This is a genomic window from Nioella ostreopsis (assembly GCF_004000255.1).
In the GTDB taxonomy this organism is placed as follows: Bacteria; Pseudomonadota; Alphaproteobacteria; order Rhodobacterales; family Rhodobacteraceae; genus Nioella; species Nioella ostreopsis.
Genome location: NZ_RCIQ01000025.1, coordinates 1 through 50,566 on the forward strand (window position 1 = coordinate 1; position 50,566 = coordinate 50,566).

The following is a 50,566-nucleotide window of genomic DNA, read 5'->3' on the forward strand; positions in this document are numbered from 1 at the left end:
GTCCTCACGCCTGTGCAGCCAGAGACCACCCCCATCCGAGTACTTGCCGGGCCCGAGGCTCTTCACCTGGGACGCTGAAAGCTTGTTCAATGCACGGGTCATCGTAACCACCCCTAAATCCACCCCAACATATGGCATATATTGGAGCCGAATGAAACGGGACAGAACACTTTTCATTGGTCAACATATTGAATCAATGATCAAAAAGATTCATTGCGATACATCATGGGGCAGGGTTTCAACGCCCTTCATCGGCACCATTTTCCTCGATTACCCTTGGCTTCTTGTTCGGCCTTTCGAAACTGTCGGGAAGCAGAGGCCGTTTGCCCTGATTCCTATGTAAAATCGGTAACCGTTCACATCGCCCCCCCCCGGAGGTCCGAACGAGTTGGAACGGCACGATACCTCGCCGGATCGCGTGGTCGCCCTACGTCGGGTCGCGGACGGTGGTCGAGGAAAAAGCCAATAGCTCAGCCCCAGAACTCGACGAGCGATGGCATCATCCGCCGTTGCCTTCAGCATGTTTGATCGCAGGATCCGAGTTTTGCCGCGCGCAATCGACTGACGCACTTATGCTTTTGCAGAGCCTTGACATGTATGGGTCCAAGCTGCACTCTAGTTTGAACATTGTGTTCATTATTGAACTTTTGATACCATCAGGCGACGGGGACGATGCAAGAAACCGACACAGGATGCGTGAATGCTGCTGCGGAGTCCGGGCCGACGCCCGGGGTTTCGGCAGACATCACGTATATTGCGCGGCCCGGGCCCGGACCTGTGGTCGTGTTCCTGCACGGGATCGGGTCGAACGCCACATCCTTCGCACCGATTTTCGAGCTTCTGCCACCTAGGTTCAGCCTGATTGCATGGAATGCGCCGGGCTATTCAGGCTCTGCGCCGATGGCCATGGATTGGCCACTGGCCACGGACTACGCAGACAGGCTGGTTCAGATGCTGGACGGGCTTGATCTCGGGCCGGTGCATATTGTCGGGCACTCGCTCGGCACGCTGATTGCCACAGCCTTTGCGCTCCGTTTCCCTGACCGGTTGCTCAGCCTGACGCTCGCCGCTGCCGCCAATGGCTACGGTGTGCCGCGCGGCGGGGTGCTGCCCGAAGGGGTGGGCAACCGGCTGACGGAGCTGTCTCGCCTGGGCCCGGCGGCCTTTGCCCATGCCCGTGCGGGCAATCTGGTGCATGAGCCTGCGTCGCATCCTGACATCGTGGCGCGGGTCGAGGCCGCAATGGCGCAAGTGAACCCGGATGGCTACGCGCAGGCAGTCAGGATGCTGGCCTCTGGCGATCTGCCCGGCGATCTTGCCCAGGTTGCCACGCGCCCCGGATTCATTGTCGGCTTGCAAGACCGGGTGACGCCGATTGCGCAGACACGTGCCGCGGCACTGGCCTGGGAAGCGGCACGGGGCATCCGTCCGACCATAACCGAAATCGACCAGGCGGGCCATGCGGTCTACCTTCAGCGGCCCGGCGCGTTCTGTTCCGCGCTGTTGGATCATATGGGTCTTGCAACCGCCAGCAAGCCCGAGGGAACATGAGATGACCGAAGACCTCAGATTGCACCACCTGCGCGGCATCGTGATGCGCGCGCCCGGAATAACGGCGACGGCACCCTTCTACACGGACCAATGGGGTCTGCACGTGGCCCATGAAGAGGATGGGATCACCTATCTGCGCGGAACCGGCGAGCAGCCCTTCATCTATGGCCTCAAGGACGACACGACCTACGGCATCGAGTACATCCATTTCGGCATGCCGAACCGCGATGGCGTTGACAGGCTCTACCGGCAATTGGAGGAAAAGGGGGCGGATCTGCGTGGCGCGCCGGGTGAATTCGATGAGCCCTTCGGCGGCTACGGATTCGAGGTGGCCGACCCCGACAATCGCCGCCTGCGCATCACCTGCGATATTGCGCTGCGCGAGGCCGACGATGTTCATGCCTATCCGCGCAAGATCAGCCATGTGGTTCTGAACACGCCCGACATGGACGGGATGCAGAACTGGTACGAGGAGATGCTGGGCTTTCGCACCAGCGACTATTCAGCGGACCAGATGGTGTTCCTGCGGATCGGCAGCGACCACCACGCCATCGCGCTGGTTCGCGCGCAATATCCCTCGATCAATCACGTCGCCTTCGAGATGCCCGGCATCGACAGTTTCATGCGTGGCATCGGGCGGATGAAACAGAAGGGGCAGGTGCCAAGCTGGGGACCGGGGCGGCACGGGCCGGGCAACAACCCGTTTGCCTATTTCGTTTCTCCCTCGGGTTTCGTGATCGAGTTCACCTCCGAGGTGCAGCAGATCGACGAGGAAACGCATGAGCCAAAGGTCTGGTCGCGCACCGACCCCGAGGCAATGGACCAGTGGATGACAGCGGGCCCGCCGACACCGGCACAGCGCGCGGTCATGGCCGGGCGGCCCGACCCGGGCTTTCCGAAGGAAGGCTGAGCGATGGATCTGGGGCTCAAAGACCGCACGATCGTGGTCACTGGCGGAACATCCGGGATCGGGCTGGCATCGGTGCGCGTCTTTCTGGAGGACGGTGCGCGCGTGGCGCTTTGTGCCCGCGGGGCGGAACGTCTGGACTCCGTGGTGGCGGACCTGTCCCGTGACTTCGGGTCGGACCGGGTTCTGGGGCGCGTGGTCTCGGTGCTGGATGCAGCCGCGGTCTCGGGCTTCGCCGATGAGGTCCGGCAGACCTTCGGAGGCTGCGACGCCCTTGTCACGAATGCGGGCCAAGGGCGTGTCTCTACCTATGCCAATACCAGCGACTCGGATTGGCGCGACGAGTTGGAGCTGAAGTTTTTCAGCCAGCTTCACCCGATACGCGCCTTTGAAACGATGCTGCGCCAAAGCGATGGCGGTGCGATCGTTGCGGTGAATTCGCTTCTGGCCCTCCAGCCAGAACCGCATATGGTCTGCACCTCGGCAGCTCGCGCCGGCGTTCAGAACCTCCTGAAATCGCTGGCGACGGAACTGGCACCGCAGATCCGCGTCAATTCGATCCTGTTGGGGCTGGTGGACAGCGCCCAGTGGCAGCGCCGCTTCGAGGCGCGCGAGGACAAGGGCCAGAGCCGGGAAGACTGGTTCGCGGCACTGGCAAGCGCGAAGGGCATCCCGCTCGGCCGTCTTGGTCAACCTCAGGAACCCGCGCGCGCCATCGCTTTCCTCGCCTCACCCGCCGCCAGCTACATCACCGGCGCCAAGCTTGAAATCTCGGGCGGCGTGTCGCGCTTTGCCTGATCCCTGACGAAAGACCCAAGCCCCATGACCCAGACCGTTGGCCACCAGATTGCCCAAGCGCTTGCCGATGCGGGCGTAACGACCATGTTCGGCGTCATTTCGATCCACAACATGCCGATCCTCGACGCGGTGGCAGAACAGGGGCGTATCCGCTTCATTCCGGCGCGTGGCGAGGCGGGGGCGATGAATATGGCCGACGCCTTTTCCCGGGTCTCGGGGCAGTTGGGCGTGGCACTGACCTCGACCGGGACGGCGGCAGGCAATGCGGCGGGCGCACAGGCCGAGGCACTGACGGCAGGCAGCCGGGTGCTGCATCTGACCACACAGATCGACCGGCCCTACATGGACCGGGACCGCGCCGCGATTCACGATGTGCCCAAGCAGCCAGAGATGTTGCGCGGGGTGTCCAAGGCCGTGTTCCGCATCTGGGACGAAACCGGCGTCTTGGGCACACTGTCGGCAGCGATCCGCGCGGCGATGACGCCGCCAACCGGGCCGGTAAGCCTAGAGATTCCGGTTGATGTGCAGCGCATTCCCGCCGTCTCCGGGTTGCCGTTGACCCCTCCGCGCCCGGCCTTGCCACCGGTGGAGGAGACCTCTCTCGATCTGCTGGCTGAGCAGGTGAAGGCCGCGAAACGGCCGATGATCTGGCTTGGCGGCGGGGCGCGCGGGGCCGGAGCAGAGGCGCTGGAACTTGTCGAACGCGGCTTTGGCGCTGTCAGCTCCACCCAGGGGCGTGCGATTGTTCCCGAAAGCCACAAGGGCACGCTCGGAGCCTTCAACATGACACCCGAGGCGGAAGCGGTCTATCAAAGCTGCGACCTGATGATCGTGGTCGGCTCGCGGCTTCGGGGCAACGAGACACGCAACAACAAGATGCCGCTGCCGCGCCCGCTGTTCCAGATCGACGTGGAGCCAACGCAGGGCGGTCGCAACTACCCGGTGGACGGATTCCTGTGCGGTGATGCTGCGGCAACGCTGCGCGGCTTGCTGGACCGCTTGCCGGACACGCTCGGCACCGACCCGCAGTTGCATTACGACATCGCCGTTGCCCGCGCGAAATCGGAAGGTGCGCTGCGCGGGCGCCTTGGCCCCTATCAGGTGGTGGCCGATCACCTTCTGTCGGTGGTGCCGCAAGGGGGGCATCCCTGGGTGCGCGATGTGACGATCTCGAACTCCACCTTCGGCAACCGATATGTTCACATCGCCGCCCCGCATCTGGGTGTCCACGCCCTTGGGGGCGGCATCGGGCAGGGGATTGCCATGGCCATCGGGGCCGCGGCGGGATCGGAGTCGCGCACCATCGCACTGGTGGGCGATGGTGGCGCGCAGCTCGGGATTGCCGAGCTGATCACGGCGGTGGACGCAGATCTGCCGATTACGTTCGTGCTGATGAACGATGCGGCCTACGGCGTGATCGAAAACATCCAAGACGCGCAATATGACGGGCGGCGGCATTATTCCAAGCTCAAGACCCCCGATTTCGGCGTGCTGTGCCAGTCCATCGACATGCCGCATGTTCGCGTTGACCGGATCGAGGACTTCCCTCAGGCCCTGGACGCGACCCTTGGCCGGGACGGTCCCGTGGTCGTCGAAGTCGACATGGTCGCCATTGGACCCTTCGCGGAATCCTTCGCAGGACCGCCCGCAGGGGCTGCGGGTGGCAAGACATGAGCCTTGGGCATGTGGTGATCATCGGGTTCGGCGCGATAGCCCGCGACCTGATAGATATTCTGGGCGCGCAGACCTCCGCGCCCGAGAAGGTGACCGTCCTTGTGCGTCCCGGGCGCGAGACAGAGCTTCGCGCGATGCTGGGTGCAGATATCTCGGTGACATCGGATCTTGCGGCGCTGCTGGCGACAGGCCCCGATGTGGTCGTGGAATGTGCCGGCCATCGCGCGGTGGCGCATTACGGTGCGACGGTGCTGACCAGCGGCACGGACCTGGTCCTTGCCTCTGTCGGCGCATTGGCGGATGCCGATCTGGCCCGCGAACTTGAGGCAGCCGCCCGCGCTTCTGGCGCGCAATGTGTCGTGCCAGCCGGGGCTATTGGCGGGATAGATGCGCTCGGCGCGGCGCGGCTGTCGGGGCTGACTTCGGTTTGCTACACCGGCACGAAGCCGCCCGCCGCATGGGTCGGAACCCCTGCCGAGGAGGTAGCCGACCTTGCGGCGTTGACAGCCCCCCTGACCTTCTTCGAGGGGACTGCGCGAGAAGCAGCGCGGCGTTTTCCCAAGAACGCCAATGTCGCTGCAACCCTTGCGATGGCCGGGCTGGGAATGGACAAGACCGAGGTGCGCCTTGTCGCGGACCCCGGCACAACGGAAAACACCCATGCCTTCAGCGTGGCGTCGCAGGCCATGGAGTTTTCCATGCAACTGGTCGGAAAGCCGTCGCCCGACAATCCCAAAACCTCTCGATCCACCGTTTACAGCATCGCACGTGCCGTCATGAACCGGCGCGCCGCGATCGCCATCTGAGGGTACCATGGAGCAGACATTTCGCGACAACCGGATCTTTGTCGGCGGCATCTGGCAAACAGGGCGCGGCGCACCGATCACCTCGCATTTCGCCGCAGAAGGTTGCGTGAACACCGTGATAAACGGTGCTTCGGCGCAGGATGTGGACCTTGCCATCGCCCGCGCGCGGGACGCGCAACCATCCTGGGGGGCGTTGAAGCCGCACGACCGCGCGACAGTGCTGTACCGCATCTCGGAGCGGATCGCCGCCAATATAGAGCGTATTGCCTGGGTGCAGAGCCGGGATACCTCCAAGACGCTGACGGAAACGCGCGCGCTTGCGGCCTCTGCGGCGGCGACCTTCCGCTATTTCGCGGCCGTGGCGGAAACCTCGGACGACCTGCTGACCGTGCCACGCGGCGACTACATCACCGCCTCGGTCCACGAGCCGCTTGGGCTAGTCGCGGCGATCACGCCGTGGAATTCCCCTATTGCATCCGACGCCCAGAAAATCGCCCCTGCCCTCGCTGCGGGCAATGCGGTGCTGCTGAAACCGGCCAGTTGGTCCCCACTGGTCAGCCTTGAACTTGCACAGATCGCCGAAGAGGCGGGCCTGCCCCAGGGGCTGCTGTCCGTCCTGCCCGGATCCGGGCGCGAGGTTGGCAATCTGCTGGTCGAACACCGCGATATTGCCAAGGTCTCGTTCACCGGGGGCACCGTGACGGGGCGCAGATTGGCTCATGCGGCGGCGGAAAAGCTGATGCCCGTTTCGCTGGAACTGGGGGGTAAGTCGCCCACCATTGTGTTCGAGGATTGCGACATCGATCTTGCCATCGCGGGGATTCTGTTCGGCATCTTCTCGTCTTCCGGCCAAAGCTGCATCGCCGGATCGCGCCTGTTCGTGCAGCGCAGCATCTTCGACACTTTCACCGAGCGATTGGTCGCCGCTACGCAGGCATTGGTGGTCGGCCATCCCTTTGACCCGGCGACGCAGGTATCGTCGCTGGTTCATCACGACCATCGCGAAAGTGTGGAGCGCTATGTGGCCATGGCGCGCGATGAAGGCGGAGACATCCTGTGCGGTGGCGCGCGACCCGAGGACCCGGCGCAGCAAGACGGTGCCTATTACCTGCCAACCATCATCGGCGGGCTCGACAACACCGCACGGACCTGCCGTGAAGAGATTTTCGGTCCGGTGCTGGTGGTGATGCCCTTCGAGGACGAGGCCGATGTGATCGCGCAGGGCAACGACAATGACTACGGCTTGGCGTGCGGCATCTGGTCGACCGATCACCGCCGCTGCCAGCGAGTCGCCCGCGCCATCCGGGCGGGCACGGTCTGGATCAACACCTACAAGCAATTCTCGATCTCGACGCCCTTTGGTGGCGATGGTGACAGCGGCATGGGCCGCGAAAAAGGCCGCGCGGGTCTGCGGGCCTATCAACGGCAGAAGTCGATCTACGAGGATATGTCAGGCCAGCCGCATCCTTGGGCCAGATGGTCTTAGGGATGTCCTCCCAGGGTCTTGCCCGGCACGCGCGACGGTTCCGCCTCTCGCCCGCCACCTCGCGCCTTGCACCGGCATCGGGCCACGATATGACGGGCCTCGATCTGACTTGCGACAGCAGCTTTCAGGCAATCCGCCGGTCAGATGTCGCCCCTTGGCACGGTGTAGCCCAAGGCAGCAGAGGCCCTGCGCGCCGCAGACATGACCGCGTCGATCAGGGCGCTATCGCGTCCCGTTCCACCGGCAGAGAACCGCGCCTCGGGGCCGGAAACGTTGATGCCCCCCACCACCTGCCCGGTATGATCGAAGATCGCCGCGGCGCAGGACCCGATGCCGGCCTCGAAATTTCCCTCGCTCCAGGCGAAGCCTGCGGCCTTGTCATGGTGGGCCTGACGAATGATCGCCTCGATCGTCTGCGGTGTCTTGTCGGTTGCAGGCTCGGGCAGGTCGCCCAAAAAGATCTGCCGCAATTGCGTGTCGGAATGCTCCGCCAGAATGGCACGCCCGATGGACGATGCATGGGCCGACAGGCGCGACCCGGTGCGCACATTGCTGACGAGATGAGAATTGGGGGCCTCGCGTCCCAGATAGATGATGTCGCGCCCGTCCAGTACGCCCAAATGGGCAGACATGCCGGTGTCGCGGCACAGATCTCTCAGGATAGGCTGGCAGACCTGGACCATGTCCCGCCCCTGAATGGCCTGCGCACCGAGACTGACCAGCCCCGCCCCCAGACGATAGCCGCCACCATCGCCGAGTTCCTCGATCATGCGATGATCGGCAAGGGTATGGATCAGGCGGATCAGGGTCGTGCGGTTGATTCCGAGATCGCGCGACACCGTCGACAGATTACGCGCCCGATTGCCTGCACCGATGTAGTGCAGAAGTTTCAGGGCCCGCTCCACCGGGGGAACGGAATAGGGGGTCTGCGAAGCTGTGTCACCCATGCGGATAATCCTGTCCTTCAGGCCGAGCGGGTTGTTGGCGCAAGGACCCGCTCAACGGAAAACTATTGACCGCACGGGGCCACATAACCTATCTTTGAACATATAGTTCAATATAGAACACTTGGCAATAGCAAAGGGGCGCGGGTGACACTTTCTATCGGCATATGTGGTGGCGGAATCGGGGGCCTGTGCGCTGCCATCGCGCTTGGCCGCGCAGGGCACGATGTTCAGGTGTTTGAAAAGGCGCGGTCGATCAACCGGGTCGGCGCAGACATCAACCTGACGCCGAACGCGGTCTTCGCACTGGATCAACTGGGCGTTGGCCCCTACCTGCGCGACAGCGCTGCTCGCCCCAGTTTTCGCATCAGCCGCGATGGCATTAGCGGCGAGGAAACCTCGCGCCTGCCAATGAGCGCGGCGGCCGAGGAAAAATACGGCGCACCGCAGCTGACGATCCACCGGGCCGACCTGCTGGATGCCCTGCGAGCGCAATTGCCCGAAGACAGGTTCCAGCTTGGCCGCGAGGCCGTGTCCCTGCGCCTCGATGACGAAAAGGCGGAACTGGGATTTGCCGATGGCACCAGCGCGGCTTTCGATCTGGTGATCGGCGCGGACGGCATTCATTCGGTCGTGCGCACGGCGCTTTGGGGCGAAGATCACCCACGCTACACCGGCATGGTGTCCTATCGCGGGACATTCCCGCGTGACAAGGCCGCCGGGCTTCGCGATGCGGATGCCTTCACCAAGTGGTGGGGCGAGATGCCGGAAAAGCAGATCGTGACCTTCCCCCTCACCCAGGGTCGGGACATCTTCGTCTTTGCCACCTTGCCACAGGAAGAATGGTCCGAAGAAGGCTGGACGTTGCCCGGCGATGTGGAAGAGCTGCGTCGCGCCTATGCCAATTTCCACGAAGACGCCCGCAAACTGCTGGATGCGCTGGATGAGGTCACGCGCTCTGCGCTGCATGTGCGCGATCCTATGCCGCAATGGGCCAAGGGGCGCGCGACGCTTCTGGGGGACGCCGCGCATCCGATGGTGCCCTTCATGGCACAGGGGGCCTGCATGGCCATCGAGGATGCGGTGGTGCTGGCCCGCGCGCTGGACAGTGACCCCGAAGATATCGACGCCGCGCTCGCGCGGTATGAGACGGAACGCAAGCCCCGCACCGCGCGGGTCCAGGAAAGCTCGCTTGCCAATGACTGGCTCAAGAAAGCCGGCAATGCGGATTGGGTTTATGGCTACAATGCCTGGACCACGCCGCTCAATGATACCAATCACAACGGGAGTTCCCATGAAACACGTGTTTAGCACCGCTTTGGTTGCGGCGAGTCTAGCCGTTGCCGCTCCGGCTTTTGCCGATCCGGTCCAGATCAATGCCGTGACGTTTGCGCCCCGGCAGGCAAGCATCACCCAACCCTTCGCCCAGTTCGTTGAAGAGGTGAACGAGATGTTCGCGGGCGAGATCGAGATCACCTGGCGGGGTGGCCCCGAGGTCATGCCGCCGTTCGGGCAGCCCGAAGGCGTGCGCAACGGGGCCATGGGGATGACCTATACCAGCCCCAGCTATTATCAGGGCCTTGTGCCGACGTCTGGGACCATGAACCTGTCGTTCATGAACTACGAAGAAATCGCGGCCACCGACTACCACGAGCGGATGACCGAGCTTCACGCCGAACAGGATCTTGCCTTCGTTGGCGAAATCCCCGCCACGCAGTTGAATTTTCAGATATACATGAGCGGAGAAATCACCAGCCTCGCCGATCTTGAGGGCCAGCGCATCCGCGTCTTTCCAGCACTTCTGCCGCTGGTCGAGGCTCTGGGCGCGGAGCCGATCGTGTTGCCGATGCCCGAAATCTACACGGCAATGGAACGCGGCGCCATCGACGGCTTCATGCAGGGCCCCAACGGCGGGCAGGCAGAGCAATTCGAGGGCATTGTCAGCACCGTTGTTCAGCCCGGCGTCTACCGCGCGGGCTTTCCGGTCCTGATGAACATGGATCTGTGGAATGAGATGTCGCCAGATCTGCAAGAACGTTTCACCACCTTCCTGCGTGAGGATTTCGCGCCTCGGATGGACTTTATCTGGACGGAAGACATTACCACTGAACGCGCGGCGCAAGAAGCCGCGGGGTTCGAGTTCTTTGTGCTCGAAGGAGAGGACGCCGCAGCCTATGAGGCATTGGCCATGGATGCGGCCTGGGCCACAGTCGCGGAGACTGCAGGCGAGGAGATCGCGGCCGAGCTGCGCGGAATGCTCGACCGTCAGTAGCGAAACCCACCTAACGGCGAAGGCGGGGATACCCCGGCTTCGCCCACTCATTCCAGCGGAAGGCAGCAGATGGACCAGGCTCTAACCCGGCTAAGACGTGTGTTCAGCGCCCTGAACCTGATTTGCGCCGTGATCGGAGCATGTCTGCTGTTCATGATAGCCTCAATCATCTGCTTCGAGGTCACCATGCGCGGGCTTGGTGCCGGGTCGCAGCTCTGGGTGATCGAGGCCAGTGAATACTCGCTGCTGTTCATCACCTTTCTCGGCGCTCCCTATCTTTTGCAAAGGAACCTGCATGTGGTCATGGATCTGGTCTATGCCAGCCTGGCCGGGCGGCCGCGCGTGGCGCTGCAGCTGGTCAACGCGACCATCGGCTTCGTACTTTGCGCGGTTCTGGCCGTGGTCGGCGTCAGCGTCTTGATCGAACAGTTCGAACTGGGTGTCCGGCAGGTGACCGTGATGCGGCCGCAAAGCTGGTGGATCACCGCCGCTCTCCCGATCGGAATGGGCCTGATGGCCGTGCAGTTTTTCGATCAGATCATCCGCACCCTTCGTGGGGAGCCTGTCTGAGCGATGGAATGGTATGTCACGCTCAGCATTATCCTGATCCCGCTTTTCATCCTGATGTTGATGGGGTTGCCGGTCGCCTTTTCCTTTCTCGCCGTAAATCTGGTAGGGTCCTACATCCTGATGGGTGGATTTTCGGGGATCGAGCAACTGGTTCTCAACACCGTCGGGTCCGTGACCAGTTTCACCCTGATCCCGATTGCCCTGTTCATGATCATGGGCGAGGCGATGTTCCGGTCCGGCATTGCGATCGAACTGATGGACACGCTGGACAAATGGTTCGGCAAGGTGCGCGGCCGCCTCGCGCTGATGGCCGTTGGCGGCGGCGTCCTGTTTTCGACCCTGACGGGCAATTCCATGGGCTCCATTGCATTGTTGGGGTCTTCGCTGACGCCCGAGATGGAAAAGCGCGGCTATGCCAAGTCCATGTCGCTCGGTCCCATCCTCGGGTCCTCCGGCCTTGCGATCATGATCCCGCCCTCTTCGCTGGCGGTGGTTTTGGGCGTGATCGGCGATATCTCCATCGGTCGCATCCTCATCGGCATCATCGTGCCGGGATTCGTGATGGCGCTGCTCTATGTCCTCTACATTCTGGGCCGCTGTCACCTGCAGCCGCATCTGGCCCCCACCTTCGATGTCCCGAAAGTCAGCCTGGGCGAGAAACTGCTGGCAACGGGCATCAACATCGTGCCGCTGTCGCTGATCGTCTTTTCGGTCGTCGGCGTCATCTTCCTGGGCATCGCCACGCCCAGTGAAGCCGCCGCGACAGGTGCTTTCGCGACGCTGCTGCTTGCTGCGCTGCGCCGCCGACTGACACCGAAAGTGTTCGGAGAGACGATTTTTTCCAGCGCCAACATCTCTGTCATGGTGCTGCTGATCGTATCGGGCGCGGTCACCTTCTCGCAGTTGATGGCCTTCACCGGGGCCACCTACGGAATGGTCGATGCGGTTCTGAGCCTCGACATTTCGGATCACGCGATTGTCTTCATGATGATCATGCTGGTGGTGTTCATGGGGATGTTCATGGGACCGCTGCCAATCATGCTGATCACGCTGCCGATCTTCGTGCCCGTCGTGCAGCAGTTCCAGATGGACCTGATCTGGTTTGCCGCCCTGTTCCTTGTCGCGATCGAAACCGGGGCGACCTCGCCACCATTCGGGGCGGCGCTGTTCGTGATGAAGGCGGTGGCCCCCAAGGGGACGACCATGGGCGACATCTACCGCGCGGCGGTGCCCTTCATCCTGCTGGACCTGCTGGCGATCCTGCTGATCTTCTTCATTCCGGAGTTGGTAACCTACCCGGTCGACCTGATGTTCCGATGAGCCGCCCGAACGTCCTTGTCATCATGACCGATCAACAGCGTGCCGATCACCTCGGCTGCTACGGCAACAGGATCGTGCGGACACCCAATATCGACGCGCTGGCCGCGCGGGGGACTCGGTTTGACCGGTTCTATGTCGCCAACCCGATCTGCCAGCCAAACCGCGCCGCCCTCGCCACGGGGCAACTGACCTCTGTCAACGGCTGCCGTCAGAACGGCATTCCCCTCGGACTGGACTGCACCACCTACGCAGACGTGCTGCGCGCGGCAGGCTATCGAACGGGGCTGGTTGGCAAGGCGCATTTCCAGAACGTATCCCCGGTGCCCGCGCGCAGACCCACAGCCGCAGGAAACGGCGCAGCACCGCCCGCCCCCTTCGATCTGGCACGCAGAAGCCAACGCCGCGGGCCCGACTACGAGCACGAGATTCGCACAGGCTGGATCGACAACCCGGACCGAGAGGTGCCAACCCCCTATTACGGCTTCGACCATTTGCGACTGTGTATCGGCCATGGCGACCAGGTGGAGGGGCATTACACCGGCTGGCTGCGCGACCGGCTGAACGGCGCGCCCGATCCGCGCGGGCGCAAGGCGGCGCTTGGCACGGACGCCAATGATAAGCCGCAGGTATGGCGCACGGCGGTGCCGGAAACACTCTATCCCACGGCTTTTGTGGGCGAAGAGGCCTGCACCTTCCTGCAAGATCAAAGCGATGATCCCTTCCTTCTGGTGGCGTCCTTCCCCGACCCGCATCACCCGTTCACGCCACCGGGCCGCTATTTCGACATGTATGACCCGGCCGATATCCCCCTGCCCGAAAGCTTCGGCCATCGGACCGCCGCCCGCACCGACCTGCCAGACCATATCCAGCGGGTCTACGAGATCGGGGCCGAAAAGCCCGATGCCTATTGGCCGTTCCACAGCGACGCCGAGGCCACACGCCAAATGATCGCGCTCAACTATGGTGCGATTACCATGATCGACGACTGGGTCGGCCGGATTCTGGACACGCTGGCACGAAGCGGCAAGGCGGCAAACACCATTGTCATCTTCATGTCCGATCACGGCGATTACATGGGGGACCATGGCACGGTGCTCAAACACGGGCTGCACAGTCACGGGCTGATCCGCGTGCCGCTGATCTGGGCCGATCCACGACGCGAGGCGGGGGTGTCAACGGTGCAGGGCAGTGCCATCGACTTCGCACCCACCCTTCTGCAAAGCGCCGGACTGAACTGTCCCGTTGGCATGCAGGGGCGTGACCTTCTGGCAGCAGATGCGGAAGACCTGCCTGTGCTGATCGAGGATTCCGGCCTTGCCTTCGCCAGTGGCGACGGGCGCACCGCAAGCCGGACGCTGGTTCATGACGGCTGGCGGATGAGCGTGTTCGAAGGCTCGGAGCTAGGCGAATTGTTTGATCTGGAAGCGGATCCGCACGAGCTGTCAAACCTCTGGTTCGATCCGGGCTCTGCCGACCGGCGGGCGGCCATGATGCAGCAGCTTGCCCTGCGCATGATCGCGCTCCGCGACACGTCCCTTCTACCCACACATCAGGCCTAGACCCATGCAGAACACGCCCCTCGATATCCTGATCGTCGGCGGAGGTATCGCCGGTTGCTGCGCGGCCATTGCGTTGACGCAAGAAGGTCACCGGGTTCGAATCGTTGAAAAACAGGATGCCTGGCGGTTCCAGAGCTCGGGCATCTTCGTCTATGCCAACGGCCTTGTCAGCCTGCGCAGGCTTGGCCTTCTTGAGGATATTCTTGCGGCGGGCTTTGCTGTGCCCGAGGGGCGCAACGCCTATTTCGACCATCTCGGTCAGCCGATCATGGACACGTTCTACCCTGCTGCGGACGGGGGCCAGATCCCTGCGATCCTCGGGATCAAGCGGGCCGAGATGCACCGTGTCATGGCGGCACGGGTGGACGCCCTTGGTGTGCCAATACACTTGGGCACCACGGTGACAGCGCTGGACGAGGGGGTCGAGGGCATCACGGCCACGCTGTCGGATGGCAGCGCGGAACGCTTCGATCTCGTGATCGGTGCCGACGGGGTGCGTTCGTCGGTACGGGCGATGGTTGGTACCGACATTGCCCCGCGATATACCGGGGTCGGTGTCTGGCGGTCCGTGCATCGCAGACCGGCGGGGCTGACTGACAAGATCATGATGATGGGCCCCGCCAAGCGCTTCGGCATCATGCCGATCAGCGATGACCTGCTTTATACGTTCGGAACCGTGGCCGAACCGGAAGACAGCCACTACGCGCCTGCCGATTGGCCCCAACTGATGGCCGAACGCTTCGCCGAGTTCTGCGACCCCGCAGCGCCCTTCCTCGCGGAATTGGACGCGCAATCCGAGCTTCTCTTCACCAAGATCGAGGAAATCGTCCTGCCCTTGCCATGGCACAAGGGGCGGGTTCAACTGATAGGCGATGCGGCCCACGCCTCGACCCCGTTCATGGGGCAAGGGGGCGCGATGGCCATGCAGGATGCCGTGGTTCTGGCCGATGCACTCGCCGCCCATGACACGCTTGAAACGGCACTTACGGCGTTCGGACAGGCGCGGTTTCCGGTCTGCGTCTTCGTGCAGGATGTCTCTCGCGCCGTGGGAGAGGCGGGCGCACAAGAAACCGCAGGCGGTGCCGCGGAACGCCATGCGGAGATGCGTGCGACGGCGCAAGGGAAAGTGGACGGGTTCTATCGCAAGCTTGATGACTTGACCGAGGCGGGCCGTTTTCGACGCTGAGACCGCCTAGCCCGGCAAGCGCAACCGCCCCGAAATCTCTGCCTCCAGGTGGTTCAGGGCGCCAACCTCTGCCCCGGCGGTCCAGAACCCCCCGAGTATCTCGGTTCCTTGCATATCGACCCGCCCGCCGATCTTTGCGCCCTCAAGCGTCACATTGGCCATCATCAGCGAGTCCCGCATCGACAGGGTGCCAAGTCGGGCACCGGCAAGGGACAGCACACCCTGCACCACGGTTGCATCAAGGATCACATCGCTCGCGGTCAGCCCGTCGGCACGCAGGTCGGTGCGAAAACTCGCGCCGCTGAAATCGCATTGGCCCCGCACCGTCGCCTGCCGCAGCCATGACAGGCCGTGAAACCGCGCACCCCGCGCGCTGAGACCGCCATTCAGCACGGCACCCGACAGGTCAAAGCCCCGCAGGTCAAGACCGTCAAGCACCAAAGGCGTGTCCAGAACGATCCCGCAGGCATCGACATGTTCTCCATGCCGCCATGGTTTTCTGAGCTCGGTCAGAAGGTCCGCCCCGGTCATGTGAACACGAAGCCCCGGTTGACCGGCAGCACCTGCCCGGTCAGCGTCAAGGCCGCTTCGCTGAGCAGAAAGGCCACGATTCCCGCCACATCCTCGGGCGGCTGCGGTCCGGGCACGGCGCGGCCCGTGCCATATTGATCATGGCGTGCCTTGGGAACGTATTCGGTGCTTTCGGTGGTCAGGATGCCCGGCGCAATGGCGGTCACGCCGATCCCGTCTGCCCCCAGTTCCCGCGCCAGTGCACGCGTCATCGAGATCACCGCACCCTTTGAGGCCACGTAGCTCATCAGGTTGGGTGCGCCCCACAGCGCGGTATCAGAGGCCACGTTGACGATCCGCCCGGACCCCGAGGCGCGCAAGGCAGGGGCTGCGGCGCGGGTCATCAGCCATGTGCCGCGCACATTGACCTCCATCACCCGGTCCCAGGTGTCGATATCGACATCCTCGAAGCCGATGCCACCAATGCCGGTGGCAATTGCCCCGTTGTTGAACAACCCGTGCAGCGGCCCGTCCAGCGCGGAGCCGAGAGCTGCGACGCTGGCCGGATCCCGCAGGTCGAGGGGGTGGAAGGTGGCTGAAAGCTCATCCGCCACGGCGCGGCCTTCCTCCTCCAGAATATCGGCAAGGATCAACGTCGCGCCCGCCTCTGCCAGATGGCGCGCGATCACCGCACCGAGCCCGCGTGCCGCGCCGGTGAGCAGAATGCGTCGTCCCGTCAGGCTCATTGCGCGGCCACGCCGTCGGCGGCGGCATCCTCGGCCTCGATCTGGGCGCGGGCCAGGCGGTTCAGGGCGCGGCGCAGATGCGCAAGGCCTATGTCATGCTGATACAGCATCTCGCGGCGCCGGGCGTCGTCGGGCATGCCTTCCAGCATCACCCGGTCCTGTTCCAGCACGTTCCAATGCCGTTCCTCCAACCGCGCGCGGAACAGGAACCGCCAGCTGTCACGCTCGAACCCCTGCACCTTGCGCATCCGCCAGAAGAACACCTTGCAGCGCTGCGGCCCCATGGGCAGGACGTAGCCAACGATCCGCATGTTGCCGCCCGGTCCCGCCGAGGCCGGATAGGGAATGTCGAGGTGGCAATACATGCCGCCTTCGGGTGTTTCGAATTCGACCCAGTCGAAATTCTCGCCGGTCTGGCCCACGCGCGCCACGCGGAACCCGCCCTCGCGGTTATCCAGTTCCAGAAGATCCTGCTTGGACCCGAAGGCCAGGGTGAAGCTTTCGGCATGCAGATAGCAGCCGTGCATCGGATCAGCGAGGTTGTCGAGCGCGTAGCGATAGTTCACGTCCCAGATCGCCGTACACAGGAACCCGGCCCAGTCCGGGTCCGTCAGCTCAGGGGACAGCGGCAATTCGGGCGGTTCCGTCGCCTCGTCGGAAGACATGAACACGAAGACCGCATCGCTGTGTTCGGCCACATGGTAGGACCGCAGGGCCTTGCGCCCCTCCATCGGGCAATCGGGCATGGCGGGCACCTGCTGCACGGTGCCGGTGCCATCGACCACGACCCCATGATAGCGGCAGCCGATATGTTCCCCGTGGATCTCGCCATAGCTGAGCGGCGCGCCCCTGTGGGGGCAGAAATCCTCGATGCACTGAACCTGACCGTCGGACCGGCGCCACATCACCAGTTTTTGCCCTAGCGCCACGACGCCGAAGGGGCGGTCCGCACGGATCTCCACCGATTTGGCGACCGGATACCATTGATCGCGGACGCCTTCGTTCACGCGGGCCTCGATCCGGGCCCTCATCTCTGCTGATACTGCCATGATGTCCTCCGTTCAGGCTCCGAAGCCGTTCTCGAGATAGGCCGCGTCCAGATCGGCGTTGATTGCCTGCAACTCGGCCGCAAGTGTGTCAGCCGTCCAGTCGGATTTACCGCTGGAAGGCCGGATGACGGCGCGGGCGGACAGCGCCTCGGCCAGCGCGGCTTGCCCGGTGATGCCTTCGCCATAGATCGCCATCAGCGCCTCAGCCAGATCGTCCTCGGCCTGGCTGAGCGGACGGCCCCGGCCCTGGTTGGCCAGTTCCGGGCGGCCCGCGGCGCGCGCGGCGGCCATCATCGCCTTGAAGGCGTCGGGGCGTTCAGCGTTGCCTTGCGTGCTCATGACTCTCACCCCTTGCGGTAAACGGCGCCATCGTCGCCAGAGGTTCCGATAACGGTCCAGACCGTCGCCGGCCCGACGCCCGGATTGCGCAGGTAATGGGCCTGCCCTGCGGGTGTCTTGATCAGGTCACGGGGGCCAAGCTCGACGCTGGCTTCCGTGCCATCCTCTTCGACCCAGACAACCTCGACGCTGCCCTCTATGCACAGATAGGCATCCTCGACCGTGCGGGTGAAGGGTGCCAGTTTCGCGCCCATGGGCAGGCCCCACATTTCCTTGCGGGTGCTGTCATGTTTCACCGCGCCCGGGGCGTCACCGACATAGACCTTGCGGGTAAAGCCCGCCTCTTCCCAGATCGTCGGCAACTCGGTGTAGCGCACCACATATTCCGACATCAGTTTCTGGATCTCGTGGCTACCGTTTGGATCGTAGGCCATGGTCTTGCCCGGTTCCGCGCCGAACGTGCGGGCCAGTTCGGCAGGGTGCTCCTTGGGGTGATAGTGGTAGACGGGCGGCAAGGGTTTGCCCACATCGACCGAGATCGACATAACCACCGGCTCGACCCCGTCGACACGAAAGCCGTGGCCGATTTCGCGGGCGTTCAGGATCATGTCCTTGGGGCCAAGATTGACCTCCACCACCTCGCCATGCTTTTCCCAGCCGACAATCAGCGCGCCCGAGAGAATGAGGAAGCTTTCCTCGATCTCGTGGCTATGGCAGGCGGCGTAGCGGCCGGGTTCCTTGTAGATCAGGCTGAGCGTGAAATTGTCCGCTTTCAGGGTCGAGGGATCGCCCACCTTGGGCGAGCCACCGGCACCGATATAGCGCATCTGCGCCCGCGCCAGTTCATCGAACCCGGCATTGGAGGGAAAGGCGTTCCAGTCAAAGGCCTTGTCGACAAAGCGTCCGGTATGGTCCTTCATCCGATCTGCAAGGCTGGCCTGGGGGGTTGCGGCGATGTTCATGATGATGCTCCCTTTGGAATTTGCTTGACCACAGACTAGGCTCGGGGGTTTCGTTGGAAAGATTGTGTTTTACCGGTGAAACGTTTTGGAGAGGTGATGAGCGACGAAGACCCCTATTCCGTGCCAGCGCTCGTGCGTGGCCTGACACTGTTGCAGGCCTTTTCGCCGCAAAGCCCCGAACAGACGATGACGCAACTGGCAAAGACGCTCGGCATTACCCGGTCGGCGGTGTTCCGCACCGTGCATACGCTTGTGCAAGAGGGTTTCCTGCTGCCGGTTCGGGACGGAAGAACCTACCGGCTTGGTCCGGCGGTCCTGCGGGTCAGTTACGGGTATCTGGCCAGCCGGGAATTGCTTGAAGTCGCACAAAAACCGCTCGAAGCGTTCCGGGACTCGCAGGATTGGTCCGGGCACCTCGGCGTTCTGGACGGGCGACATGTGCTCTATCTGATTCGGCTGGCGGCCTCCGACGGGCTGTCGTCCCTCGTCCACGTGGGAAGCCGGCTGCCGGCGACACTGACCGCCATGGGACGGGTGCTGTTGACCCAGAAGACCGAACCGCAGATCCGCCGGTTGCTCGACGGTCAGCCGAAAGCGGCCGTCGAAAAGGCGATCTCCGCCTGGCAGGAAGATTGCAAGAGCCCTTCGGTCATCCACAACGGTAGTTTCGAAACCGGGCTGTGCAGCGTCGCCGCCCCGATCTACGACATGTCCGGCGACATCGTAGCGGCAATAAGCGCGACGAAGCAGACAGATGCCGTGCCCGCCTCGGTGGAGCGGGACATCCTGAAAACGGCCAGAATGATCAGCCGCGCCATGGGGTGGAAAGCGCCGGAGGCCTGGACAGGTCCACCATAGGCGCCCCGGCCCGGGACAGCCCCGATTGGCTCCGGTTGCTTTGTGGCGCGCTCTGACAGAGATTGGGACCATGGGACATCGAGCCGCCCCACCCAACACAGCCCGGACACATGCCATCCCTTTGCCGCGACTGCCTGACCCAATTCGACACCGGCGCCCGATGCCCCGCCTGCCGGCGGCCAAGGATCGTATCGCATCCGGAGCTTTTTGACCTGTCCATCGCGCATATGGATTGCGACGCGTTCTATGCCTCGGTCGAAAAGCGTGACAACCCGGAGTTGCGCGACAAACCCGTCATCATCGGAGGCGGCAAGCGCGGGGTGGTGTCCACCGCCTGCTATATCGCCCGGATCAAGGGCGTGCGGTCTGCGATGCCGATGTTCAAGGCACTGGAGCTGTGCCCCGAGGCGGTCGTGGTGCGCGGGCGGATGGAGGTCTATGCCGCCGTGTCGAAGCAGATCCGCGCCATGATGGACGAAATGACGCCCTCCATCGAACCCCTGTCGCTGGACGAGGCGTTCATGGACCTGACCGGCACCGCGCGGCTGCATGGCCGCCCCCCGGCCGTGATGCTTGCGCGACTGGTGAAGCGGATGAAGGACGAGATCGGGATCACCGGGTCGATTGGCCTGTCCCATAACAAGTTCCTCGCCAAGATCGCCTCGGATCTCGAAAAGCCACGCGGGTTTTCGGTGATCGGGCAGGCCGAGACGATGAATTTCCTGGAACAGAAACCGGTGCGGATGATCTGGGGAATAGGAGAGGCCGGGCAGGCCGCGCTCGACAAGGTGGGCATCCGTACGTTCGCCGATCTGCGCCGGTGGGACCGCGAGGATCTGGTGGCGCGGTTCGGGTCGATGGGGGACCGGCTGTGGCACCTGGCGCGCGGGCAGGACAAGCGACGGGTCAGTCGCGATGCGCCGATGAAAAGCATCTCGTCCGAGACGACATTCTTCGAAGACATATCGGACCCCGACCTGCTGGACGGGCATCTCTGGCGGCTGGCCGAGAAGGTGTCGGACCGGCTGAAGGCCAAGCGGCTGGCGGGGCGCGTGGTGGTGCTGAAGCTGAAGCGGTCGGACTTTCAGCTGATCACACGGCGGCGCAGCCTGACCGATCCCACCCAGATCGCCGACCGCATCTACCGTGCCGCGCGCGAGCTGTTCGACCACGCGCCGCACACCAAGCCCTACCGGCTGATCGGAGTGGGTCTGGCGGATCTGCTGCCCGAGGATATGGCCGATCGCTCCGGCAACCTTCTGGACCCGCAGGAGGCTGCCAGAATCAAGGCCGAGCGCGCGGCAGACGAGATTCGGAAAAGGTTCGGCGGTGACGCGATCCTGAAAGGGCGGTCCCTGCGCTGACGATGCGTCCGGGGGCCAGAACGCGGTTTCGAAACCGCGTTTCCCGCGCCCGTGGCAAGGTTCGCATCCCTGCCATCCGTAAGCACCGCGTTGTAGGCGCACGCGGTCCAGACAGGCCCGGCGCAACCACGCGGTTTCGAAACCGCGTCCGCCCTACTCCGCCGCCATCGGCAGGGCATCCTCGCCGCGGATCATCTGCCGCAACACTCCGGTCACCAGTTTCTTGACGCTCTGGAAATTGCCATTCGGGCGGATCAATTGTTCGTTCATGTAGAGCGACCGGTCGATCTCGATCTGCACCGCGTGGCGCCCACGGGACGGGCGGCCGTAATTCTGCGCGATATAGGCCCCGGCGAAGGGGCTGTTGCGGCTGACCACCAACCCGGCAGCGGCAAAGCCTGCCTCCAGCCGATCCACGATCGCCACCGCCGCCGATGCGCCAAACCGGTCGCCCAGAACCACGTCAGGCCGCACCTGCCCGGGGCCGCGCGACATCGCGTCCAGCGCTTCATGCGGCATCGAATGAAAATCCAGCAGCACCGACTCGCCGCACTCCTCCAGCGACTCCCGAACCAATCCTTCAAGGCAGCTGTGATAGGGCTGCCAGACCTTCTCGATCCGCTCCTCTGCCTCCGCACGGCTCAGCTTGCCGCGATAGATCACCCGCCCCCCGGCCACGACCCGGGGAATCACCCCAAGGCCAGAGCTGATCCGCGGATTGACCGCGCTGCGCCGCACGCCCTCGATCACCGCCGGATCGAGCTCGTCATTCGAACGGTTCAGATCCACGAAGGCGCGGGGGTACTCTGCGGCCAGCAGCGGCGCGCCAAGCGCGGGGGCCTCGGCCACCAGCATATCGACAAAGGCATCCTCGGACGACCGGATCGCGCGCTCGTCCAGCACAGTCCGCCGGATGAAGCTCCACGGGTAATGGCGCCCCGAATGCGGCGAGGCGACGATCACGGATCCGACCCGGGTTTCGGGTCTTTCCAGCCGGTAGGCGGCGCGGTATTCGCTGGACTCGGTCATGAGAATTATCATTACCTGAATTTTGTGGCCTCAAAAGCCCTTGAACACCATCCCGACTCCTTTTATAGACCGCCTACCCAACGTGGCAGGGGCTGCGGCTGGCATGTATGTGTCGGCTTGGTCTTTGCAAATCAGGGGGCGATTAGCTCAGCGGTAGAGCACTTCGTTGACATCGAAGGGGTCACTGGTTCGATCCCAGTATCGCCCACCATCTTCCCTTGGTAACAAGGGGTTAACCCAAAGGCGCATCGCCGCGCCGCGACGAAGGAGAGGCCAGATGAAGGTCAAGAACTCGCTCCGCTCGCTCAAGCAGCGTCACCGCGATTGCCGCGTCGTGCGCCGCAAGGGCCGCGTTTACGTCATCAACAAGACGCAGCGCCGGTTCAAAGCCCGCCAGGGCTGAGCCACAGCAGATTTCGCATGTAAAAGCGCCGCAGGTCCTGCCTGCGGCGCTTTTGCTTGTACTGGTCCGATTTTCCCGGGGCTACGCATCGCGCCCCCCGGGGAATCGCAGGTCAGTTGTTTGACATACCTTCGACCAGCAGCGCCGCGGCCGTCACCGCATCCACCACGCCCGTCACCGGCAAGCCGCGGGCCTGCTGATAGGCACGCAAGGCGGCATAGGTTTGCGCGGTAAAGGTGCCATCGGCCGGACCGGGATCGAAGCCCAGATTTGACAGGGCCCGTTCCGTCGCAACCCGCTGACCGAGGTTCAGCGGAATACCCCCCTGGGGCGGCTGCGGTGGCGCCAGCGCGTCGATCCGCTGCTGCGCCTCAGCCGCGTGGCGGCCATTGGGGAAGCGGTTGAGATAGCTGCGATAGGCCTGCACCGTGTTCGCCGCCTGCGCCTGCTGCCACGCCTGCTCGTCCGCCTGGATCTGGGAAATCCGGTCCAGCGCCTCCTGACGATGGCGCGGAGTTGGGAAGGCATTGAGGTAGTTGCGATAACCCTGAATCGTGTCCGTCGATTCCGCAAGGTTCCATGCCCGGTCATCATCGCGGATCGCGCGCATCAGCGCGCGCGCCTCGGCGGCATGCGCACCGTTCGGGTAGGAATCCAGATAGGCCTGATAGCTGTTCAGCGTGTCGCGCGCCTGCGCCTGCTGCCACGCCGCGGGCTCGCCTGCGGCCTGTTGCAATTGCGCCAGACGCTGGCGGGCCTGCTGCGCGTGGGGGCCATTGGGGTAATCGTTCAGATAGGCCCGATAGCCCTGGATCGTGTCACGAGACTGCGCCAGTTGCCACGCCTGCGATTCCTGCTGTGCGAGGATGGTGTTCAGGCGTTGGCGCGCCAGCTGCGAAAACTCGCCATTGGGATAGCGGCCCAGATAGGCCCGCAGACCCGCCTCATCCTGACCGCGCCCGGTCTGGTTCCAATAGGCGATGTCGGCCTGCCGTTCCTGTTCCGCCTCAATGGCATCCAGCCGCTGGCGGGCGAGCTGCGCGAACTGGCCGTTCGGATAGCGGTTCAGATAGGCCCGCAGACCTGCCTCGTCGCTGCCCTGCCCGGTCTGGTTCCAATAAGCCAGATCCTGCGCGCGGATCTCCTCGCGCCGCACATCGCCCTGATCGCTCAACCGGGTGACCTGCGCCGCATCCAGATAGCCGGTGACCTGCAATCCGTTGGCCTGCTGCCACTGGCGAATGCCGCCGCGCGTGCCGGGGCCGAAGAGCCCGTCGATGCCGCTGTTGTAATAGCCCAGAACCGCCAGATCGCGCTGGATGTTGCGCTTGTCCTCGCGCGACAGGCCAAGGGCGTTTTCGGCCTCTTCCGGGGTCAGTTGCGGCGCGGGCGGCTCCAGTGCCGCAATCCGCGCCTGCGCCTGTGCGGCGTAGTAGCCGCCGGGATAGCGGTTCAGATAGGCCCGATAGGCAAAGACATTGTCGAGCGTCGACATCGCGTCCCAATAGGCCTGTTCATCGGCGGGCACGACGGGTGTGACCACCGGCGCCGGAACGAAGGGCACGAAGGGATCTGCCAGCGCCACCACCGTCAGATCGGGGGACGCCGCCAGCACATCGCGCAAGGGGCGGCCCGGCTCCAGCAGGCCACTGCGCAGGAAGCGCGCGACCGAGGCCGGGTGTCCGGTGGCCAGCGTCACGCCTTCTGGAACTTCCAGCGGGCCAAGCCCGTTGTCCAGCCCGGCACCAAGGGCAATCCCCTGATCTTCCGGGGCCAGCAGGATAACCGCGCGCGCGGGCGACGCCCCTGCGATATCCATCAGAAGCTGCACGGGGATGCCCGCAGCCGACACGCTGCCCAGATCCTGCTGACCGGCATCGCGGCCCAGGAACCAGCTCAAACCTCCATGAGTGACGAAGCGGCCCGAGAGGGCGATGACCAGCGCCTCCTGCTCATCCGCCGTGACCAGCCGGGTCACCAGCTGGCGCAGGGTGGCCGCATCCGCGTCAAGGGCGGAAATCAGCTCAAACCCCGCCTGATCCAGCGGGGTCAGCGCCGTACCAAGATAGCGCGGCGCGCCGTAACTCGTGGTGGACGCGGCATCGACGGTGCCTACGACAAGGGCCGTATCGGCCCCTGCCGGCATGGCAACACCCATCAACAACAGGGCTTTTACAAATGACTTCATGGCTCAAACCTCCTTCAAATAAGGCGGCCCGAGATCATTCGTAGCTGCGCCGGTCCTCGATGACCTTACCGTCATTGGGCAGGCTGCCAGCGGGAACGAGCTCGATTCGCCCCCTCAACTTTAGCGTATCCAGAACCGTTTGTTCATAAACGCTTCCGTCAGTGCCTGAAGTTTCCAGTTGCACCAGCATCACGTCCATCTCGCCTTCCCGCTCAGCGATGACACGGGCGCGGCCCACATCGCTGTGACGGGCGACCAGATCGGCCACCTGTTCAGGGCGCACGAACATGCCCTTGATCTTGGTGGTCTGATCGGCCCGGCCCATCCAGCCCTTGATCCGCATATTGGTGCGGCCGCAGGGGCTTTCGCCGTCCAATACGGCGCTTAGATCGCCGGTGGCGAAACGGATCAGCGGATAATCGGCGTTCAGCGTCGTCACCACAACTTCGCCCACCTCGCCCGGTGCGACCGGGTCGCCGGTGCCGGGGCGCACGATCTCCACGATCACGCCTTCATCGACGATCATGCCCTCCTGCGCCGCACTCTCATGGGCGATATTGCCCAGATCGGCGGTGGCGTAGTTCTGCAGGCACAAAATGCCCCGATCGGCATATTCCTGGCGCAGAGACGGGAACAGAGCGCCCCCACCAACAGCGGCCTTGGTGATCTTCAGGGACAGCCCCATCTGGTCGGCCTTGTCGAGGATCACCTTCAGGAAATCGGGCGTCCCAGCATAGGCGGTCGTGCCGATGTCATGGGCGGCGCGGACCTGCAATTCGGTCTGGCCGGTGCCTGCGGGCACCACGGTGGCCCCCACGGCCCGCGCACCGCTTTCAAAGATCATACCGGCGGGCGTCAGGTGATAGCCAAAGCAGTTCTGAACGATATCATCCGACCCGATACCGACCGCATTCAGAAACCGCCCGATGCGCCACCAGTCATGACTGATCCCGCCCGGTTCATAGATCGGGCCGGGACTTTGGAAGATATGCGCCACGTTCTGCACAGCGATATTGCCGAAGGGCGGGTTCTGCTGCTGCCAGCCCGACAGGGTCGACTTGCGCAGGACCGGCAGTTTGCGCAGCTCCGACAGATCGGCCAGCGGCGTCGCATCCAACTCGGACGCCCCCGAGGCCGCCACGCGGGCAATCTGCGCGTTCACGGCGGCCAGTTGGTCACTGGCACGCTGGTCGGCGCTGCGGGTTTCCTGATCGTCGAAATAGGTACTCACGGCATTGTCCCTCATCACGCCAGCCACCGCTTGCGGCGACGGTAGGACCGCACGTCGCGGAAGCTCTTGCGCCCTTCATCGGACATGCCGAGGTAGAATTCCTTCACATCCGGGTTCTCACGCAGTTCCTTCGCGGGGCCATCCATCACCACGCGACCCGATTCCAGGATGTAGCCGTAATGGGCAAAGCGCAGCGCAACGTTGGTGTTCTGCTCGGCCAGCAGGAAGGTATAGCCCTCCTCCTCGTTCAGCGATTTCACGATGCCGAAGATCTGCTCCACCAGCTGCGGGGCCAGACCCATCGAGGGTTCGTCCAGCAGGATCGTCTCCGGTCGGCTCATCAGCGCGCGGCCAATGGCGCACATCTGCTGTTCCCCGCCCGAGGTGTAGCCAGCCTGCGATTTGCGGCGCTCTTTCAGCCGGGGGAAATATTCATAGACCATCTCGAGATCGGCGGCGATCGCGCCGCGCCCGTCTTTCCGGGTGTAGGACCCGGTCATCAGGTTTTCCTCGATGGTCAGGTGTTCGAAACAGTGGCGGCCTTCCATCACCTGGATCACACCGCGATCCACCAGATCGGAGGGCGACAGGTCCTGCACGCGCTCACCGCGATAGCTGATACTGCCCTTGGTCACCTCGCCGCGTTCGGAATGCAGCAGGTTGGAAATGGCTTTCAGCGTCGTGGTCTTGCCCGCGCCATTGCCGCCAAGCAGCGCCGTGATGCCGCCCTTGGGCACCTTGAGGCTCACGCCTTTCAGCACGAGGATCACGTGGTTGTAGATCACCTCGATATTGTTGACCTCCAGCAGCGTTTCCGCGCCCTGGTCTTCGGGGGCAAACCCGTCTCCGTGCGTTTCGTGAACCTGGTCCAGCATGTTCTTCAACCTTTGTTCTCGGGGTCCGGCGGCAGCGAAGGGCCGCCGCCAGAGATGTCATGAGATCAGCTCAGGATCACTCGGTGCAGCCGCGCGGCTCGATGCCGTTCTCGGCAGCGAAGGCCGCCGAGTCTTCCTCGATCAGCGGCTGCGTGACGGAATCGTCAGGCGCGATGAAGTCGGTCAGGGTGACCCACTCCTGTGCGGACGCATCCCACTGCTGGATACGGCCCATGCCGGGGCCACCGTGGTTGCCACAGGTCACGTCGAAGGCCGGGCCGACACCGGGCATGCCCAGTTCCGCCATGCGCTCGTCAGTGATCGACAGGGCTTCCATCCCATCGCGCATCATTGCTGCGTCGATCTGGGCCACACCGTGGATTTCCTGCGCGGTGCGTGCGGCTTCGGCAGCCAGCATCGCGGCATACATGCCACGGGTATACAGCACCGAACCGAGGTTCGACCCGTCACCGGCAGCCAGACCCGCGTCGATCACATGTTGCTGGATCTCTGCGAAGACCGGCAGGTCGCCAAGAACGTTCATGTTCAGCGCGAGGTAACCGTCGGCACCGTCACCGGCGGGGATCACGTCATGTTCGGCACCGGCCCACCAGTTGCCGATGAAGTGATCCATCGGGAAACGGATGTTGGCAGCTTCCTGAACCGCAACCTGGTTCATGACGCCCCAGCCCCACATGATCACGTAGTCCGGACGTTCGCGGCGGATGGTCAGCCACTGGTTGCCCTGTTCCTGACCGGGATGGTCAACGGCCAGCTGCACCAGTTCGAAGCCAAGCTGTTCGGACAGGATTTCCAGCGTGCGGATCGGTTCACGACCATAGGCCGAGTTGTGGTACAGCAGCACGATCTTCTGACCGTCCAGCGACCCTTCGTTCTGATCCAGCAGATAGTTGATGATCACGCTGGCGCCATCCCAGTAGTTCGCCGGGTAGTTGAACACCCATTCGAACACGTCACCATTGGCAGCCGAGGTCCGGCCATAGCCCATGGTGTGAAGCGGGATGCCGTCCGCGGTCACGCGGGGGATCAGCTGGTAGGTGATGCCGGTGGACAGCGGCTGATAGACCAGCGCGCCTTCGCCGCGGGTCGCCTCGTAGCATTCCACGCCGCGTTCGGTGTTATAGGCGGTTTCGCATTCCGGAACGCTCGTCATCACGCCGCCGATGCCGCCGTCACGCTGGTTGAGCAGCGTGAAATAGTCGGCATAGCCATCCGCGAACGGAATGCCGCCCGCTGCATAGGGGCCGGTCCGGTAGGACAGCGAGGGGAATACGAGATCCGCCATCGCGGGCCCTGCAGCCATAAGGCCAGCCAGAGCCAGTGTTGCCAGTTTCTTCATCGGTAAGGTCCTCCCTTGGATTTGTCCGATAAGCTATTGTTGCCGTTGCCTTCCTCTTGACACCGGCAGATTTGGCTGGCCCCGCCTTAGTGCGGGAACGGCCAGAGTCTCAGTTTCTCTTTTACAAGGCGCCAAAGCTGCGCCAGCCCGTGCGGTTCCACGATCAGGAAGAAGACGATCAGGCCCCCCACGACAATCAACTGTATATGCGCCACGATATCCGTGGGCCATCCCAGCAGGTCCACGCCGATGATCTTCAGCAGAACCGGCAGCAGCACCATGAAGGCCGCGCCCGCGAAGCTGCCGAAGATAGAGCCCAGGCCGCCAATGATGATCATGAACAGCACCAGGAACGATTTCTGGATGCCGAAGGCCTCACCCACCTCGACCGCGCCGAGATAGACCGAGAACAGCAGCGCGCCGGACACGCCCACGAAGAAGGACGAGATCGCAAAGGCGGTCAGCTTGGATTTCAGCGGGTTCACCCCGATGATCTCGGCGGCGATATCCATGTCGCGGATGGCCATCCACTGACGTCCCACCGACCCGCGGGTCAGGTTGCGCGCGATCCAGGCCAGCACGATCACGAAGAACAGGCAGAACAGGTACTTGACCCAGACTTCCGCATTGGGGCCGGTCACGGCCACGCCGAACATGGAGCGTTCCGGCGCGCTGATCTGGCCAGAGGCCGAATAGTTGTAGAACCACGGCACCCGGTTGAACAGCCACACCAAGAAGAACTGCGCCGCCAGTGTCGCCACGGCCAGGTAGAACCCTTTGATGCGCAGCGACGGCAGGCCGAACAGAACGCCCACGATGGCCGTCACAAGCCCCGACAGGATGGTCACGCTGACCATATCCATCCATGGGAAGGCCGTCATCAGCTTGTAGGTGGCATAGGCCCCCACGGCCATGAACCCGCCCGTTCCAAGGCTGACTTGCCCGCAATAGCCGGTCAGGATGTTCAGCCCGAGCGCCGCGATCACATAGATCAGAAACGGCAGCAGCAGAGAGTTCGCCCAATAATCCGAGATTGTCAGCGGAATGACCACGATGGCAACGAACAGCACCAAATAGTAGCGCCAGCGGTCGAACGCGATCGGGAAGGTCTGGTTATCGGCGGAGTAGCTGGTTTTGAAATCGCCGGCTTCACGGTAGAACATGGATCAGACCTCCGACCGGGTATGCTTGGGGTGATGGGGCAAAGGTTGTCCCTTCGAAAGTTTCAGGTAGGCCCAGACACCGGCCAGCATTCCCGCCGCGGCAAGAAGAAGGGCAATCAGTGTCTGATGGCTGTCGGGCTGGTCTGCGGTCAGGGCAAGATACCCGAAGGCCCAGAACCCCGACCACGAAATCACGTTGATGATGGCGATCAGCTTGCGCATGCCTCACACCCTCTCGATGATCTTCTCGCCGAACAGGCCCTGCGGCCGGAAGACGAGGAAGACAAGCGCCAGCACATAGGCGAACCAGTTTTCGGTCGCGCCACCGATCATCGGGCCGATGGTGAATTCGAACAGGGCCTCGCCCACGCCGATGATCAACCCGCCGACAATGGCACCGGGGATCGAGGTGAAGCCGCCCAGCATCAGCACCGGAAGCGCCTTCAGCGCGATCAGCGACAGCGAGAACTGAACGCCCGATTTGCTGCCCCACATGATGCCCGCCACAAGGGCGACAAAGCCCGCCAGCGACCACACGAGGATCCACACGAAGTTGAGCGAGATGCCTACAGACAGCGCCGCCTGATGGTCATCGGCCACCGCGCGCATCGCGCGGCCCTGCTTGGTATATTGCGCGAAGGCCACCAGACCGGCCACAAGGATGGCCGCCACGACGGAGGCCACGATATCGAGATTGTCGATGAAGAAGCCGTAGCCGAACCAGTTGAACGTGGTTTCGTCGATCACAAGGTTGATCCCCTGCGGCAGACCCACATCCAGCGTGCGGATCTCGGACCCCCACATCAGGTCGGCCACGCCTTCAAGGAAATAGGCCAGGCCGATCGTGGCCATGAACAGGATGATCGGTTCCTGCCCGACAAGATGCTTGAACACGACCTTCTGCACGAGCCACGCGAAGGCGATCATCACCCCCACCGTCAGCAGAATGGCAAAGAGCGCCGGCACCGAATGCCAGGGCAGATGATGCACCTCGGTGCCGAAGATCGCGTTGATCAGGTGGCTGAAGGGCACCCGGCCCTCCTGAATGCCGACCAGCGTCATCGCGGCGAAGAGCGCCATCACGCCCTGCGCGTAATTGAAGATGCCGGAGGCCTTGTAGATCAGCACGAAGCCCAGCGCGACGAGGGCATACATCACCCCGGTCATCAGGCCGTTGAGCGAGACCTCCATGGCAAAGACGAGTTGTTCAGGCATGGTGGCCTCCGCTGGTCATAGGGGCGTTTTGTCTGCACGCAGGGTGTACGGGGGGTGTACAGGGGGTGTACGGGGGGCACCCCCCTGTTTTTGGGGCAAACTCAGTCATGGGCGACCCCCAGATAGGCGTCGATCACTTCCTGGTTGTTGCGCACCTCGTCGGGCGTGCCGTCGCCGATCTTCTTGCCGTAATCCATCACCACAACGCGGTCGGACAGGTCCATGACCACGCCCATGTCGTGCTCGATCAGCGCGATGGTGGTTCCGAATTCATCGTTCACGTCGAGGATGAAGCGCGACATGTCTTCCTTTTCCTCCACGTTCATACCCGCCATCGGCTCGTCGAGCAGCAGAAGCGAGGGCTCCGCGACCAAAGCGCGAGCCAGTTCCACACGCTTTTTCAAGCCGTAGGGCAGACGCCCCACCGGTGTTTTCCGAATGGCCTGAATCTCAAGGAAATCAATGATTTCTTCGGCCTTCTCGCGGTTCGCGACCTCTTCCCTTTCGGCCTTTCCCCACCAGATCGCCTGATCGAGGAAGCTGGCCGACATGTGGTTCAGGCGGCCGGTCATGATGTTGTCCAGAACCGTCATCCCTTCGAACAGGGCGATGTTCTGGAAGGTCCGGGCGATGCCCTGCCGCGCCACCTCGAACGGGCGCATCGGCCCGCGCTTTTCGCCAAGATACCAGACCTCGCCTTCCTGCGGTTTGTAGAAACCCGAGATGACGTTGAGCATGGAAGATTTCCCGGCCCCGTTCGGACCAATAATCGCGCGAATCTCACCCTCTCGGATGTCGAAGGAAATATCCTTGATCGCCACCACGCCGCCAAAGCGCAGCGTGATATTCTTCATTTCCATCATGGTGTTACCGATAGTCCGACCATCGGAAGTCACATGGGGTTCGTAGTGCATCATGGTCATTCTGCGGCCACCTGCGCTTGGCCCGCGGCTTCCACGACTTTTGCGTCGCGGATTTCCAGCGTGGCGGTGATCTTGCCCTTGCGACCGTCTTCGTAGGTCACTTCGGTTTCGGTGTACTGCTCGGACTTGCCGGAATAGAGCGCGTCGATCAAGTCGGCGAACTTCTCTTCCACGATCCGGCGGCGCACCTTGCGGGTCCGGGTCATTTCACCGTCATCGGCGTCCAGTTCCTTGTGCAGGACAAGGAAGCGATGCACCTGACAGCCCGAGAGCATCGGGTCCTGGGCCACGGATTTGTTCACCTCTTCAACATGTTGCTGGATCGTGTCCAGCACCTGCTGATGCCCGGCCAATTCCTGGTAGGACGCATAGGCGATGTTGTTGCGCTCCGCCCAGTTGCCGACGGCGGCAAGGTCGATATTGATGAAGGCGGTGCACATGTCACGCCCGTTGCCGAAGACCACGGCCTCAAGGATGTTCGGGTAAAACTTGAGTTTGTTTTCCACGTATTTCGGCGCGAACAGGCGGCCATCGGCCATTTTGCCCACATCCTTGGCGCGGTCGATGATCCGCAGGTGGCCAGAGCCTTCCTCGATGAAGCCCGCGTCGCCGGTCGCAACCCAGCCCTCCGGGTCCTTGGTGTCGGCGGTGCTTTCGGGGTTCTTGTAGTATTCCACGAAGGTGCCGGGGCTGCGGTAGTAGATCTCGCCACTGTCGCCGATCTTGATTTCCACGCCGGGGCTGGGAACGCCCACGGTATCGGCCCGCACCTCGCCATCGGGCTGCTGCGTGATGAACACGGTCGCTTCCGTCTGGCCGTAGAGTTGTTTGAGATTGATCCCGAGCGAGCGGTAGAACTCGAAGATCTCCGGCCCGATTGCCTCACCCGCAGTATACCCGACCCGGACGCGGCTGAAGCCGAGCGTGTTCTTCAGCGGCCCGTATACCAGCTTGTCACCGATCCAGTATTTCAGCTTGTCACCAAAGGAAACCGGCTTGCCGTCCAGAAGCCTGGGACCGACTTTCTTGGCGTGTTCCATATACTTATGGAACATCTTGCGCTTGAATTCGCCCGCGTCTTCCATCCGGATCATGACAGTGGTCAGCGTCGTCTCGAACATGCGGGGCGGGGCAAAGAAATAGGTCGGACCGATTTCGCGCAGGTCGGTCATCATCGTGTCGGGCGATTCCGGACAGTTGGTGCAGAAGCCGGTCCAATAGGCCTGCCCGATGGAGAAGATGAAGTCGCCCACCCAAGCCATCGGCAAGTAGGCGAGAATCTCTTCCGAGGGGCGCAGATGATCGAATTCGGAGGATGCCCTTGCGGTCTCGATCACGTTGCGGTTGGACAGAACCACACCCTTGGATTTGCCCGTGGTGCCCGAGGTATAGAGCATCACGCAGGTGTCGTCGTAACCGATGGACGCCTCGCGCTCGGCCAGTACCTTTTCGAACCGTTCATGCGCGGCGCGGCCCTCATCCTGAATGGCGCTCAGCGCGTGCAGCTTGGTGTGGTCGTACTTCCGCAGGCCGCGCGCGTCCTGATAGATGATGTGTTCGATCTGGTGCACGGTTTCCTGCACCTCGATCACCTTGTCGACCTGTTCCTGATCGCCGCAAACGACGAAGCGGGCACCGGAATGATCCAGCGCATAGGTCATCTCTTCGGCCACGGCGTCCTGATACATGGGCACCGGCACGGCCCCCACTTTCATCGCGGCAACCATCGACCAGTACATGGCCGGGCGGTTTCGGCCGACAATGGCGATATGGTCGCCCTTCTCGACGCCAAGCGCCAGGTATCCATAGGCAATCGCCTGGATCTCCTCGGCCGCTTCGGCCCAGGTCCAGGTCTGCCAGATCCCGAATTCCTTTTCCCGATAGGCGGGCTTGCTTCCGAATTGTGCAACGTTCCGTGCGAGCAACGCAGGAACGGATTCAGGCACGCCCGAAACCGCTTTCATCTCAGCCAAGTTCTGTCCTCCCTTCGCCGGTCATCCCGGCGCCCACGCGGTTCGATGACGAAAACGAATCCGCCCCCTCACCGTGTTGTCGCCATGGTTGGGCGTCAATTTTTACCTGACTTTTGCCCAATCCTAACGAATTGTAACAAGAGGCTGGCAGGACTTGGCCCCACGGGGGCAAGCGTGTAGCGGAAAGGCAGGAGGAGTTGACAGATGGCCAGATCGGACGCCACTGCGCACATGACCCGTGCCGGGTTGAACCTGATCCAGCAGGCGCTGACGATCTATGATCGCGACCTGAAGCTTGCAGTCTGCAACCGGCCCTTCCAGACCATGTTCGATCTGCCGGAATCTCTGGTCACCCCCGGCGCATCGTTTCGGGACACGATCCGGTATCTCGCCGAAAGGGGCGAATACGGGGAGGTGGACGATACCGAAGGCTTCGTCGCCGACCGGGTCGAACAGGCCCGCGCGTTTGAGCCCCACTACATGGAACGCCGCCGATCAAACGGGCGCATGATCAGCGTTGAGGGCAGCCCCCTGCCGGAGGGCGGTTGGGTCACGGTCTATACCGACATCACCGGCATAAAGAACCAGGAGTCGCTGTTGCGTGCCCGGTCGGAAGAGCTGTCGGATCAGTTGTTGACCCATGCCGAGGAACTGGCCCGCACCAACCGCCAGCTCGCCGCCACCATCGCGCAGCTAGAAGAGGCCAAGCGTGGGCTTGCCGAAATGGAGGCGCGCACACGTCTGACCACGGAAATGACACCTGCCCATATCGGCCATGTGGATACGGATGGCGTCTACACCTTCACCAACCGCCGTCTATCCTCGGTTCTGCCGGGGCGGTCGAACGAGATCGTGGGGCTGCATTTCGGCGAAGCGCTCGGGGTCAAGACATCGCAACGCCTACGCCCGCATCTGGACCGGGCCATGCAGGGGGAGTCGAGTGTGCTGGAATTCACGGACGAGGATTCTGGCCGCCGCATTCGGACCGCCTTTACCCCCGACCGGGTGGGCGAAACCGGCCCGATCAACGGCGTTTACCTGCTGTCTACGGACGTGACGGAAGAAACACAGGCCCGCGCGGTGCTGATCCAGACCAACAAGCGCGAACTGGCCGCGCAGCTGACCAGCGGGCTTGCGCATGATTTTTCCAATCTGTTGACCATCATCCTGGGACTGCAAAGCCGCCTGACCCGGATGGACCTGCCCGACGCTGCGCGCGAACTGACCTCTGCCACGACCGCTGCCGCCCGTCGGGGCGGCACCCTGCTGGACCGGATCGCACGCATTTCCGGCCCCCGCGAACTGCACCCCGCCCCGGTCGACATGCGCCGGTTCTTCGAAACCTTCGAGGCGCTGGCCCGCGCGCCCCTGGCGGACAATATCGGCCTGTCGATCACCCAGAACGTGCCCGATCCACTGTTGATGCTGGATGAAGGATCCCTGCAGGACAGCCTGCTGAATCTGGTGCTGAACGCCCGCGACGCGATTGGACCCGAGGGCGGTGAGATCCGCATTAGGGCCCAGAAGGTGCGGGATACGTGGCTCGATATCGTGGTGGAGGATACCGGGCCGGGCTTTTCGAAAGAGGCGCTGGAATTCGCGCTCGACCCGTTCTTTACAACCAAGGGGCAGGCGGGGTCGGGGCTTGGCCTGTCGATGGTCTTCGATTTCGCCAAGCTGTCGGGCGGCAATGTACGGCTGGAAAACCATCGGGAGGGCGCGCGAGTCACCTACCGCCTGCCGTTCCGGTCCGTACCTGTGTCAGACGCCAAGCCGATGCTGATCCTGCTGGTCGAGGACATGCCCGATTTGCGGGTGTCGGTGCGCGAGATGCTGACCGATATGGGCCATCAGGTGATCGAGGCCGCCAGCTTTGCCGAGGCCGACACGCTGGCCGATCTGCCTGCCATCGACATGGTCCTGTCCGACATCAAGCTGTCCGGCCACACGACCGGGGTTGACCTGCTGGCGCGGCTGGCCCGGCGGCGGCCGGAACTGCGGCTGGCGCTGATGACGTCCCTGCCCGAGACCCATCCGCTGCGGCAGCGGGGTGCGGCGTGCTGGCCGGTTTTGTCGAAACCCTTCGACAGCGGCAAGCTTCACGCCATACTGGCGCAGGAGGATGACGCATGAGCGAACCGCTGGTCACCATTCTGGACGACGAACCGCAGATCCGGCTGATGCTGTCCGAGGCTTTGACAGAAGCCGGGTTCCGCACCGCCGCCTATTCCCGCGCGACCGAGTTTGAAGCGGCTCTGCGCAAATCCACCCCCGATGTCTGCCTTGTGGATCTTGGCCTGCCGGATCGTGACGGGCTGGCCGTGGTGCACAGGCTGGCGCTGGAATCCGGCGCGTCGATCATCATCATCTCGGGCCGCGCACAGGTTCAGGACCGGGTGACCGGGCTGGAACTGGGGGCCGATGACTACATCATCAAGCCCTTCGATCCGGCCGAGGTCGTGGCCCGCGTCCGCGCCCGGCTGAGGGACGCGCGCAGCCGCCCGGCCCAATCCGACACCGCCCGGTTCGAGGGCTGGACCGCCTATTTCGACCGCTATGTGATGGTTGATGAGGCGGGCGAAGAGGTGAGCTTTTCCCATGCGGAAGGCGAGGTTCTGCGGTTGTTCCTCGACAGCCCCAAGCGCCTGATCAGCCGCCAGCAGATGCAGGAAGCCCTTGGCGGCGCGGCGGGCGAAAGCTTTGACCGCGCCATGGATGTCCGCATCTCGCGCCTGCGCACCAAGCTGAAGGAAGACCCGAAAAACCCGCGTCTGATCAAGACGATCTACGGCGCGGGCTATATCTTCCTGGGCGATGTGAAGTGGGATTGACCACCGCGCGTCAGCGGGTCTGCAACGCCTCGATCGCGCGCGTCAGGTTCTCGATGACCTGCGTCTGTCTTTCCAGAACCGCGCTCAGACGCGCGACCTCTGCGGACAGGGCTGCCAGATCCGGGGCGGGCAGGCTATCCGGCACCTCGTAGCTGATGGTCACAGTCGGATCGTCAAACCGGTTGATATTGGCATCTTCGCGGAAATCGAGCTGCACAACCAGTTCACCATCCTGAAGGAAGGGCGCAATCGCGGCACGCGGCACGTCAAAGCTGAGATCAAGGGCAGCGGCCGACCCGGTGGCGCGGGTGATGTTCTGCTGCACACTGGCCGCCAGCCCCGCGTTGACCTGTGCTTCGTCCGCTTCGGAACCATCGAACAAACGCCCGAAATTCACCCCCTCGATCAACAGGCGGAACCGTTCGTCCGGATTGTTCGCCCCCGGATCGGCATAGAGATCCGCATTGGGAGAGGTCAGCCGGATCGTGACATCTCCCTGCACGTCTGGGTTCAGGCCACCAAGCACGAAATTGTAGACGCCGCGTTGCCCCGTATTGCCAGCAATCGTTGCGCAGTCATCATAGTCGCCCGATCCGTCCACATCCGTCGCGCAGAGATCCCCCGCGAAGCTGGCGGATTGGGAAAACGTTTCGGACAGGGCTGTCTGCGGGAGGGCGAAGCCGCAAAGACATGCGGCGATCAGGGGGAAACGGGTCATGAAAGCTCCTGTAAGTTATGGCCTGTCCAGAAAGCCGGTAAGATACAGAAAGATCAAGCAGGGCGTGGTCGGGTGCAGAAACGGGCGGTCAAAGCATCGTCTGCACCTGATTGACCGGGCAGCCTGTGATCTGGATCAGCCTGGGGCCAGATCCGCCGCCGCACGGGCCAGCACCCTGAGGCCAGTCACCAGATCGGCCTCGGCAGTATCTTCGGCAAAGTCGTGGCTGATCCCACCGATGGAGGGCACGAAAAGCATCCCCACCGGCATCATCCGCGACAGGTTAGAGGCATCATGCAGCGCACCCGATGGCATCGACCGCCACTTGCCCGGCGCAATTTGTCCGGCGGCCCTCGACAATGCCTCCTGCATGCGGGCATCCATCGGGACCGGCACCAGATCGTGGCGAAGACGGTCGGCGCTGATGTTCAGGCCGGTGCCGTTCTCGACCTCCAGCAGGACGGAGTCGATCACCCGTTCCATCCGGTCCAGCCGATCCGCATCTCCGTCACGCCATTGGATCGTGAACACCGCCTTGCCCGGCACGATGGAAGACGCATTGGGTGAAAGCCGCATATGTCCGATGGTCCAGACGGTTTGCGGCGTCACCAGATTGCGGAACCGGTCATTGAGCAGCGTCGCGATCCGCACCGCTCCTTGGAACGCATCCTTACGCATGGCCATGGGTGTGGTCCCCGCATGGTTCTGTTCGCCGCTCACCGTGACCTGCAACTGCCTCAGCCCCACGATCGAGGTCACGACACCGACCGCTTCACCCACCTGATCCAGAACCGGGCCCTGTTCGATATGGCATTCCAGAAAGCCGGTGAACCGGTCCGGGTCCACGAAATCGGGCTTGGCCATATGGGCGACCGCCGCTCGGCCTTCCGCAAAGCTCTGACCGTCGGTGGCGCGGAAGTCATCGGCCTCGGCCAGTGTGGTGCTGCCCGACCAGATATCGCTGCCGGTGAGGGCGCCATAGCGGCCTTCCTCGTCCTGAAAGCTGACGCAGGAAATGGCGGGTCCACCAGCCTCGCGCGATGCACGAGCAACCTCTAGCCCCATGATCACGCCAAGTGCCCCATCGAGCCAGCCGCCTTCCGGCTGGGAATCGGAATGCGAGCCGACCAGCAGGGATGGCCCGTCGACCAGCCCGAAAAGGTTGCCCGCCGGGTCCATATGTGGCGTAAGCCCCGCCTCCTGCATGCGCGCGGACAGCCATTCGCGAGAGGCCACGTCAGCAGGCGAGAAGGCGGGCCGGACCACTCCGGACCCTTCCGCCCCAAAGCTGCGGAGATGATGCAAATCGGCCAGAAAGCGCGCGGAATCGATATCGAAAGTCTGTCCCATGTCCCATTCCTAGCCCGTTTTGTGCTATCGTCTAGTCATGGACCCTGTAACGCTTACCTTTTACGCCGTGGTGTGTGGCCTTTTGGGCCTTGTCAGCCCCAACCTTGGCCGCCCGGCGATCCGTCTTGGCATCGGGGCCGTCGTGGGCCTGATCGCCGCCGGCGCCCTGCCAACGATCCGCGCCAGCCTCGGGCTCTGAGACGCTTCGCCCCTTTTCTTGCGCGCCCTGACGTCCTAAGCGGGGGACAGACGGCGCGAGGAAAACCCCATGTCCCATATCACCCTCGTGCGCCACGGTCAGGCAAACACCGAAGCGCGCGACGAAGAAAGCTATGACCGGCTGAGCGCGCTTGGCACCCAACAGGCGCAATGGCTGGGGGAACACATTGCCGGGACCGGTGAGGTGTTTCCGAGGCTCTATTGCGGCACGCTGCGACGGCAACGGGAAACTGCGGCGGCCATAAGTCTCGAGGGTCACGCAGAGCCGGTGATCGACGCGCGCTTCAACGAGCTGGAGTTTTTCACGCTCGCCGCGCTTTACCGTGATCAACATGACGTGCCGATCCCCGAGGACCGGGAAGATTTCGCCGATCATCTGCCGAAACTGCTCGCGGCCTGGCAAGCGGGCGAGATTGTCAATGCGCCGGAAGAGTTCGACGCATTCGAAAGCCGCGTCCGCGAGGGTCTGGACGCTGTCGGCACGGGTGACGGGCGGGCCATGGTCGTGACCTCCGCGGGCGTGATCGGCATGGCCATGCGCATCACCCTTGGCCTCGATATCGTTGCCTTTGCCCGCGCCTGTCTGGCTGTGGAAAACACCTCGCTCAGCCGCTGGCTGCCCCTGCGGGGCTCTTTGGCACTGACGCAATTCAACGCGCTGCCGCATCTGGAACACCCGGAACGGCAGTTTGCGCGCACCCATTTGTGAGGAATCAGCCATGACACATCTCTGGGTCCGCGCCGAACAGCGCCCGAACGAGGAACGCGCCGGGATCACCGCAGAGGGTGTTTGCGCCCTGATCGCGGCAGGCATTCGCGTGACGGTCGAGGAAAGCTCCACCCGCGCCGCCGGACTGACGGGCTATGCTGAGGCCGGGGCCGAGATCGCGCCGAAAAACAGCTGGCCAGACGCGCCTGCCGACGCCATCATCTTCGGGCTGAAGGAGCTGCCCGAGGACGGCACCCCCCTGCCGCATCGCCACATCATGTTCGGCCACGCCTTCAAGGGGCAGTTTTCGGGCCGCGCCTTGCTGGACCGGTTCAAGGCAGGCGGCGGCACGCTCTACGATCTGGAATATCTGGTGGACGAGGACGGCCGCCGTGTCGCCGCCTTTGGCTACTGGGCCGGGTTCGCAGGGGCGGCCGTGTCACTGAAAGCGTGGATCGCGCAGCAATCCGGCGGCATCTGCCCACCCGTTGGCGCCTATCCCGGCAAGAACGCGCTGCTGTCTGATCTGGCCGAGGGCATGGCGGGCCTGTCCGCGCCGCGCGCCATCGTTATCGGCGCGCTAGGTCGCGTGGGCACCGGCGCAGCGGATCTGTGCGAAGCCATGGGGATGCGCGTCACCAAATGGGACATGGATGAGACCGCCAGCGGCGGGCCGTTCCCCGAGATCCTCGACCATGACATCTTCCTCAACTGCATCTTCGCCCGCCCCGGCACCCCGGTTTTCGTGCCGCGCGAGGCGCTGTCACAGCCGCGCAGCCTAACCGTGATCGGTGACGTGGCCTGCGACCCTGACAGCGACTACAATCCGGTGCCGGTCTATGACCGCGCAACCACATGGGATGCGCCTGTGCTGCGCGTTCATGACACCCCGCCGATGGACGTGATGGCCATCGACAACCTGCCCTCGATGCTGCCGGTGGAGTCCTCTCAGGACTACGCGGCGCAGCTTCTTCCCTCACTCCTGACACTGACCGATCTGGATAGTGGGGTCTGGGCGCGGGCGAAGGCGGAATTTGACAAGCACATCGGCTGACCGGACGGGCAAGGCCCTACATCAGGTCGTCTTCCGCCTCGGACGGGTCGACTCCGAGCGCTTCCAACCCGGCTTCCAGATGGTCCGACAGGTGCGGGGTGCCGATCAGGTAGTCGGCTGTCGGCGTCGTCGCCTCGTTGCGAGCAGTGGAAAGCGCCTCGGCGAAATCCTCCGCTTCGAAACTGCCGCGCCCGATCCACATGATGGCAACGATTTCGGCCTGCTCATCCTCGTTCAGGGTTTCGAGAAACCCGCGCAGCTCACCCTCGGCCCGGTCGAGCTCGTGCCCCATCAGGATGATCTGTGCGACCTTGTGGGTGGAAATGGCCAGCATGTCGGGTCCTCCGGTTCTGTCCGAGTCTTGGATTGTTGCGCGCCCGGTTCAATCCTGCGCCGGTTTTGTCAGCCATGCAATGGCAGGCCGTGTCAGCCAGCCGGGCAGGACGTGCAGCAGCCGCACCACGGCGCCCGCCATGGCAGGAACCGTCCGGCGGAATCGGGGGGTGCCCATATGTTCGAAGATCTCGGCGGCGGCGGTGGCAGGGGCAACCGCCAGACGGCTTCCCGGCACCCCGAGCGTGACAAGCTGCACCGCCAGTGCCGACCCCCTCGCCTCGGCGCGCAGCGATTCGGCCATCAGGCGCACCCCGGCCTTGGATGCGGCATAGCCTGCCTGACGGGGCGACCCACCGATCCCGGCAAGGCTGTCTAGCAAAACGATATGCCCTCGACCCTCGAAGATCGGCAGCGCCACGCCAAGCGCGTTGGCGATCCCGGTCAGATTGGATGAGATCATCCGGGCAACATCCGTCGCGTTCCACGCCTCGGCGCTGACCGCCTGGTGGTCGTCAATGGCGTAGACCAGACCGTTCACCGCGCCCAGTTCAATGGCAATCTCGGCAAGCCTGTCTTCGTCCCTGACATCAATCGGGATGTAGCTTGCGCGCCCCGGCAGCGACACCATCAGGTCTTCCAGCTTGTCCTGATCGCACCCTGACAGGACAAGGGACACCCCGGCGCGGCTGAGCTTTTCGGCAAGCGCGGCGCCAAGAGACGTGTCCGCCCCCACAAGCCAGTATCGCATCCCTGCCCAATCGCGCATATCGACCTCCGGTTTCGCGTCGGAGGAAGGGTTTCACTTCGACGCGGGCAGGTCCAGCGCGGATAGGACGAATAAATGTCGCATCAGTGCCCTGCCCCGCAAGATGTCGGGGCAGGTGAGGATCAATCAGCCCAGAACGCGGTTGCAGATGGTCCGGTCACGCATCTGCGCCTGCCCGCCAAGCAGCGACCAGATACGGAGCATGGTCTGCGCATCGCTGGCGCGGCCCAGTTCCTCCGGGTGGGTTTCCTTCAGTTTCAGGACGCGGATTTCCGATGTTTTGTTGATCATGACGTTCACCTGTTGGTTCACGCCCCCACAGTCCGATCAGACTGCACCCACAGAGGTTACCCAGGGCTTAACATCGGCCGGGATAACGCGTTCAATTGTAACGGATTCACGAAAGGCAACACCATGGACAACAGCATTCTCATCCTTCTGATCGCGCAGGGGCTGTGCTTTGTGCTCTGGACGGGGCTGTCCTTTCGGGCCGTGTTTCAGATCCGCGCCATCGCAGAGAGTCGCAGCGGGCAGATGTTTCCCGGTCCCGTGTCGTTTCTGTCAGCCATGGGCGTCTGGCTGAAAGACCCAGCTCACAGGCTGACGCGGGGTCTTTGGGCCCTGTCTCTCCTTGGGATCATGGCACCATCCCTCGTCATTGCCTTCGGACCCGGCCGCGTGGAATAGGCCTTTCAGAACCGCGCCGGAGCCAATAGACCAGCCATATGCAATCGCTCGACTACCGCCCCCCGCAGGAGCCGCTTGATATCCTGCACCAGGACCATGAGATCCTGCTGGTCAACAAGCCAAGTGGGCTGTTGTCCGTGCCCGGAAAGGGGGATCAGCTGTCCGATTGCCTGATCGCCCGTGTGAAAGAGGCTTTCCCGGAGGCGCTGCTGGTGCACCGGCTGGACATGGACACCTCTGGCGTCATGGTCTTCGGACTGACGCCCCATGCGCAGCGGCATCTGGGGCTGCAATTCGAAAAGCGCCAGACCAAGAAAACCTACGTGGCGCGGGTCTGGGGCGAAATGGCCGAGAAGACCGGTGAAGTGGATCTGCCGCTGATCGTGGACTGGCCGAACCGGCCGTTGCAAATGGTCGACCAAGAAAACGGCAAGCCGGCACAAACCGAGTGGCGGGTCATGCGAACCGGCAACGGGGAAACACGGGTTCGGCTCTATCCCCGTACCGGCCGCTCGCACCAGTTGCGGGTGCATATGCTGGCGCTCGGTCATCCGATCCTGGGCGATCCGTTCTATGCAAAAGGACCGGCGCGCGACTTTCCCCGTTTGATGCTGCACGCAGAATCGCTGCGCCTGCGCCATCCCGACGGGGGCAAGGGAATGAATTTCTCCGTCAAAGCCCCATTCTGACCGGCGCGCGGGAAAGGATTTTGAAAATCCTTTCAACGATCTTCCAAGATCGTTTCAGCGCCCGCTACCCGCGCAGCACCCTGTCGGTGAGGTTCAGGCGCGTGGCCACGATCGGGCAGAGAAGCGGCTCTAATTCCGGCTCTCTGCGCAAGACCTCTTCCAGATCGTCCAGCCGGTTCGTGGCGATCAGTTGCAGGACATCGCTTCGCACGCTTCCATCCTGCCGCCGGGGCAAGTGGGCTACGGGCTGAACCAGTTCGGCCCGCGCCTCGGGGATAAGGGCGCGTAGTTCAGCGGCATCCATGTCCGTTTCCGCAAAGACGTATACCCCAACCCCGCGCGCGGGCAGGGCGTAGGTGCACAAGGCCACGTCGCGCAAGGCGTCATGCCGGGCCGCCAGATCGCGGATCGCGGGACCGTCGCGGGCGATCCGGTCTTCGGTGCCTTCTCCGTCGGACCAGTTCATCAGCCGCCGGGTAATGAAGTTGTAGACAGGCTTGACGGTCGCCATCCAGATGCGCGACGGCAGTGACTTGCGGGCCAGCAAGCGCTTTTCGGATGCTGTCAGAAGGTCCGGCGCGAAAGCGCGTTTCTGTTTCAGAAGATGCCGCAGATCCTCTCTCGCCATGGTGCGGAACACTACCCCACGCCGCCGGTGGACGCTGGCCAGTTGAAAGTCGATGACCGCTGCGCGACCTTCTGGTGTGCGCAGCCAGTTCTGCGGTTTGGCAATGTCGTTATGGGTGACCCCGCGTCGCCGCATCTGACGCAAGAGCCGTTTGGCGTCGCGGTAGAATTCGCGATCAACCGGGCGGGCCAGTTGCAGGGGTGTCCCCTCCGACCAGCTGCGCAGCAACCCGACCTTGTCGACGCGCAACAACTCCGGCGTGCCCTCGATACCCTGCACCGCCCTCAGCCCCCGTATTTCCTTGCGCGCCAGATACCATGCCACGGGCCGCGCCCAGATCGGCACCCCATCCAGCTTGCGCAAGGCCACTTTGCGGGACGGATCTTCGGCCAGATGACCGGCGATGGTTTCCGAGAAAACGTCGCGTTTCAGCACCGTATCCGGCACGAAGGTCAGGGGCAGCTCTGGCATATCGGGAGACCCCAAAAAACAACATCCGGGGGCGGTGATACCCCCGGATGCAAAGGTTTGTCCATGTTCTCCGATCAGGCGTCGTCGCTGGACCAGCCCGACACCGCCTTGACCTCGCAGAAATCCTCCAGCCCGAAGACACCGCCTTCGCGCCCGTTTCCGGATTTCTTCATGCCACCGAAGGGGCTGCCCGCGCCGCGACCCTGGCCGTTCATTTCGACCATGCCGGACCGCAGCTTCCGCGCCAGACGGTTGCGCTTGGCCCCATCTTGCGTCTGGACGTAGTTCGTCAGGCCGTATTCGGTGTCATTGGCAATCGCCAGCGCCTCGGCCTCATCCTCGAACGGGATGATCGACAGGACCGGCCCGAAGATTTCCTCGCGCGCGATGGTCATGTCGTTGTTCACGTCAGCAAAGACTGTCGGCCGCACGAAATAGCCCTTGTTGAAGCCCTCGGGCCGTCCAAGGCCACCTGCCACAAGACGCGCGCCTTCTTCGATCCCCTTGGCAATCAAACCTTGGATCTTGTCGAACTGCATCTGGCTGACCACCGGGCCGATATGGCGGCCGGACTCGCTGGCCAGACCCACAGTGGTGGCGTCAGCCGTGGCGGCGGCGATCTCTACCGCCTGATCGTAAATGTCTCGCTGCACCAGCATCCTTGTCGGTGCATTGCAGGACTGGCCGGAGTTGTTGAAGCAGTGGATCGCGCCCCGTTTGACGGCCTTTTCATCCGCATCGGCGAATATGATGTTCGCCCCCTTGCCGCCAAGTTCCAGATGCACGGGCTTCAGCGTATCCGCCGCGTTCTTGGAAATCGCGATGCCTGCGCGGGTCGATCCGGTGAAGCTGATTGCGTCGATGCCGGGATGCGCCGTCATCATCGAGCCCACGCCCGCCCCGTCCCCGTTGATCATGTTGAACACACCTGCAGGCACGCCCGCCTCATCCAGGATCTCGGCCCAGACCAGCGACGACAGCGGCGCAATCTCGGAGGGCTTGAGGATCATCGTGCAGCCGGTGGCGAGCGCCGGGATCACCTTCAGCGTGACCTGATTCATCGGCCAGTTCCAGGGCGTGATCATGCCGACGACGCCGACACCTTCGTAGATGATCCGGTCGTTCGGTGCGTGGTCGCCCAGGGGGCGTTCGAACTCGAAATCCTCCAGCGCCTTGATGAAGTTCGAGATGTGCCAAGTGCCCGCGCCGACCTGCGAGGACCGCGCCATGTCAATGGGTGCGCCCATCTCGGTCGAGATCGCCTGCGCCATGTCCTCGCCACGGGCCTTGTAGACCTCCAGCACCTTGCGGATCAGGTCCAGCCGGTCCTGCTTGGACGTATAGGCATAGCTTTCAAACGCAGTGCGGGCTGCTGCAACGGCGGCGTCCACATCGGCCTGCCCGCCGAGGGAAATCGTTGCGCAGACCTCCTCGGTCGAGGGGTTGATGACGTCGAAATCATTGGGCTGGCTCGGGGCCACCCATTGGCCGTTGATGTAGAAATCTGTGCTCTTGGGCATGATCTGTCTCCCTTGTTCGGCGCGGAGCCTGTCATTGACTGACGCCAAGGACAAGGCCCCCCGTTCGTGACGCGACGGAGTTGCAGGAACGCCTGTCACATCCTGCCGCAGTGCGGCGGAATGTCTGTCCCTTTTTAAAAGGATTCTAAGTTTTGGCGGTGTAAGTCCCCCTCGGAATACCCATATTATAGTTGACGACAGCAACCAAATAACGAGGAGTCAGAGTATGGCCCTGCGCATCAACGACACCATCCCCAACCTTACCGTGGAAACCGATCAGGGCAGCTTTGCCCTGCATGACTGGATCGGAGACAACTGGGCGATCCTGTTCAGCCACCCCAAGGATTTCACCCCCGTCTGCACCACCGAATTCGGCGCTGTCGCCCAACTGGCCGACGAATGGGAAAAGCGCGGCACCAAGGTGCTGGGAATTTCCGTCGATGGGGTGGAAGAACATGTGAAGTGGAAGGGTGACATCGAATCCGTCGGTGGCGCCAAGGCGGGCTTCCCGATCGTGGCCGACACCGATCTGCAAGTGTCCAAGGCCTTCGACATGCTTCAGGCCGACTATTACCTGTCCGACAATCCGACACCTGCCGACAGCCAGACTGTGCGCACCGTCTTCATCATCGGCCCCGACAAGCAGCTGAAACTGTCGATGACCTACCCGATGAATGTGGGCCGCAATTTCGCAGAGGTGCTGCGCGCGCTGGATGCGCTCCAGACCGCCGCGCGCGAAACCGTCGCGACCCCAGCCAACTGGACCCCGGGCGGTGACGTTGTGGTGCCGCTGTCGGTCAGTGACGAGGACGCCATCGCCAAGTATGGCGAGATCGACAAGAAACTGCCCTATCTGCGCATGGCGAAGCTCTCTGCCTGATCTGCCTCAGGTCGCAGTAAAGAAGAGGCCCCTGGGACGGTTCCAGGGGCCTTTTGCGTTCCGTTTTGACTTTAGACGGGGTGCAAGCGAACAGGCGTTCCCACATCCACCATGTCGTACAGTTGGATCACATGGTCATTCACCATCCGGATGCAGCCAGAGGATGCCGACATGCCGATAGACCACGGCTGAGGCGTTCCGTGGATGCGCAAAAGCGAATCGCCATTGCCCGTATAGAGGTACAGCGCCCGGGCCCCGAGCGGGTTGTCCGGGCCGCCCTCCATGCCACCTGAGAACTGCGAATAGACCTCCGGCTCGCGCGCGATCATGCTCGGCGTCGGCGTCCAGCTTGGCCATTCGGCCTTTCGCCCAACCCGGAAATAGCCGGATGCCTGACGGCCTTCGCGCCCCACGGCAACGCCAAATCTTAGCGCCGTGTCATTCTCATGCACCAGATATAGGAAATGTGCCCCCATATCGACATGGATCGTGCCGGGGCGAAAGCCGGGGTTGATGTTGACCATTTGCGGCTCGTACCGGCTGGACAACTGCCAGCTTTCGGTGGCGCCCGCGATGGTCGGTGTCAGGGCCAGCGCGGCCCCGGTCGAAATGAAATGGCGGCGGGTCAGCATCGGCAGCATCCCTCCCCTCTGGTGAAAAATCTGAACTCGGAAGAGTTTGGCCGAAGCCGACCCGCTAGGGCAAGCCCTTGAGTGCAAAGGTTTTCACGCGGACGCCTGCAGCTGTCACAAGAGAGATACAAAACTGTCATCTGCCCATGACACGATACCGGTACCCGGTCCTCGGTTTCACAACACAGCTCTGAGGACTGACATGACCGACAAGCTCGCTACCTCCCCGGCACAACAGCTTTCCGTTTCCCGCCGTTCTGTTCTGCGCGGCGCCATCGCACTGAGCGCAGGCGCCACCGCGTTCGGCGCCGGGCTGCTGCGCTCCACCTCCGCGCTGGCGCAGACCGCCGTGATCCGGTCGATCGGCGAAGTCACCGCGCTGATCCCCGAGGCCTCGACCGCTGGCGACACCGCCGCCTATCTGGTCGATGGCCAGTCCGGGAACACCAACTTCCCCTTCGTCAGCAACATGAAGCCGATCGCCACCATCGGTGAGGTCGATGCCGAAACCGGTATGGCTCTGACCGGGTATCCGGATGGCCACGCCGCCTTGCTGGCCGATAACGACACCATCCGCGTCATCTACCAGTCCGAATCCTATGGCACGATGTCGAACGAGACCTATCCCCAGGTCATGAATTCCGGCGCCACCTTCACCGGCAGCCACATCCACACCATCGACTACGACCGCGCCGCATTCGCCGACTTCCTGTCGAACGACACCGCCGCGTCGGAGATGGTGCGTGGCTCGGGCCATCTCTACAACACGATCTTCAACGTGTTTGGTGAGGAAGTCATGCCCGCCGCAGAGGGCGGCAAATGGGGCAACCAGACCCTGGCAGACGGCACCGTCATCCCCTTCGCCCCGGCGATGCAGCTGTCCGAGGCCGATTTCTTCGCCCAGTCCTTCTGCGGCGCCTATTACGAGCAGGCGAACAAATACGGCGACGGGATCGGTTTTGCCGACGACGTCTGGCTGACCGCCGAAGAATGGAACATCCAGCGCATGTTCAACGTCACCAACGCATCCGGTGACACTGTCGGCCAGATGGTCGACGCCCACGACACGATGGGCCTGGCCTCCGTCGTCGTCGATATCGCCAATGAAACGGCCTACACCGTACCGGCACTGGGTCAGACCGGCTATGAAAAGCTGCTGCCGATCAACCCCGGCCACCCCGACTACGTCGTCCTCGTCGCTGCCGGTTACAACCACGACGTCGAGCCTGCGCCGCTGAAGATCTATGTCGGCCGCAAAGGTCTGGACGCAGCCGGCAACCCGGTCGGGGCTGACGCTTCGGCCCGCGATCAATTCCTGGCCCGCAATGGCCTGCTGAACGGTCGTCTCTACGGCCTGGCCCTGGCAAACGACGCTTTCGCGGGTCTGGGCATCGACTCCCCGTCTCTCGAAGACAAGATGATGGACGCCTACCTGACCAACGCCGATGCGCCCGATGCCTTCGACGCGGTCTTCGCACCCACCTCCTACCAGTGGGCCGGTTGGGACGCGAACGTCTCGGTGCGGGACACCGAGATGCTCAAGTGGCAGGACGAAGCCGAACAGCCCGCGGGCCACATGTTCTTCGTCGGCGACTCCAAGACCGAGCACCCGGCTGTCGATCCGAACATCGCCAACACCCGTTGGGTCCAGAACATGACCCAGGAAGGCGGCATCCTCGGCTTTGACCTGCCGAACCTGGCCGACGAGCTTGCAGCCGCCAACGGCGAACTGCCCGCAACCGTCACCACCCGCGTGACCCGCACCCTGGCCGCCGTTGACGGTGCCCTGACCCTGAACGTTGGCGATGCAGGCATCAAGCATGGCGGCGCAGGCACCCACGCCACCTGGGAAGACGGGTCCGCAAAGGCCGTGGCCCCCGACGGTCTGATGTGGGTGAAAGCCTCTGACGCCGATGTGCTGATCGTGGACGAAGACTCCGGCAACGACTATGGCGAGCGCAAATACGCCCTGATGCTCAACGCCGACACGCTGATGGTCGAACCGGCGGCGTCCGGCTACTTCCTGGCCATGGCAGGCGGATCCGAGAACCCGCGCGCCGCAGCCGGTGTCGAGGCCTATGCAGGCACCAGCAGCCGCGCCACCTCGTCGGAATTCTCCGGCACCTGGCCGGTGACCGCGCTTGTCGCCCGCAAAGGGGACGGCAGCTTCTACAGCCGGGAAGAGCTGTCCGGCACTGCGATCCAGGACATCATGGGGTCGATGCCGATCAACGATCAGACCTTCATCGGCGTGGTGCAGCACCGGTCCGGCTCTGGCGGCGCGGTGGCCGAGACCAACGCGGATGCGGGCGGTCAGCTGTTCATGTTCTCGCTGAACCTGCCGGTCTGATCAGGCAACCAAAACGGGAGAAGGCGGCGCTGACGCGGCCTTCTTCCTCCGGAATTTTCATGACGAAATCATTCGTTAGCAACCCGGCAAGCCAAGCTTGCCGGGTCTTTCTATTCGCGAAAACGCTTTTGAGAGGAGAGGAAGATCACTGCCAGACAACCAAGGCGGGTCAGGCGCTTGCCCCACGCTCAGCCAGAGTCACGCCTGCGCCGCCATCAGCGGGTTGGACTTGCGGGCGATGGAATGCTCGGCCCCGATATGGCGGCAGCCGCCGTCCTCCAGATAGCCCACATGCCGCCCTGCCGCGCGCATGTGGCGGGAGATGTCTTTTTCCTTGCCGAACCGGCTGTAGCCGCCAAGATCCTGCCAGGTGCTGCGGCGGATCACGTGCGGGTTGAAGGTGAACCCGTACCACCGCATGTGCACGCGCGTCATGAGCGCGTAGGACACGCCACCAACCTCTTCGTATGTCACGCGGGCCGCGCGCTGTGGCTCGATCGGCATATCATCCAGTTCCCTGACGCAGACAGAGGTCATGGTCGGGTCGGAGTCCAGCAAGGCGATGGCTTCGGGGAGGAAGTCGGTGCGGGCAAAATGCCAGTCATCCTCGATATGGAAGATATAGGGCGTGTCCACGGCCTCATACATCGCGTCCACAGCGGCGTGATGGCCGACACGACCACCAAGATCAATGCGCCGCCCATGGGGGCAGAGCCTGTCGAACATCCGGTTCGTGGGGTCATCCCCGAAATCATTGATCGCCACGATCGGCAGCAGCCGCATCTGAGGCCCAAGGCTCTCGATCGTCTGTTCCAGATAGTCGGGGCGCAGCCCCATCGTCATGCAAATCGTGATCTGCCCGCTCATGCCCTTGCCTCTTCTCTCTGCCCCCGGCGGTGTGCGCTCTTGCGGGCAGGTCTGCTCGTTTTTCTTATCTTTACACAGTTTTTCTCAAAACTTCGGCAAAAAAATGACCCCGGGGGAAACCGCGGGGTCACTTCGATCGGGCTGGTGTCGGTCAGCCGTTCGGGTCAATATTTTGCGGGCAGTAGTGCCGGACATACATGTAGTAGCCCGGCGGCTGATCCGTCTGGACCACGTCGATTTCGTATGGCTCGACGAATGTTCCAGCCTCTGACATGCCGATATACCAGCCATTGGCATCGTAGTTGCAGATTTCGACAGCGGTCAGCATGACCATATCGTCCGATTGTGCATGTGCCGCCCCCGCAAGCGCGAAGAGCGTACAGCCAAGAATGCAATGTTTCATGAGGTTCCGATCAGATCTGATTGCGCTGGTCCCGACGCAACTATGCGGTACGGGACGTGAATAGGCAAAACTCTTCTGAAAAATAAAGGTCTTGGGTCAGACCGGTCCTGCGATCACGAAAAAGGCCCCGGTCGTATACGCCGGGGCCTCTTCCAATTCTCAAGTGCCGTAAAGCTTACTCGGCTTCGGGCGCTT

The 50,566-nt window shown here is 63.2% G+C and carries 50 protein-coding genes and 1 tRNA gene; 25 read left to right on the forward strand and 26 right to left on the reverse strand.

What is annotated here, in order from left to right; genetic code table 11:
- Positions 1-783 precede the first annotated feature (783 nt).
- The 6 genes from EP237_RS19300 to EP237_RS19325 are packed head-to-tail and all read left to right on the forward strand — an operon-like array spanning position 784 to position 7,222.
- Positions 784-1,551, forward strand: a complete 768-nt coding sequence (locus EP237_RS19300) for an alpha/beta fold hydrolase (RefSeq protein ID WP_206052328.1) — start codon at positions 784-786, stop codon at positions 1,549-1,551.
- A gap of 1 nt (position 1,552) precedes the next feature.
- On the forward strand, positions 1,553-2,461 hold the full coding sequence (locus tag EP237_RS19305) for a VOC family protein (protein ID WP_127562523.1): 909 nt from the start codon (positions 1,553-1,555) through the stop codon (positions 2,459-2,461).
- Between the two features lie 3 nt (positions 2,462-2,464).
- Positions 2,465-3,256: an SDR family oxidoreductase gene (locus tag EP237_RS19310; protein ID WP_127562524.1), complete on the forward strand. Its 792-nt coding sequence runs from the start codon at positions 2,465-2,467 to the stop codon at positions 3,254-3,256.
- 24 nt (positions 3,257-3,280) lie between these two features.
- Positions 3,281-4,930, forward strand: a complete 1,650-nt coding sequence (locus EP237_RS19315; protein WP_127562525.1) for a thiamine pyrophosphate-binding protein — start codon at positions 3,281-3,283, stop codon at positions 4,928-4,930.
- A complete protein-coding gene (locus EP237_RS19320; RefSeq protein WP_127562526.1) occupies positions 4,927-5,736 on the forward strand; it encodes an aspartate dehydrogenase in 810 nt (269 codons plus the stop codon). The genes EP237_RS19315 and EP237_RS19320 overlap by 4 nt, the downstream gene beginning before the upstream one ends.
- A gap of 7 nt (positions 5,737-5,743) precedes the next feature.
- A complete protein-coding gene (locus EP237_RS19325; protein WP_127562527.1) occupies positions 5,744-7,222 on the forward strand; it encodes an aldehyde dehydrogenase in 1,479 nt (492 codons plus the stop codon).
- A gap of 140 nt (positions 7,223-7,362) precedes the next feature.
- Here EP237_RS19325 and EP237_RS19330 read toward each other — a convergent pair whose 3' ends face one another.
- Positions 7,363-8,169 carry an IclR family transcriptional regulator gene (locus EP237_RS19330; protein ID WP_127562528.1) on the reverse strand — a complete coding sequence of 269 codons (807 nt, stop codon included), beginning with the start codon at positions 8,167-8,169 and terminating at the stop codon, positions 7,363-7,365.
- Positions 8,170-8,313: 144 nt separating this feature from the next.
- Here EP237_RS19330 and EP237_RS19335 point away from each other — a divergent pair, with 144 nt between their 5' ends.
- From EP237_RS19335 to EP237_RS19360, 6 genes are all read left to right on the forward strand, one after another.
- On the forward strand, positions 8,314-9,477 hold the full coding sequence (locus tag EP237_RS19335) for an FAD-dependent monooxygenase (RefSeq protein WP_127562529.1): 1,164 nt from the start codon (positions 8,314-8,316) through the stop codon (positions 9,475-9,477).
- The gene (gene dctP, locus EP237_RS19340) at positions 9,461-10,438 is read left to right on the forward strand and encodes a TRAP transporter substrate-binding protein DctP (RefSeq protein WP_164744771.1); all 978 of its coding nucleotides are present in this window, start codon (positions 9,461-9,463) and stop codon (positions 10,436-10,438) included. The genes EP237_RS19335 and dctP overlap by 17 nt, the downstream gene beginning before the upstream one ends.
- A gap of 69 nt (positions 10,439-10,507) precedes the next feature.
- Positions 10,508-11,008: a TRAP transporter small permease gene (locus EP237_RS19345; protein ID WP_127562531.1), complete on the forward strand. Its 501-nt coding sequence runs from the start codon at positions 10,508-10,510 to the stop codon at positions 11,006-11,008.
- A 3-nt stretch (positions 11,009-11,011) separates the two neighbouring features.
- Positions 11,012-12,328 (forward strand): TRAP transporter large permease, encoded by a 1,317-nt coding sequence (locus EP237_RS19350; RefSeq protein WP_127562532.1) that lies wholly within the window; start codon positions 11,012-11,014, stop codon positions 12,326-12,328.
- A complete protein-coding gene (locus tag EP237_RS19355; protein WP_127562533.1) occupies positions 12,325-13,887 on the forward strand; it encodes a sulfatase family protein in 1,563 nt (520 codons plus the stop codon). The genes EP237_RS19350 and EP237_RS19355 overlap by 4 nt, the downstream gene beginning before the upstream one ends.
- Positions 13,888-13,891: 4 nt before the next feature.
- Positions 13,892-15,073 (forward strand): FAD-dependent oxidoreductase, encoded by a 1,182-nt coding sequence (locus EP237_RS19360; RefSeq protein WP_127562534.1) that lies wholly within the window; start codon positions 13,892-13,894, stop codon positions 15,071-15,073.
- A gap of 6 nt (positions 15,074-15,079) precedes the next feature.
- On the opposite strand, the gene EP237_RS19365 is transcribed toward EP237_RS19360, so the two are convergent.
- The 5 genes from EP237_RS19365 to EP237_RS19385 are packed head-to-tail and all read right to left on the reverse strand — an operon-like array spanning position 15,080 to position 18,679.
- A complete protein-coding gene (locus EP237_RS19365; RefSeq protein WP_127562535.1) occupies positions 15,080-15,604 on the reverse strand; it encodes a pentapeptide repeat-containing protein in 525 nt (174 codons plus the stop codon).
- Positions 15,601-16,329 carry an SDR family oxidoreductase gene (locus EP237_RS19370; RefSeq protein WP_127562536.1) on the reverse strand — a complete coding sequence of 243 codons (729 nt, stop codon included), beginning with the start codon at positions 16,327-16,329 and terminating at the stop codon, positions 15,601-15,603. The genes EP237_RS19365 and EP237_RS19370 overlap by 4 nt, the downstream gene beginning before the upstream one ends.
- Positions 16,326-17,378, reverse strand: coding sequence for an aromatic ring-hydroxylating oxygenase subunit alpha (locus EP237_RS19375; RefSeq protein WP_071691527.1), 1,053 nt, complete (start codon positions 17,376-17,378; stop codon positions 16,326-16,328). The genes EP237_RS19370 and EP237_RS19375 overlap by 4 nt, the downstream gene beginning before the upstream one ends.
- A 12-nt stretch (positions 17,379-17,390) precedes the next feature.
- Positions 17,391-17,717, reverse strand: coding sequence for a recombinase-like helix-turn-helix domain-containing protein (locus EP237_RS19380; RefSeq protein ID WP_127562537.1), 327 nt, complete (start codon positions 17,715-17,717; stop codon positions 17,391-17,393).
- A 5-nt stretch (positions 17,718-17,722) separates the two neighbouring features.
- Entirely contained in the window at positions 17,723-18,679 is a 957-nt protein-coding gene (locus tag EP237_RS19385) for a cupin domain-containing protein (protein ID WP_127562538.1), read from the reverse strand.
- A 96-nt stretch (positions 18,680-18,775) separates the two neighbouring features.
- Here EP237_RS19385 and EP237_RS19390 point away from each other — a divergent pair, with 96 nt between their 5' ends.
- Both EP237_RS19390 and EP237_RS19395 read left to right on the forward strand, forming a co-directional pair.
- Complete coding sequence (locus EP237_RS19390) at positions 18,776-19,537, forward strand: IclR family transcriptional regulator (protein WP_127562539.1); 762 nt, start codon at positions 18,776-18,778, stop codon at positions 19,535-19,537.
- A 110-nt stretch (positions 19,538-19,647) separates the two neighbouring features.
- Positions 19,648-20,901 (forward strand): DNA polymerase IV, encoded by a 1,254-nt coding sequence (locus tag EP237_RS19395; RefSeq protein WP_127562540.1) that lies wholly within the window; start codon positions 19,648-19,650, stop codon positions 20,899-20,901.
- A 153-nt stretch (positions 20,902-21,054) separates the two neighbouring features.
- Here the strand turns inward: EP237_RS19395 and EP237_RS19400 are convergent, their stop codons facing one another.
- Positions 21,055-21,930, reverse strand: coding sequence for an N-formylglutamate amidohydrolase (locus tag EP237_RS19400; protein ID WP_127562541.1), 876 nt, complete (start codon positions 21,928-21,930; stop codon positions 21,055-21,057).
- A gap of 136 nt (positions 21,931-22,066) precedes the next feature.
- Between EP237_RS19400 and EP237_RS19405 the strand changes: the two genes are divergently transcribed.
- A tRNA-Val gene (locus EP237_RS19405) sits at positions 22,067-22,141 on the forward strand.
- Positions 22,142-22,207: 66 nt separating this feature from the next.
- Positions 22,208-22,333: a type B 50S ribosomal protein L36 gene (gene ykgO / locus EP237_RS19410; protein WP_012177066.1), complete on the forward strand. Its 126-nt coding sequence runs from the start codon at positions 22,208-22,210 to the stop codon at positions 22,331-22,333.
- 112 nt (positions 22,334-22,445) lie between these two features.
- Here ykgO and EP237_RS19415 read toward each other — a convergent pair whose 3' ends face one another.
- From EP237_RS19415 to EP237_RS19455, 9 genes are all read right to left on the reverse strand, one after another.
- Positions 22,446-24,521 (reverse strand): peptidoglycan-binding protein, encoded by a 2,076-nt coding sequence (locus EP237_RS19415; protein WP_127562542.1) that lies wholly within the window; start codon positions 24,519-24,521, stop codon positions 22,446-22,448.
- A 34-nt stretch (positions 24,522-24,555) separates the two neighbouring features.
- On the reverse strand, positions 24,556-25,752 hold the full coding sequence (locus tag EP237_RS19420) for a phenylacetate--CoA ligase family protein (RefSeq protein ID WP_127562543.1): 1,197 nt from the start codon (positions 25,750-25,752) through the stop codon (positions 24,556-24,558).
- 14 nt (positions 25,753-25,766) lie between these two features.
- Complete coding sequence (locus EP237_RS19425) at positions 25,767-26,627, reverse strand: ABC transporter ATP-binding protein (RefSeq protein ID WP_127562544.1); 861 nt, start codon at positions 26,625-26,627, stop codon at positions 25,767-25,769.
- Positions 26,628-26,703: 76 nt separating this feature from the next.
- A complete protein-coding gene (locus EP237_RS19430; protein ID WP_127562545.1) occupies positions 26,704-27,987 on the reverse strand; it encodes an ABC transporter substrate-binding protein in 1,284 nt (427 codons plus the stop codon).
- An 86-nt stretch (positions 27,988-28,073) separates the two neighbouring features.
- Positions 28,074-29,150 carry a branched-chain amino acid ABC transporter permease gene (locus tag EP237_RS19435; protein ID WP_127562546.1) on the reverse strand — a complete coding sequence of 359 codons (1,077 nt, stop codon included), beginning with the start codon at positions 29,148-29,150 and terminating at the stop codon, positions 28,074-28,076.
- Between the two features lie 3 nt (positions 29,151-29,153).
- Positions 29,154-29,372: a hypothetical protein gene (locus tag EP237_RS19440; protein WP_127562547.1), complete on the reverse strand. Its 219-nt coding sequence runs from the start codon at positions 29,370-29,372 to the stop codon at positions 29,154-29,156.
- Between the two features lie 3 nt (positions 29,373-29,375).
- On the reverse strand, positions 29,376-30,365 hold the full coding sequence (locus EP237_RS19445) for a branched-chain amino acid ABC transporter permease (RefSeq protein ID WP_127562548.1): 990 nt from the start codon (positions 30,363-30,365) through the stop codon (positions 29,376-29,378).
- A gap of 101 nt (positions 30,366-30,466) precedes the next feature.
- Positions 30,467-31,282 carry an ABC transporter ATP-binding protein gene (locus EP237_RS19450; protein ID WP_420812539.1) on the reverse strand — a complete coding sequence of 272 codons (816 nt, stop codon included), beginning with the start codon at positions 31,280-31,282 and terminating at the stop codon, positions 30,467-30,469.
- Between the two features lie 2 nt (positions 31,283-31,284).
- Positions 31,285-33,252, reverse strand: a complete 1,968-nt coding sequence (locus EP237_RS19455; protein WP_127562564.1) for an AMP-binding protein — start codon at positions 33,250-33,252, stop codon at positions 31,285-31,287.
- Between the two features lie 213 nt (positions 33,253-33,465).
- On the opposite strand from EP237_RS19455, the gene EP237_RS19460 reads away from it, so the two are divergent.
- Both EP237_RS19460 and EP237_RS19465 read left to right on the forward strand, forming a co-directional pair.
- On the forward strand, positions 33,466-35,394 hold the full coding sequence (locus EP237_RS19460) for a hybrid sensor histidine kinase/response regulator (RefSeq protein ID WP_240661704.1): 1,929 nt from the start codon (positions 33,466-33,468) through the stop codon (positions 35,392-35,394).
- On the forward strand, positions 35,391-36,092 hold the full coding sequence (locus tag EP237_RS19465) for a response regulator transcription factor (protein ID WP_127562550.1): 702 nt from the start codon (positions 35,391-35,393) through the stop codon (positions 36,090-36,092). Before EP237_RS19460 ends, EP237_RS19465 begins: the two co-directional genes overlap by 4 nt.
- Positions 36,093-36,102: 10 nt before the next feature.
- On the opposite strand, the gene EP237_RS19470 is transcribed toward EP237_RS19465, so the two are convergent.
- Together EP237_RS19470 and EP237_RS19475 are read right to left on the reverse strand one after the other, a co-directional pair.
- Complete coding sequence (locus tag EP237_RS19470) at positions 36,103-36,810, reverse strand: hypothetical protein (protein ID WP_127562551.1); 708 nt, start codon at positions 36,808-36,810, stop codon at positions 36,103-36,105.
- A gap of 135 nt (positions 36,811-36,945) precedes the next feature.
- Positions 36,946-38,160 carry a hydantoinase/carbamoylase family amidase gene (locus EP237_RS19475; protein ID WP_127562552.1) on the reverse strand — a complete coding sequence of 405 codons (1,215 nt, stop codon included), beginning with the start codon at positions 38,158-38,160 and terminating at the stop codon, positions 36,946-36,948.
- A gap of 37 nt (positions 38,161-38,197) precedes the next feature.
- Between EP237_RS19475 and EP237_RS23215 the strand changes: the two genes are divergently transcribed.
- The 3 genes from EP237_RS23215 to EP237_RS19485 all read left to right on the forward strand — a co-directional run bounded on the left by EP237_RS23215 (position 38,198) and on the right by EP237_RS19485 (position 40,142).
- Positions 38,198-38,359 carry a hypothetical protein gene (locus tag EP237_RS23215; RefSeq protein WP_164744772.1) on the forward strand — a complete coding sequence of 54 codons (162 nt, stop codon included), beginning with the start codon at positions 38,198-38,200 and terminating at the stop codon, positions 38,357-38,359.
- A 69-nt stretch (positions 38,360-38,428) separates the two neighbouring features.
- On the forward strand, positions 38,429-39,088 hold the full coding sequence (locus tag EP237_RS19480) for a histidine phosphatase family protein (protein ID WP_127562553.1): 660 nt from the start codon (positions 38,429-38,431) through the stop codon (positions 39,086-39,088).
- A gap of 10 nt (positions 39,089-39,098) precedes the next feature.
- Entirely contained in the window at positions 39,099-40,142 is a 1,044-nt protein-coding gene (locus tag EP237_RS19485) for a saccharopine dehydrogenase (RefSeq protein WP_127562554.1), read from the forward strand.
- Positions 40,143-40,158: 16 nt separating this feature from the next.
- Here EP237_RS19485 and EP237_RS19490 read toward each other — a convergent pair whose 3' ends face one another.
- From EP237_RS19490 to EP237_RS23220, 3 genes are all read right to left on the reverse strand, one after another.
- Positions 40,159-40,476, reverse strand: a complete 318-nt coding sequence (locus tag EP237_RS19490) for a DUF3775 domain-containing protein (RefSeq protein ID WP_127562555.1) — start codon at positions 40,474-40,476, stop codon at positions 40,159-40,161.
- Positions 40,477-40,524: 48 nt separating this feature from the next.
- Complete coding sequence (locus EP237_RS19495) at positions 40,525-41,244, reverse strand: SDR family NAD(P)-dependent oxidoreductase (RefSeq protein ID WP_127562556.1); 720 nt, start codon at positions 41,242-41,244, stop codon at positions 40,525-40,527.
- A gap of 126 nt (positions 41,245-41,370) precedes the next feature.
- Positions 41,371-41,535, reverse strand: a complete 165-nt coding sequence (locus EP237_RS23220) for a hypothetical protein (protein ID WP_158514352.1) — start codon at positions 41,533-41,535, stop codon at positions 41,371-41,373.
- A 123-nt stretch (positions 41,536-41,658) separates the two neighbouring features.
- Here EP237_RS23220 and EP237_RS19500 point away from each other — a divergent pair, with 123 nt between their 5' ends.
- Both EP237_RS19500 and EP237_RS19505 read left to right on the forward strand, forming a co-directional pair.
- The gene (locus EP237_RS19500) at positions 41,659-41,931 is read left to right on the forward strand and encodes a hypothetical protein (RefSeq protein WP_127562557.1); all 273 of its coding nucleotides are present in this window, start codon (positions 41,659-41,661) and stop codon (positions 41,929-41,931) included.
- Between the two features lie 38 nt (positions 41,932-41,969).
- The gene (locus EP237_RS19505; protein ID WP_127562558.1) at positions 41,970-42,620 is read left to right on the forward strand and encodes an RluA family pseudouridine synthase; all 651 of its coding nucleotides are present in this window, start codon (positions 41,970-41,972) and stop codon (positions 42,618-42,620) included.
- 64 nt (positions 42,621-42,684) lie between these two features.
- Here the strand turns inward: EP237_RS19505 and EP237_RS19510 are convergent, their stop codons facing one another.
- Together EP237_RS19510 and EP237_RS19515 are read right to left on the reverse strand one after the other, a co-directional pair.
- The gene (locus tag EP237_RS19510; RefSeq protein WP_127562559.1) at positions 42,685-43,719 is read right to left on the reverse strand and encodes a serine/threonine protein kinase; all 1,035 of its coding nucleotides are present in this window, start codon (positions 43,717-43,719) and stop codon (positions 42,685-42,687) included.
- Positions 43,720-43,793: 74 nt separating this feature from the next.
- Positions 43,794-45,239 carry an aldehyde dehydrogenase family protein gene (locus tag EP237_RS19515; protein WP_127562560.1) on the reverse strand — a complete coding sequence of 482 codons (1,446 nt, stop codon included), beginning with the start codon at positions 45,237-45,239 and terminating at the stop codon, positions 43,794-43,796.
- A 226-nt stretch (positions 45,240-45,465) separates the two neighbouring features.
- Between EP237_RS19515 and EP237_RS19520 the strand changes: the two genes are divergently transcribed.
- A complete protein-coding gene (locus tag EP237_RS19520; protein ID WP_127562561.1) occupies positions 45,466-46,119 on the forward strand; it encodes a peroxiredoxin in 654 nt (217 codons plus the stop codon).
- A gap of 71 nt (positions 46,120-46,190) precedes the next feature.
- Here the strand turns inward: EP237_RS19520 and EP237_RS19525 are convergent, their stop codons facing one another.
- Positions 46,191-46,751: a L,D-transpeptidase gene (locus tag EP237_RS19525; protein ID WP_127562566.1), complete on the reverse strand. Its 561-nt coding sequence runs from the start codon at positions 46,749-46,751 to the stop codon at positions 46,191-46,193.
- Positions 46,752-46,953: 202 nt separating this feature from the next.
- Here EP237_RS19525 and EP237_RS19530 point away from each other — a divergent pair, with 202 nt between their 5' ends.
- Complete coding sequence (locus EP237_RS19530; protein ID WP_206052330.1) at positions 46,954-49,101, forward strand: hypothetical protein; 2,148 nt, start codon at positions 46,954-46,956, stop codon at positions 49,099-49,101.
- 198 nt (positions 49,102-49,299) lie between these two features.
- Here the strand turns inward: EP237_RS19530 and EP237_RS19535 are convergent, their stop codons facing one another.
- Both EP237_RS19535 and EP237_RS19540 read right to left on the reverse strand, forming a co-directional pair.
- Complete coding sequence (locus EP237_RS19535; RefSeq protein WP_127562562.1) at positions 49,300-49,968, reverse strand: glycosyltransferase; 669 nt, start codon at positions 49,966-49,968, stop codon at positions 49,300-49,302.
- A 151-nt stretch (positions 49,969-50,119) separates the two neighbouring features.
- Complete coding sequence (locus tag EP237_RS19540; protein ID WP_127562563.1) at positions 50,120-50,371, reverse strand: hypothetical protein; 252 nt, start codon at positions 50,369-50,371, stop codon at positions 50,120-50,122.
- Positions 50,372-50,566 lie beyond the last annotated feature (195 nt).

Bases quoted from the DNA above. Each gene is read 5' to 3' on its own strand.
- EP237_RS19305 (WP_127562523.1), top strand. From the start codon at position 1,553: ATGACCGAAGACCTCAGATTGCACCACCTGCGCGGCATCGTGATGCGC.
- EP237_RS19310 (WP_127562524.1), top strand. From the start codon at position 2,465: ATGGATCTGGGGCTCAAAGACCGCACGATCGTGGTCACTGGCGGAACA.
- EP237_RS19315 (WP_127562525.1), top strand. From the start codon at position 3,281: ATGACCCAGACCGTTGGCCACCAGATTGCCCAAGCGCTTGCCGATGCG.
- EP237_RS19320 (WP_127562526.1), top strand. From the start codon at position 4,927: ATGAGCCTTGGGCATGTGGTGATCATCGGGTTCGGCGCGATAGCCCGC.
- EP237_RS19325 (WP_127562527.1), top strand. From the start codon at position 5,744: ATGGAGCAGACATTTCGCGACAACCGGATCTTTGTCGGCGGCATCTGG.
- EP237_RS19330 (WP_127562528.1), bottom strand. From the start codon at position 8,169: ATGGGTGACACAGCTTCGCAGACCCCCTATTCCGTTCCCCCGGTGGAG.
- dctP (WP_164744771.1), top strand. From the start codon at position 9,461: ATGAAACACGTGTTTAGCACCGCTTTGGTTGCGGCGAGTCTAGCCGTT.
- EP237_RS19345 (WP_127562531.1), top strand. From the start codon at position 10,508: ATGGACCAGGCTCTAACCCGGCTAAGACGTGTGTTCAGCGCCCTGAAC.
- EP237_RS19350 (WP_127562532.1), top strand. From the start codon at position 11,012: ATGGAATGGTATGTCACGCTCAGCATTATCCTGATCCCGCTTTTCATC.
- EP237_RS19355 (WP_127562533.1), top strand. From the start codon at position 12,325: ATGAGCCGCCCGAACGTCCTTGTCATCATGACCGATCAACAGCGTGCC.
- EP237_RS19360 (WP_127562534.1), top strand. From the start codon at position 13,892: ATGCAGAACACGCCCCTCGATATCCTGATCGTCGGCGGAGGTATCGCC.
- EP237_RS19365 (WP_127562535.1), bottom strand. From the start codon at position 15,604: ATGACCGGGGCGGACCTTCTGACCGAGCTCAGAAAACCATGGCGGCAT.
- EP237_RS19370 (WP_127562536.1), bottom strand. From the start codon at position 16,329: ATGAGCCTGACGGGACGACGCATTCTGCTCACCGGCGCGGCACGCGGG.
- EP237_RS19375 (WP_071691527.1), bottom strand. From the start codon at position 17,378: ATGGCAGTATCAGCAGAGATGAGGGCCCGGATCGAGGCCCGCGTGAAC.
- EP237_RS19380 (WP_127562537.1), bottom strand. From the start codon at position 17,717: ATGAGCACGCAAGGCAACGCTGAACGCCCCGACGCCTTCAAGGCGATG.
- EP237_RS19385 (WP_127562538.1), bottom strand. From the start codon at position 18,679: ATGAACATCGCCGCAACCCCCCAGGCCAGCCTTGCAGATCGGATGAAG.
- EP237_RS19390 (WP_127562539.1), top strand. From the start codon at position 18,776: ATGAGCGACGAAGACCCCTATTCCGTGCCAGCGCTCGTGCGTGGCCTG.
- EP237_RS19395 (WP_127562540.1), top strand. From the start codon at position 19,648: ATGCCATCCCTTTGCCGCGACTGCCTGACCCAATTCGACACCGGCGCC.
- EP237_RS19400 (WP_127562541.1), bottom strand. From the start codon at position 21,930: ATGACCGAGTCCAGCGAATACCGCGCCGCCTACCGGCTGGAAAGACCC.
- ykgO (WP_012177066.1), top strand. From the start codon at position 22,208: ATGAAGGTCAAGAACTCGCTCCGCTCGCTCAAGCAGCGTCACCGCGAT.
- EP237_RS19415 (WP_127562542.1), bottom strand. From the start codon at position 24,521: ATGAAGTCATTTGTAAAAGCCCTGTTGTTGATGGGTGTTGCCATGCCG.
- EP237_RS19425 (WP_127562544.1), bottom strand. From the start codon at position 26,627: ATGCTGGACCAGGTTCACGAAACGCACGGAGACGGGTTTGCCCCCGAA.
- EP237_RS19430 (WP_127562545.1), bottom strand. From the start codon at position 27,987: ATGAAGAAACTGGCAACACTGGCTCTGGCTGGCCTTATGGCTGCAGGG.
- EP237_RS19435 (WP_127562546.1), bottom strand. From the start codon at position 29,150: ATGTTCTACCGTGAAGCCGGCGATTTCAAAACCAGCTACTCCGCCGAT.
- EP237_RS19440 (WP_127562547.1), bottom strand. From the start codon at position 29,372: ATGCGCAAGCTGATCGCCATCATCAACGTGATTTCGTGGTCGGGGTTC.
- EP237_RS19445 (WP_127562548.1), bottom strand. From the start codon at position 30,365: ATGCCTGAACAACTCGTCTTTGCCATGGAGGTCTCGCTCAACGGCCTG.
- EP237_RS19450 (WP_420812539.1), bottom strand. From the start codon at position 31,282: ATGATGCACTACGAACCCCATGTGACTTCCGATGGTCGGACTATCGGT.
- EP237_RS19455 (WP_127562564.1), bottom strand. From the start codon at position 33,252: ATGAAAGCGGTTTCGGGCGTGCCTGAATCCGTTCCTGCGTTGCTCGCA.
- EP237_RS19460 (WP_240661704.1), top strand. From the start codon at position 33,466: ATGGCCAGATCGGACGCCACTGCGCACATGACCCGTGCCGGGTTGAAC.
- EP237_RS19465 (WP_127562550.1), top strand. From the start codon at position 35,391: ATGAGCGAACCGCTGGTCACCATTCTGGACGACGAACCGCAGATCCGG.
- EP237_RS19470 (WP_127562551.1), bottom strand. From the start codon at position 36,810: ATGACCCGTTTCCCCCTGATCGCCGCATGTCTTTGCGGCTTCGCCCTC.
- EP237_RS19475 (WP_127562552.1), bottom strand. From the start codon at position 38,160: ATGGGACAGACTTTCGATATCGATTCCGCGCGCTTTCTGGCCGATTTG.
- EP237_RS23215 (WP_164744772.1), top strand. From the start codon at position 38,198: ATGGACCCTGTAACGCTTACCTTTTACGCCGTGGTGTGTGGCCTTTTG.
- EP237_RS19480 (WP_127562553.1), top strand. From the start codon at position 38,429: ATGTCCCATATCACCCTCGTGCGCCACGGTCAGGCAAACACCGAAGCG.
- EP237_RS19485 (WP_127562554.1), top strand. From the start codon at position 39,099: ATGACACATCTCTGGGTCCGCGCCGAACAGCGCCCGAACGAGGAACGC.
- EP237_RS19490 (WP_127562555.1), bottom strand. From the start codon at position 40,476: ATGCTGGCCATTTCCACCCACAAGGTCGCACAGATCATCCTGATGGGG.
- EP237_RS19495 (WP_127562556.1), bottom strand. From the start codon at position 41,244: ATGCGCGATTGGGCAGGGATGCGATACTGGCTTGTGGGGGCGGACACG.
- EP237_RS23220 (WP_158514352.1), bottom strand. From the start codon at position 41,535: ATGATCAACAAAACATCGGAAATCCGCGTCCTGAAACTGAAGGAAACC.
- EP237_RS19500 (WP_127562557.1), top strand. From the start codon at position 41,659: ATGGACAACAGCATTCTCATCCTTCTGATCGCGCAGGGGCTGTGCTTT.
- EP237_RS19505 (WP_127562558.1), top strand. From the start codon at position 41,970: ATGCAATCGCTCGACTACCGCCCCCCGCAGGAGCCGCTTGATATCCTG.
- EP237_RS19510 (WP_127562559.1), bottom strand. From the start codon at position 43,719: ATGCCAGAGCTGCCCCTGACCTTCGTGCCGGATACGGTGCTGAAACGC.
- EP237_RS19515 (WP_127562560.1), bottom strand. From the start codon at position 45,239: ATGCCCAAGAGCACAGATTTCTACATCAACGGCCAATGGGTGGCCCCG.
- EP237_RS19520 (WP_127562561.1), top strand. From the start codon at position 45,466: ATGGCCCTGCGCATCAACGACACCATCCCCAACCTTACCGTGGAAACC.
- EP237_RS19525 (WP_127562566.1), bottom strand. From the start codon at position 46,751: ATGCTGACCCGCCGCCATTTCATTTCGACCGGGGCCGCGCTGGCCCTG.
- EP237_RS19530 (WP_206052330.1), top strand. From the start codon at position 46,954: ATGACCGACAAGCTCGCTACCTCCCCGGCACAACAGCTTTCCGTTTCC.
- EP237_RS19535 (WP_127562562.1), bottom strand. From the start codon at position 49,968: ATGAGCGGGCAGATCACGATTTGCATGACGATGGGGCTGCGCCCCGAC.
- EP237_RS19540 (WP_127562563.1), bottom strand. From the start codon at position 50,371: ATGAAACATTGCATTCTTGGCTGTACGCTCTTCGCGCTTGCGGGGGCG.